The organism is Brucella pituitosa, from assembly GCF_003049685.1.
In the GTDB taxonomy this organism is placed as follows: domain Bacteria; phylum Pseudomonadota; class Alphaproteobacteria; order Rhizobiales; family Rhizobiaceae; genus Brucella; species Brucella pituitosa.
On the sequence record NZ_PYSY02000002.1, the window covers coordinates 1 to 57671 of the forward strand.

Genomic DNA, 57671 nt, shown 5'->3' on the forward strand with positions numbered 1-57671 from the left:
CAGCGATAACGCGCAGATTGACAGCGCGAGGCTCCCCGTCATCGACGGCAATTCGCGTTCTTCGACGACACGCAAGAGTTTGCCTTGTAAGCTTGCTGACATGCTGTCGATTTCATCTAAGAAAAGGGTGCCGCGGTCCGCATCGGCTATGCGTCCGCGTTGAATTCTATTGCCGAAAAGCACGTCATCGGCAATCGCGTCGGGGAGTGCTGCACAGTCGATTGCGACAAAGCCGCGAGCATGGCGTGTGCTCCAGCGATGAAGCAGTCGGGCAACAAGTTCCTTTCCGGTGCCAGTTTCGCCTTCGATCAGCACATCTACATCGACACGCAAGCTGGCGGATAGTCTCTCGCAATCGCACCATAACGGGTGTTTCCCCCAGCAACGGGAAATCTTGCTCAGCTTCCGCAGCGGCTTTGCGAAGTCTGCGGTTTTCGAGAACCAGACGGCGCATTTCCAATGCCCGACGAACGCTTGAAACCATGTGATCGGCAGAGAAAGGCTTCGCAATAAAGTCGAAGGCACCTTTTTTGAGTGCTGCCACTGCCATGCTGATGTCGCCATGTCCGGTCATGAGGATGACTGGCAACTCGGGTCGCGTGTCAGCAGCGCTTCCATCACGGCATGACCATCAATGCGTGGCATCCGGATATCTGTGACGACGATCCCGGGAAAGTCGGCACTCAGATTGGCAAGTGCCGATTGTCCATCACCATAGGTCTCTATATCCAGACCAGCGATCTCGAAAGAATCCGCAAGCGCTGTGCGAAATGCCACGTCATCATCGATCAACATGACGCGGAGTGGTTCAGTGCCTGTCATGCTTGTTTTGCTCGCTTTACCGTGGCTGAGAAGGCAGCGCCGCCCAATGGCGAAGGCACGATACGCAACGTGCCTTCGAGTTCTGTCATGATGTCGCGTGCAATACCCAGCCCGAGGCCCAAACCTTCCGGCTTTCCGGTTACAAAGGGGCTAAACACTTCATCGCCCAATGCCTGATCTATGCCGGGTCCATTATCCGCGACAATCAGGGACACAAGTTGTTCCTCTTCTGAGATGAACAAAGCGATGCGCGGTTCAGATTTTCAGCAACTGCATCAAGCGCATTTTGCAGCAGATTGACCAACACTTGTTCCAGCCGGACGCGATTTGCGAGAACCTGAAAATTGGAACGGTTGGGCATTTCAAGTCACACCAGTATTGCGAAAGCGGTCGCCCATCAAAGAAGCGTGCCTTCGATCAGCTCATCAAGACGGACCGGGGCCAAATCCCGGTGTCCGCGTCGGGCAAAGCGCCGCATTTCCTGCGTGATGGAACCAATACGGGAGGTAAGTTCGATGGAAGTGACCAAATTGGCTGCGACTTTGTCCAGCTTGCCCTTCGCCAGGTGATGTTGTGCATTTTCTGTAAGTGTCTGAATGGTGGCGACGGGTTGGTTGATCTCATGGACAAGACCTGCGGTGATAGACCCCAGTGATGCGAGCCTGTTTGCCTGCCCCAGCTCTTCACGTGCTTCCCGAAAGCGTTTGTCGGCGCGTTCGCGCTCTGCCATTTCAGCGCTGAGTTCGGCGGTGCGTTCTGCAACTGCAGATTCAGAGCAGCGCGGTCTGCAGCCAGACGTGCCGCGCGCGTTATTCGCCAATAAACCGCACCGGCAATCACGATGAGGACCAGCAATGCCGACACAGTTATAAGTCGTGCCAGATCATGTGCTGCTCGCATTGATGGGGCTACGGGTTCAACATGGAGAAGTCTTAATTCTGTTCCGGCAATCGGCTCGCTCACAGTGAAAACTTTGCACCGGATGGTCCGCGCATCATGCTTTCAGGCTCGAAAGCATAGTGACTGGGTTACAAGTCTGCGACGTTGAACTGTCCGCTCTGGCCTATCTTTGTGCGTTCCGCTTCGGAGATTGGTAGAAACGAGCGAAGGTCTTCTGCCTTATCCGTGGATGCCAATATGATGCCACGAGGATCAACGACGAAAGTTTGGCCGGGATCGTTCGACCACGTTTGGACAAGCCGGTGAAACTCAAATTTGACGACTACAACACCAACCGGATTGGCTTCATCGCCAATGCGCCTTGCGAGGAATAGGCCAAAGCGCCTGCTAAGATCGCCTATGGCATAATATTCAGCAGCCCAGCCATCGCGCCTTGAAAATAAGGACGGTAGCCGTAATTGCGCCCAACGAAACTTTCAGGCGTATTGGCATTGGAAGAAGCAATGACGGTGCCATCGCGTTTGACGACATAAATGATCGGTGAGCCGATCTCATAGGCAAGGAATTTCAACTTTTCGTTTAGTCGTTCTGTAGATTCTCGCGTTTCACCAGCAAGGACGTCGTGAAGGTCGCTATATTCTTTCAGAACAACCGGAAGCAGGCGGAACTTGGCCAGTTCGCTATCGATAAGGCGGGTTTGCTGACGCGCTACAAGCGTCGCATCCTCGCTCAAACGATCAAGTGCACTTGTCTCCGTCCACGACCGTGCAGTCGTCCAGAGGCCTATCGCCAGCAAGAACGCGAGCGCAATCATCAGGATTCTGCTGAGCTGCCGCCGTTTTTTCATTTGTGCAGGATTATGCATTTATTTGAATAATGTCACGCAGATTTTTGCATAAATGGCGTGTTCAGAATGTGTCAAAATCGAGATTCTGCGAGTTAATTCAACAAACTAAAATTTTTAATCCACTGCTCTGGCGGTCGGCAGCCAGGTCCCATTTTGGTACCACTTCGAAAATGGGAGTTTCGTAGGGAGGAGCTAATCCGTGCAACCACAAAACCATGTCTTTGTTCTCGCCCAGTTTCTTGAAGGAGATTTGGGTGTTGCGATACAGGCTCAGGAAACTGAAAGTCGGCCTGACTAAGGGCGCGGATCCAGAAACCAATCAATCAAGCCCATTTCCCAATAGGGGTTTCGCCTTTTAAGCCCGTCCTGGCGCTGTCGCGACAATCCTCAAGGAAATCAGAAACACCCGGAAATATGTGCGGCTACTGACGCGCTCACCACGGTGAACCTCAAAATCGTGAGATTTGAAGGAGTGACCGCATGGTCTCAATAACGTCCGAACAGAGTGCTGCGCGAGCACCAACAGCCGACTGAAATCCATTATTGGCGGATCGACCGGTAATCTCGTCGAATGGTTTGACTGGTACGTGTACGCAGCCTTCACGCTCTATTTCGCACCGCATTTTTTTCCGTCGGAAAGCCAGACCGCGCAACTTTTGAGCGCTGCTGCAGTTTTTGCCGTTGGTTTCATCATGCGCCCGATCGGTGCGTGGATCATGGGCATCTATGCTGATCGCAAGGGCCGTAAGGCAGGTCTGGCGCTGTCCGTGACGCTAATGTGCGCAGGTTCGCTTATTATTGCCCTGACACCCGGCTATGAAACTATTGGCCTTGTTGCCCCGGCGCTTCTGGTTCTTGCACGCCTGATGCAGGGTCTGTCTGTTGGCGGTGAATATGGTGCCAGCGCGACCTATCTATCCGAAATGGCGGGCAAAAGCCGTCGCGGCTTCTTTTCGTCTTTCCAGTATGTGACGCTGATCTCCGGCCAGCTTTTGGCAATTCTGCTACTGATCGTGCTTCAGAGCACAATGGAAACTTCTGCTCTTGAATCCTGGGGCTGGCGTATTCCGTTCTTCATCGGTGCATTGCTTGCGGTTGTTGTCTTCTGGCTACGCCGTGGCCTTGCTGAAACCGAGAGCTTCAAGAATGCTAAAACCAAGGACGCCCCGAAGTCTGGCTTCTGGACGCTGATCAAGTATCATCCGAAGGAAACCGCACTGGTCATGCTTCTGACCGCTGGTGGTACGCTCGCCTTCTACGCATACTCAATTTATATGCAGAAGTTCCTGGTCAATACATCTGGCTTCAGCCGCGAAGTGGCGAGTCAGATCAACGCGGTCACTCTGTTCATCTTCATGTGCCTTCAGCCTGTCGCCGGTGCATTATCGGACAAGATTGGCCGCAAGCCGCTGATGATTGCCTTCGGTGCGGCGGGCGTACTGTTTACCTATCCGATCTTTGCGACGCTTGAGCAGACGCGTGACCCATGGGTTGCCGGGATGCTCGTCATGGGTGCTCTGATCATTGTAACTGGTTACACCTCGATCAACGCAGTGGTGAAGGCAGAACTCTTCCCAGCTCATATCCGCGCACTTGGTGTGGCGCTGCCTTACGCTCTTGCGAATACGTTGTTTGGCGGAACTGCGGAATATGTAGCGCTGAGCTTCAAGAATGGTGGTTGGGAGCGTGGCTTCTACTGGTACGTAACCGTCATGATCGGTATTTCACTGATCGTCTATCTTCGGATGCGCGATACCAGCAAAGACAGCATGATCAAGGAAGACTAATCGACACAAATACCGGGCTATTAGCCCGGTATTTTTTATTCCGCTTCCGCTCTTTTGCTGCCAAAAGGAGGGGACTTTTCTGAAATCGTTTGGGCTGCATTCTGAATGAGCGGCCCAAAACTTTCGCTGAAGCCTTCGGCCGTCCATTCCTGAAGGCTGCCTGCTACATGGATTGCGCCGACAGGGGCGCCCCTCCAATCAAGAATCGGAGCGCCAATAGCAACTTCATGATTGAGAAGCTGCTTGCACAATAGGGTGTCCGTTCACGCGCTGCGCGAACATGCTCCATCCCCCTTCCAGATCGCGGACAGTGTGCTGTGTGAATGGTGTCATATCCGACCGGTTAACGATGTCGGCAATTGTGTTGTCAGGCAGCCGCGAGAGAATGGCCACACCACCCGCCGTGCAATAAGTGGGAACTGCATTCCCGACGATGGTCGCACTGAAAACTTCGTGTTTTGACGGCATACGCAGGGCGTAAATTACGCGAACATCGTCAAAAAGAGACAGATCAACACGCTCGCTGACCCGGCGCCGGAGTTCCAGCATGACCGGATTTGCGCGCTGCAACATGGGGTTGAGCCGCAACAAATCGTAAGTCATGTCGAGAATACGCAAGCCCGGCAGATAACCACGATCTTCAGGGTCGCGTGCCAGCATATTCAACTTCAGAAGCGAATGAACAATGCGCTGGGCAGCGCTGCGATCAATGCCTGCTGCGGTTGCAACCTGACTGAGCGACAAGGGATGTCGCGCGCTGAAATGCAGACATGACTGCAACCGTTCGTGCGACCGAGCGCAAAACAACGGGTCATCCTTGAAAGCTTCCGCTTCATCCGGATCGAAAGTGGATATGCCGCGCAGGTCTCGAAATGTGTTCATGGGAAAAAGCTTTAATCCAGATTCAAGGATTGACAAGGATCAAAATTGGTCCCTATCATAAAAATCAATATAGATGTATCGCTGACAGATACACATCACAGCCCGAGGGGCAAATCAGAAAATGGGAGTACGCTCGTGTCAAAACGCGTGGCTGTAGCTGGCTTTTGCATGAAACAAACACGTTTGCTGCCGCTCCTGCAACCATGGCAGCATTCGTTCAGGGCGGCGGATATATCCCGCTTTCGCGTGGTGAAGCGATTATCGAGAATGCTCAAAACGTCAATCTGGGCATTGCTGGTGCACTCAAGTTCGCACAGGAAGCCGGTTGGGAAATCGTGCCGATCCTGTGGGCCGGCGCTATTCCCTCTGCTCCGGTCACCAAAGACGCTTACGAGGCAATCGTCTCCGAGATTGTTGAAGGGTTGAAGGATTGCGGTCCGCTTGACGGCATTTTTATCGACCTGCATGGCGCGATGGTTGCCGAACATGTGGACGATGGCGAAGGCGAACTTCTTGAGCGCGTGCGTGCGGTTCGTGCAAGTGAGCCGTTGGCGGTAGCGCTTGACCTGCATGGCAACATCACGCGTCGTATGTTCGATCATGCCGATGTGATGGTCGGTTTCCGCACTTATCCGCATGTCGATATGGCCGAGACCGGCTATCGGTCAGCTAAAGCCTTACAGGCATTAATGGGCAAGTCCGATGGCTGGCACAAGGCGATGCGGCAGGGTGATTATCTCATTCCTATCGCATGGCAATGCACGGATGAGGAACCGGCCAAAGGCCTGTATGGCATGACGGTGGATGTGCCGGAAGATGTGCTGACAGCTTCTCTTTTCATGGGCTTTCCCGCTGCCGATTTCGCGGAATGCGGTCCTTCAGTCTTTGCTTACGGGTGGGATAAGCAAGCGGTCGAGAATTGTGCAGATGATATCATGGCGGCACTTTCTGCAGCCGAGCAGTCTTTCGCAGGTGTCTCTTATCAACCAGAAGAAGGGTTGAGAAGGCAATCGAGCTGGCACGAGATGCTTCTCGTCCTATCATCATTGCTGATACACAACAATCCCGGGCAGGCGGCAGTTCGGATACGACCGGGATGCTTCGTGCGCTTATTGCCTGCGATGCAAAACGTGCGGCGATTGGCTGTATCCACGATCCTGAAGCGGCAAACATTGCACATCAGGCAGGCGAGGGTGCGGAGATTGAAATCTCCCTTGGCGGCAAGTCGGGAATTGATGACGATCAGCCATTCACGGCTACGTTCACCGTAGAAAAACTCTCCGACGGCAAGGCCCATGCGACGGGACCTTATTACGGTGGCACCTGGTTAAACATGGGGCCATCTGCCTGCCTGCGTCTTGGCGGGACACGTGTCGTTGTAACAACCAATCTCGCGCAGATGGCCGATCGCGCGCTCTATCGGATGGTTGGTATTGAACCGGAACAGCAAGCCATTCTGGTCAATAAGAGCTCAGTACATTTCCGGGCCGACTTCGCCCCTATTGCTGAAAAGCTCCTTGTTTGCACAGCCCCCGGTGCAATGCCGCTCAGCCCGGCACAATTGTCATGGAAGCACTTGCGCTCAGGTATCCGGCTTGAGCCGTTGGGAGAAGAATTCAAATAAAACAATAATAACAACCTTCAGAGGAACCAAGTAGATGCAGTTTTTCAAATCAACACAGCCTGGCCCCATCCTCCGCAAACTGAAATATGGGATAGCTGTTTTGATTGCGCTTGGCGCAGGCAATGCATGGGCGGAAACAACGCTCACTGCAGTCATGCATTCCGATTTGCGTATTCTCGATCCGATCATCACCACCGCACATATCACGCGTGATCATGGATATATGATCTATGACGTGCTGATTGCTGTTGATGAAAATTTCAAACCACAGCCACAGATGGCAGATTGGACCGTTTCGGATGACGGTAAGACTTACACATTCACGCTACGCGATGGTTTGAAATTCCATGATGGCGCACCGGTAACGGCTGCAGATGCGGTGGCTTCACTTGAACGCTGGGCCAAGCGCGATGCCGGTGGCCAGCTTATCATGGATATCACAGATTCTCTGAAGGCCACTGACGACAAGACCCTTGTCTGGACATTAAAAGAACCGTTCGCTCCCTTCCTCGATACGCTTTCCAAGCAGGCAGCTTTGCCTCCGTTCATTATGCCAGCGCGGATTGCAGCAACGCCCGCTGATACTGCGATTACCGAACATATCGGCTCTGGCCCGTTCAAGTTGGTACCGGCAGAATTCCAGCCCGGCGTTGGCGTCAGCTATCTCAAGAATGAAGATTATGTACCGCGCAGCGAGCCCGCCAGCTGGATGGCAGGTGGTAAGGTGTCAATGTCGATAAGGTGCGCTGGGTTACAATGACCGACGCCCAAACCGCTGTGAATGCGCTGACAAGCGGTGAAATCGACTATGTCGAACAGATCCCGGTCGATCTCGTGCCGCTGTTTGATGGCGATGATTCCGTTGTTCTGGAACAGCGCGATCCGCTTGGCTATCAGACAATGGGACGCCTCAATTTCAAGCATCCACCTTTCGACAATCCTGACATTCGCCGTGCCGCCTTCCTTACCATGTCGCAGGAACCAGTGCTTGCAGCGCTGATGGCTGATCCGAATTACTACAAGGTTTGCGGTGCGATTTTCGGCTGCGGCACGCAATGCTACCAATGTCGGCGCGGAAAGTATCATCGCGCAGGGCAATGTTGAAGAGGCAAAGGAACTGCTCAAAAAGGCTGGTTATGATGGCAAGCCGGTTGTGTTGATGCAGCCGACCGATGTTACCAGTCTGTCGCCTCAGCCAGTCGTTGCAGCACAGCAACTCCGCGCTGCCGGATTCACCGTCGACATGCAGCCGATGGACTGGCAGACGCTCGTCGGTCGTCGTGCGTCAAAAGATGAGCCTTCAAAGGGCGGCTGGAATATTTTCTTCACGAATTGGCAGATTCCAGAAATCGCGACACCGCTTAATTCAGTGATGCTGAATGGCCGCGGCGATCAGGGTTGGTTCGGCTGGCCGAAGGACGACAAGATCGAAGAGTTGAAAAAGGAATATATCGCCGCCAAGACGCCTGAAGAGCAGAAGGCCGTTGTCGAAAAGATACAGGCTCATACGTTGGAGAACGTGCTCTACATTCCGCTTGGTGAATATAACCCACCACAGGCACGCCGCTCAATGTCATTGATATGCTCGGCTCACCCGTTCCCGTTTTCTGGAACGTGAAAAGACCGAAGAATAATCTGCCCGCCGCTATCGCGTTCAGTGCGGTAGCGCCCAGTTCAACGCGGGTCGGTTTTGTACCGGTTCCGCCTCAAGCGGGACGCGCATATGGCTGTCTATCTGTTAAAACGTATCTTTGCGCTCGTGCCGGTGCTGCTGCTGGTATCGGTATTTGTGTTCCTCCTCCTCAGACTGACGCCGGGTGATCCGGCAGCAATTCTGGCAGGCGATGCCGCGACCACCGAACAGCTCGAACGCATCCGCGAGGCAATGGGCCTTAATGAGCCGATCCTCACTCAGTATTTTACCTGGATGGGCAAGATATTGCAGGGTGATCTCGGTGTTTCGCTGATTTCCGGCGTTCCAGTGCTCGATATGGTTTCACAACGTATCGGCCCGACGATTTCGATCGCTGTTCTCACCATTATCATTGCAGTTCTCGCTGCAATTCCGATGGGTGTGATCGCCGCCTGGCGTCATCGTTCATGGATCGACTATCTCGTCATGAGCTTTTCGGTTCTGGGTTTCTCCGTTCCGGTCTTTTTGGTCGGCTATGTTTTGCTGCTCATTTTTTCGGTTAATCTGGGCTGGCTTCCAGTGCAGGGTTTCAAGCCGATTTCATCGGGCTTTGGCGGCTTTATGGAGCGCGCAATATTGCCCGCGCTGACACTGGCTTCGATCTACATCGCACTCATTGCTCGCATGACTCGCGCAGCAATGCTGGATGTTCTGGCGAAGACTATATTCGCACAGCACGTGCGAAAGGTGTCAGTGATCGCCGTCTTCTGTTCGTCCATGCGCTGAAAAATGCTGCTGTGCCGGTCGTAACTATTGTCGGCACCGGCTTCGCATTGCTGATTTCTGGCGTGGTCGTGACGGAGAGCATCTTCAATATTCCCGGAATTGGCCGCCTGACGGTCGATGCTGTGCTGGCGCGCGATTATCCGGTCATCCAGGCCATGATCCTTCTGACGAGTGCACTCTATGTTTTCGTCAACCTTCTGATTGACCTTTCCTACACACTGTTCGACCCAAGGATACGCTATTGATGCGCTCAGAACCGACATCGGCAGGCATGCACTGGATGCTCCGTCTGTTCTCGCTGCCGCGCGTTACACGTGTTGGTATCGGGCCAATGATTGCCGCTTTTCTTCTCGCCGCAATCCTCCTCCTAACCCTTGTTTCCCCCTGGATCGCTCCCCACGATCCGCTGGCAATGAATCCACTGATGCGGCTGAAGCCGCCTTCCGATGAATACCTGCTCGGAACAGATAATTATGGCCGCGATCTCTTCTCGCGCATGATCCTTGGGGGGCGCATCTCGCTGCTGATCGGATTGTTTGCTGCGGCTGCTTCAATTGGCGTCGGTGTGTTTATCGGGTTGATTGCCGGCTTTTTCCGCACGGCCGATGCAATCATCATGCGCATGATGGATGCCTTGATGGCGATGCCATCGATCCTGATCGCTATCGCGCTGGTTGCGTTGAATGGGCCTTCTATTGGCTCAGTGATTGTCGCCATCACCATCCCGGAGATCCCGCGCGTGGTGCGCCTTGTGCGTTCTGTCATCCTGACTGCGCGTGAAGAGCCTTATGTGGAAGCGGCACTGGCGCTAGGTTCAAGCACACCGAAGATCCTGTTCCGGCATCTTCTTCCTAATACGATGGCACCGCTCATCGTGCAGGGCACTATATTGTCGCTTCTGCGATCCTCACGGAAGCGATCCTGTCGTTCCTGGGTGCTGGCATCAGCACGGAAATTCCAACCTGGGGGAACATCATGGCTGAAGGCCGTCAGTTCTTCCGCATCAAGCCATCGATCGTGCTCTGGCCGGGCCTGTTGCTGACGCTTTGCGTTCTGTCGATCAATCTGCTGGGCGACGCTGCACGCGACACACTCGACCCACGTCTGAAAAAGCGGGAGGGCTGATATGGAACTGCGTAATCGTGATTTTTACATGAGTCCGTCGTTCTGGAAGTGGAAAACCTTGTGGTGGCGCTTCCCGGTGGTACACGTGCTTCGCAGCGTGAGCTTTGATATTCGCAAAGGCGAGACGGTCTGTCTCGTAGGCGAATCCGGCTCAGGAAAGTCGGTGACGTCGCTCACAGCCATGGGACTTTTGCCGAAAGATGCCCTGCTGGTCAAATCAGGTGCAATAAGGCTGGATGACACTGATTTGCTCAAGCTTTCACCCTCTGACATGAAAAAGATGCGCGCTACGCGCATCTCCATGATCTTTCAGGAGCCGATGACTGCGCTCAATCCGGTTATGCGGGTAGGTGAACAGATCACAGAGGTTCTGGACGTTCACACCAGCCTTTCGGCAGAGGCCAAGCGCGCTAAAGTTATCAACATCATGGAGCAGGTGCATCTGCCGGATGTGGAGCGCATTTATCAAAGCTACCCGCATCAGCTTTCGGGCGGTCAGCGTCAACGCATCATGATCGCCATGGCGCTCATTCTTGAGCCTGTGGTGCTGATCGCTGATGAGCCAACTACGGCACTCGATGTGACGACACAGAAGCAAATCCTGTCGCTGATTGCGGAATTGCAGGAAAAGCACGGCACTGCGGTTTTGTTTATCACGCACGATATGGGGGTGGTGGCGGAAATCGCTGACCGTGTCTGTGTTATGCGTCATGGTGAAATCCTGGAGCGCGGAACAATCCGGGACGTTCTGTCGTCACCGCAGCAGCAATATACCAAGGACCTGTTGGGCTCTGTTCCCAGCCTCGTTCCGCGTCTGGCGCGTGAGCCGCAGGAAGTGAAGCTGTGATCCGCGTTCGCGATCTTGGCATGACCTATCGCAGTGGCGGGATTTTCAGCGCAAAGCCGGGAGTCCATGCCTCTCGCGAGGTGAACTTCGAGCTTCAGCCGGGGCGTACACTCGGTATTGTAGGGGAATCCGGTTCGGGTAAAACTACCGTTGCCCGCTCAATCATGCGGTTGATCGAGCCCACAGAAGGTGAGATCGTCGTGGACGGACGAGACATCGCACATCTCGGAAAACGCGAGATGAAGCCGTTTCGCAAGAAGCTTCAGGTCGTGTTTCAGGACCCGTTTCGGTCATTGAATCCGCGCTGGACGATTGAGCAAAGCCTGACAGAAGGGCCACTTAATTACGGCGTCCCTTATGACGAGGCAGTAGCGGAAGCGAAACGCTTGTTGAAGATCGTCTCGTTGCCCGAAGATGCCCTGAAACGCTATCCGCATCAGTTTTCAGGTGGTCAGCGCCAGCGTATTGCCATCGCGCGCGCGGTCGCGCTCAGACCCGATATTCTGGTGGCCGACGAGGCCGTCTCTGCGCTTGATGTTTCGGTTCAGGCGCAGGTTCTCAATCTGCTTGCCGAGCTGCAGCGTGATACCGGCATCGCTATCATCTTCATCACGCACGACCTGCGTGTTGCCGCACAGATTTGCGATGAAGTGCTGGTGATGAAACGCGGACAAGTGGTTGAGCAAGGCGATGCCGCCGACGTGCTTGGTAATCCATCGCATGAATATACGCGATCATTGATTGAAGCGGCTCCCGGCCGTTTCTGGGACTTTGCGGCTGGACGTCCTGCCGCCTGATCGAAGGACCGCACGCTGCGGCCCCGGTTATCTTCAATGTTTCAAACAGGAATGAAATCATGCCCGTCATACCGTTTATTGAGGAGAAAGCCGGCGAGATGCGCGCGGTTTTCGAAGACCTTCATCGTCATCCGGAAATCGGTTTCGAGGAGCAACATGCTTCCGGTGTCGTTGCGTCATTACTGGAAAATGGGGCTTCGATGAAGTCCATACCGGCATTGCGAAGACTGGTGTTGTCGGCATATTGAGAGGTCAAAACGCGGGTAACCGCCGTGTTGGTCTGCGGGCCGATATGGATGCGCTGCCGATTGATGAGATTTCCGGTGTTCCTTATACATCGCAAAATCCGGGCCGAATGCATGCCTGTGGCCATGATGGCCATACGACCATGTTGCTGGGCGCTGCGCAGTATCTTGCGGCGACACGCAACTTCGAAGGGACCGCGGTTTTCGTCTTCCAACCAGCTGAGGAAGGTCTGGGCGGCGCGCGCATGATTGCGGAGGGCCTGTTCGAGCGCTTTCCTTGCGATGAAATCTACGGGATGCACAATCAGCCGCTGGGCACTCTAGGCAAAGCTGTCATTCGTAAGGGTGCTGCCATGGCCGGTGCCAGCTTCTTCGATATCAAGTTGACAGGTAAAGGCAGTCACGCCGCCCAGCCGCACAATGCCCGTGATGTGCTGGTGATCGGTGCCGATCTGGTCGGGCAATTGCAGACCATCGTGTCGCGCAATATTCCGGCAACCGATTCCTGTGTTGTGTCCTGCACGCAGTTTCATACTGGAAGCGCGTATAACATCGTCCCGGAAGTGGCGACTATCACCGGCACAATTCGTTATTTCGAGCAGCGTGTCTGCGATCTTGCAGAAAGCCGTCTGCGCGAAATTTGCGCAGGTGTGGGTGCAGGTTATGGCATCAAAGTTGATGTCGAGCTGCGTAATGTTTTCGATGTCTTGCGCAATGATAGCGAGCTGTCCGATGCCTATATTGCGGCTGCGCGCGATGTGTTGGGTGAGGAAAATGTAACCGACGACTGCCCGGCTTTTATGGGCAGTGAGGATTTTGCCGACATGCTGGCGCGTGCCCGGTGCATACATCAATGTGCTGCATGGCGGCAAAGCAGCCTTGCACAATCCTGCCTTTGTACTCGAACCGGAAACGCTGCCAATTGGCGCGTCTATCTATGCCCGGATCGTAGAAACTCGCCTGCCAGTAAACAAGGATCTCGCAGCATGAGCGCGCATGAATTGCCATTTGATCTCGATGATATGATCGCGCGTCTGCGCCCATGGATCGAAACGGAAAGTCCCACATTTGATGCGGATGCGGTTAATCGCATGGTCGATGCAGCCGCCTATGACTTTGCGGCTGCAGGCGCCAGCATTGAGTTTATTCCGGGACGTATGGGCTTTGGTGGCTCACTGCGTGCGTTTCCCGCACAAAGATCAGGGCAAGCCCGGCATTCTGGTGTCCGGCCATCTTGATACGGTTCATCCACTTGGCGTGATCGATATCAATCCGTATCGTCGCGAGGGTGGAAAGATTTACGGCCCAGGCATTCAGGATATGAAGGGTGGTAACTTCGTTGCCCTTGAAGCCATGCGACAGATTGCAAGAAGTGGGCTTGTGACCAAGCTTCCAGTTACATTTCTGCTGACACCAGATGAAGAAGTGGGAACGCCTTCGACGCGTGATCTGATCGAGCAGGAAGCACTCAAGAACAAATATGTACTGGTGCCAGAACCTGCGCGCCGTGATGGTGGTGCTGTTGTCGGACGTTATGCGATTGCGCGTTATAATCTTGAGACAGTTGGCAAACCAAGCCATGCGGGCTGGTTGCTGAAGGAAGGTCGTTCTGCAATCCGACGTATGGCTGAAAAGATTATTGAAATTGAAGCGCTCACAACCGATGACTGCACTTTCTCGGTAGGCGTTATTCAGGCCGGGCAGTGGGTCAATTGCGTTTCGTCCAGTTGTAATGCGGAAGCGCTCAGTATGGCCAAAACCCAGAAAGATCTGGAAGACGGCGTTGCACGGATCATGGCTCTTGCGGGAACCAAAGATGATGTCGAGCTGATCGTCACGCGTGGCGTAACACGACCTGTTTGGGAGCCGGGACAACCACAGGATTTGAAGCTTTTCAACTTAGCCAACGAGATCGCAAAAGAGATCGGCTTTACCATGACGGCTCAGAGTTCGGGTGGCGGGTCGGATGGTAACTTTACCGGCGCGCTTGGTGTCCCGACGCTCGATTCCATCGGTGTGCGTGGTGAAGGACTGCATACATTGGGCGAGCATATTTTCGAGGATAGTCTGGTTGAACGTGCCCGTCTTCATGCGGGTCTGTTTCTCTCACTGGAATAACAACCAGAGGTGCGGCCATGGCCGATGCTACAAGATTAACTGCAACCCGCGTACCGGGCTTGCAGAACGATGTCGCGATCAATGTGGATCAGTGGGGGGTTGCCCATATCAGAGCGGAGAACCTGCACGATCTGTTTTTCGCGCAAGGTTGGAACGCTGCGCGTGATCGTCTCTGGCAGATCGATATTGCCCGCAAGCGCGGGCTTGGTCTGTTGGCGCGGATTTTGGTCCCGGCTATCTTGAGCAGGACAGGGCCGCTCGATTGCTTCTTTATCGCGGTGATATGGCACCGGAATGGAAAGCATATGGGGCGGATTCCGAGGAAATCTGTACCGCTTTTGCTAAAGGCATCAACGCCTATGTTGACGCCTGCAATTCAGGAGAGATAGCACTTCCACCTGAGTTTACGCTGCTCGGTCACAAGCCAGATCGATGGGTGGCGGAAGATGTGGTGCGCGTGCGCACCCATTCGCTGACACGCAATGCATCGTCCGAGCTACTCCGTTCCAAGATTATGGCAATCGCGGGTGTGGAGCTTGGTGCACAGCTTGATTTGCTGCGCAAGGAATTATCGCATGGCGTGATCCCAAAGCCGGTTGAGGGTTTCGACCCGAGTATCATGACCGACAGGGTGTTGCGTGATTTTCAGCTTGCTGTCAGTCCCGCAACCTTTTCGAAGGAACGTCTAGCTGCAACGTTGGATGAAGCTGATCAATGGACCACAATCACTTTATCCGGCGAGATTGTTCGAGCCTCTTTGAAGAAGGCTCAAACAATTGGGCGATATCAGCGGAAAAGGCGACAACCGGTCGCCCTATATTGGCGCTTGATCCGCATCGCACACATGTTTTGCCTTCGATCCGTTGTGTGGTTCACCTGGCCATGCCGGGTCTTGACGTGGCCGGTGCGGGCGAACCCATGGTGCCCGGAATATCCATGGGGCATAACGGAACCGCCGCCTTCGGTCTCACGATTTTTGGCGCGGATCAGGAAGATATTTATGTCTATCAGACAAAGGCGGGAGACACTGATCAGTATGCCTATCAAGGTGATTGGGAGACCGTTAAAACGATAACGGAGACAATTCCCGTCAAAGGATATCCTGATCAGAAAGTCGAGCTGAAGTTCTCACGCCATGGACCAATCCTCTATGAGGATAAGGAGAACAATCGCGCATTCGGATTGAGAACTGTCTGGATGGATGCAGGCATGGCGCCATATATGGCGAGCCTGTCTGTGATGAGAGCGAAGAACTATGCTGACTATGCAAGTGCGCTGGAAGGCTGGGGTTGCCCTTCCGTCAATCACATCTATGCTGATACAACGAACACGATTGCATGGAAGCCATCGGGTGCCACACCTGTTCGGAACAATTGGGATGGTCTTTTACCTGTTCCCGGTGATGGACGCTACGAATGGCAAGGTTATCTGTCACCAGAAACAGGGCCGTATGAAATCAATCCATCGCGGGGCTTTGTAGCGACGGCCAACGCCATGAATGTGCCGTATGATTGGACTGCCTCGAACCCAGCTATCGGTTATGAGTGGCTGGATAGCAGTCGTCATGACAGGCTCCACAGCGAATTGTCCCGCCAAGAACCCATTTCGCTTGAAGATTGTGCACGACTGCAATGCTCAACATTTTCACCAATCGCTGCCCGCGTATTGAAGTGTCTGAGGGCGTTGCCTGTTCACGACAATGAAATCGAAGCTTGGAAGCTTCTTCAGAATTGGGACGGCAACTTGTCTGCGGACTCTGCAGCTGCCGCCCTTCTCGAGATATGGTTCAGCAAACATCTTGGTCTGCTTGCAGCAACGTCTCAGGGGCTGTTCCTGGTTATGCCGCTGCTGGTGCCATTTGATGCACCAAGCATTGCTTCATGGTTAGAAAACTCCGCCCAGACAGCCGAACATATGGATGCCGTTCTCCAAAGCCTCGCTGATGCATGGGCGGAGTGTGTTTCATTGATGGGAACAGATGCGGAGAAATGGACATGGGAAGCATTCATAAGCTTACGCTTCGTCATCCCCTTCAGTCACTGACAGACAACAATTGGTCGTTAGAACCCATCGCTTTAGGTGGCAGCAGCTCAACACTCAATTACGCCAATTATCGATTGAGTGATTTCTCGGTTGTCGTGGGACCTTCGGTGCGAATGATTATCGATGTTGGAGCTTGGGACAACAGCCTGTTTGTCAACAATCCGGGCCAATCGGGATCGCCATTGTCGCGGCATTATTCCGATCTTCTGGAGAACTGGCACGAAGGGAAATATGTTCCGCTGGTCTATTCGAAAGAGCGTATTGATGATGCGACGGTCATGAGAATAATGTTGAGTGCGGGCTGAGGAAGTCCGCCTCTCAATAGGATTATTTCATCGTAATGACGACATAGGTCGGATAGACCTCGACGAAAATCAATGGTGTCGCGTTGATGATTGTCGCCTGATCGATTGGTGAAATGCGGACATTGGCAAGCATGTTCTCGAGCTTGGCGCGGTTGTCCTTACTGCTGAAGAATTTGTCTTTTTCATCTTCTGCATCGACTTTGCCAAACTGGTGGACGTTGGCGCGGTCCTGTCTGACAATGCCCGCTACTTTGGTGAGGCGTTGACCGGATGAGCTGTAATGATCGCGCTCGCTTAAACGGGCGTAATAGGTGTCGATTGGTTTCTCAGCGGCTGTCGCCGTTCCTGTAGTCGCCAGCACCATCGCTGCCATCATAGTCGAGCGCATGATATCTCCTTATATCCACCCCAACCACTAGCAGTTTCAGGCGAGTTATTCAGTCTGTTCCTGGCGTTTTACCCGATTTTTTATTGCAATGTAGCAATGGGAGAGTAATCAGCGTCATGACGCATTGTTGCAGGTCAGTTTATTTAGCAACATGACTGAATTTCTGGTTGTCAAAACTCAGTCGCATTTTTCTGTACGCTATCATCCTGGATTTACAAATTACGTTTCGCCACCGTCTGGCGCTCAATGAGTTTGAAGCCGACATCAACGAGTGAAGATGATACAGGACGTTCATCTGCATCACCTTTTTCGAAAAGATTGAGCAGTAATTCTCCAGTTTTCACTCCAATTCCAATCGCGTCGACACGTATTGTTGTTATCGCAGGAACCGATTGGCGTGCGATATCGAAGTCACCAAAACCCATCAACGACAATTGCTCGGGCACTTTAATGCCACGACGATGGCATTCCATCAGAGCACCGAAGGCAGAAATATCTGACACGGCAAACACGGCTTCGACATCGGGTGCGCGTTCCAGCAATGTGGAGATGGTGCGCGCACCGTGATCATGCGAAACAGGAGCGGTTCCTTCGCGCACGATCAGTTCATCACTCACCCCCGCTTCGCGTAGTACTGAGGTAAAGCCCATTAACCGGCTTTCACCACGCAAGTCGATAGCATCGGCGTCAGTGCGTGAACCGAGCGCGCCAATGCGCCGATGTCCGAGCGATAAGAGATATCGTGCGGCAGCGCGTCCAACCTCATAGTTGGAAAATCCGACCGAATGATCAATCGGCTTGTCAGGCTTACCCCATATTTCAACAATCGGAATATCGGCACGCAGCAGCATTTCAGTGGCAGCTTTTGTATGAACTGTTCCCGCGACTACAATCGCATCAGGGCGCCGCTCAAGCATGGCTCGAATAATGCGCTCTTCTTCCTCCAACTTATACATCGTGAAGCCGATCAGCAGTTGATAGCCTTTCGGCCGTAAGGATTCTGCCAGTCCTTGTGCAGTATCGGCGAAGTTCGAGTTCGTCAGGGTTGGCAGAATAGCCGTGATGAAGTTGGTGCGCCGGGAAGAGGCTGCCAGCAACACGATCTGGTACGTAACTCAGCTGCTCGATGGCTTCCATTACCCGCTTGCGGGTGGCTTCAGACACCAGATCCGGGTCTGCGAGAACGCGAGACACAGTCATTTGCGATACGCCCGCGAGGCGGGATACGTCTCGCATGGTTGCTTTTCTGGCGGGCGAGGTGATCATGCAAAGTCCTGTTTGATCGGTTGGTTTATCACACGGTCTGGGCCGTGTCGGTTGTTGGTATCTGCTCATAGACGACATGGTAGAAACGGCCGTCAAACATTTCCATCATTCGGTCTGTGATGACGCGCCCCTCAAGCCGTACCGGCGAAGCCAAGGCTTCCTCGACCGCCGCCATCGACGGATAATCTATTTCCTGCACCATGGCGATAGACGGCGAACCGGGGTCCACATTCAACATGCGCATGACCCGCACGGCTTGTGCGTTTGGCATGCGCTTCCAGACTGGAAGCAACTGTTCTTTCACGATGCGAAAGAATTCTTCCTCGCGCCCGGATGGATCGTGCCTTCAAAAATTGCTGAACGTGTATGCATGATGGGTTCCCTAGTGTCCGTTTTTGTGTTGCAATGATATCGATAACATGCACTATTGCAAGCAACAAGAATGGGAATGAATTACTTCACAACCGGTATTTGGATTTTGGTGCTGATATTCAGCTCAATCAAACTATCAGAAGCATTTTACCCGCTGTCGCTGTGGAAGGGGAGCTTGATATCGCATACGATTTAAGGGGTGCAATCTCGTGAATTGACGATGTTATCGAAAACATCGATCAATAACATAAGAGCGAATGTCAACGTATAACGATGATGTCTTGTTTTCATTCAGGGAGGATTGAGTGAAGGCGGGAAACTGGAGGAGAAATCATGCGTATTCTGAAAACAATTCGTAATTTAGCCATCGGTTTAACAATGGCTGGTATGTTCGGCATGGCCGATGCCCATGCTGTATCCATTAGTGATATTACGGCTCGTGGTACGGTCAAGATTGGCGTGCTGACAGGTGCCCCGCCAATGGGTATGGTTGATGAAAAGGGTAATCCAACTGGCTACGACGTCGATGTCGCCAATCTGTTGGGTACATATCTCAATTTGCCTGTGGAACTTGTCCCATTGACGCCGCCGGCACGTATTCCTGCGCTGCAAACCGGCAAGGTCGACTTCCTCGTTGCGACGCTTTCTCCGACGGGTGAGCGCGCGAAAACGGTGATGTTCACGCAGCCATATAATGCCTTTAATATGGACATCATTTCCGGCCCAGACCAGAACCTTACCAAGCTTGAAGATCTGGCTGGCAAGCGCGTGTCGGTGAACCGTGGTTCGACGCAGGAAACAGCACTCCGCAAAGCCGCGATCCAGGGTCTCGAAATTGTTGTTTACGAAGACGACTCGACAAGCGCACAGGCATTGATTGCCGGACAGGTGGATGCTGTGGCATTGCCTTCAACGGTTGGCGAAGCGATCATCAAGCAGCGCCCTGAAGCAGGGTTAAAGGTTGGCTTTACCTTCTTCCAGCAGGGTAATTCCATGGCGACCAAGCTTGAAGATTTCGAGTTGCGTCAGTGGCTGAATACGGCCATTTATCTGATGAAGATTTCTGGCGATCTGGACAAGATTGCGGTGAAATGGACAGGCCGTCCGATGCCTGACCTGCCATCGTTCTGATTGTTTCACCGTCGGTGCCTCAATGCACCGACGGATTTCTTCACATCGTTGCATAAAAGAATCCGCACAAGCGCTGTTATTCAGCGGGAGGCCGGACCATGTCCTACACTTTTCAGTTCGGGGTCATTGCCCAGTATCAGGATGCCCTGCTGGCAGGCATTTGGCTGACAATCAAACTGTCAATCATGTCTATCGTCTTGGGTTGCGCGGGTGGCGTTTTGTTCGCCTCGCTGCGGTCGATGAACAGCGGAATAATTCGTTTTCTGATTGATGCCTATGTCGAGATCATCCGCAATACACCGTTTCTGGTGCAATTGTTCATCATCTATTTCGGGCTGCCTGCCATAGGCTTCCGTGTGGGTGCCGAAGTTGCGGCCCTCATTGGCATGACAATTAATCTCACAGCCTATTCTACGGAAATCATCCGCTCAGGTATTGAGGCTGTCCATAAATCGCAGATTGAGGCAGGTGAGGCACTCGGTTTCACTCGGCTTCAGATTTACCGTCATGTGATCATTCTGCCGGCTTTGGCAAAGGTCTATCCGGCCTTATGCAGCCAGTTCGTGTTGATGATGCTCGCATCCAGCGTTTGCTCTGTTATTTCAACGCAGGAGCTGGCCGCATCTGCCGCCTTCGTTGAATCCCAAACCTATCGTTCATTCGAGGTCTATATCGTCGTGACCCTGATTTATCTGGGACTGGCATTGTGCTTGCGCGCTGTCCTTGCACTGGTCGGGCTTTGGCTGTTTGGTCGCCGTGTTGCCCGCCGCACTGTAGTAGCAATTCCGGAGGCGTCAGCATGACTTTTCGCAGCTTCGGACCAGACGAATTTCTGTTTCTGCTTACGGGCTTGCAGTGGACGGTACTATTGACTGCTATCGCATTGATCGGCGGCGGCATTGCCGGGTTTTTGATCGCGCTAGCCCGTGTTTCTACGATCAAATGGCTGCGTGTGGTCGCTGGCACTTATATCCAGATCATTCAGGGTATCCCCGTGCTGATGATCCTGTTTCTCTCTTACTATGGTTTGAGCCTCGCAGGATTTGATCTGCATCCGCTGATTGCCGCCGGGGCATCGATGTCGATATATGCATCGGGCTATCTGGCAGAAATCTGGCGCGGTTGCATTCAGTCAGTTCCCAAACAGCAATGGGAAGCATCTGAGTCACTCGCTATGACGCGCGCTCAGCAGTATCGTTATGTGATCCTGCCGCAGGCTGTCCGCATTTCCTTGCCGTCAACGGTCGGTTTCGCTGTGCAGGTCGTCAAGAACACCTCGATCGCGTCGATTATCGGCTTTGTCGAACTGGCCCGGGCAGGCACGCTCATCAACAATGCAACGTTCCAACCATTCCGCGTTTTTGTGGTGGTCGCAGCGCTCTATTTCGCTGTTTGCTACCCATTGTCATTGCTATCGCGCTGGCTGGAAAGGAGGCTCAATGTCTGAAGTCGTCATCAATAATGTTCACAAGAGCTTCGGCAATGTCGAAGTCCTCAAAGGTGTCTCTCTTGCAGTTGAACGCGGTGAAGTTTTTGCCCTCATCGGTCGCTCAGGCTCGGGAAAAAGCACATTGCTGCGCTGCATCAACGGGCTCGAGAAGATCAACTCTGGCGAGATCGAAATCGCTGGTCATAAAGTGACCAGTGACGCCGCTCAGTTGCGTAAGCTGCGCAAAGACGTGGGCATCGTCTTCCAAAGCTACAACCTGTTTCCGCATCTGACAGTTGGGGAAAACATCATGCTCGCGCCGAAAATCGTGAAGGATGTCCCAAAAGCCGATGCGCGAAAAAAGGCCGAGGAGGTTTTGAAGCTCGTCGGGCTTTCAGAAAAGTTCGATGCCTATCCGGATCAATTGTCGGGCGGCCAGCAGCAGCGTGTTGCTATTGCGCGTTCTTTGGCGATGCAGCCTAAGGTTATGCTGTTCGACGAAGTGACATCCGCACTTGATCCGGAACTCACGGAAGAAGTGTTGAATGTGATGGAAGAACTGGCGCGCGGCGGCATGACGATGATCCTTGTCACGCACGAAATGGCCTTTGCCAGACGCGTCGCGACGAAAACCATTTTATGCATCAGGGCACGATCTGGGAAGAGGGCCTTCAGCCGAGCTGTTTGCCAACCCCAAGACTGCTGAACTTCGTCAGTTCGTTAAATCGGACGTCAAATAGCTCCCGAAATATCCATTGAAGAGAAATAGTATGTCCGTTGAAATACTCCAGCTTTGCCCATTGATCCCCGCGATGGAGCAAAGCCTGAACGAGCAGTATAAAGTCCATCGCTGGTTCGAGATTGCAGATCAGAATGCGTTCCTGAATGCACATGCTGACAAGGTTAAAGGCGTTGTCACCGGCGGTCATATAGGCATTCCAAATGAACTGGCAGATCGTTTGCCCGCGCTTGAAATTGTCGCCATCAATGGCGTTGGGTTTGACAAGGTCGATCTGCCAAAGGCACGCCAAAGAGGATATGGCGTTTCAAATACGCCGGATGTTTTGACAACCGATGTGGCCGATACAGCGATTGGTCTCATTATAGCTCAGGCGCGCCACATTGCGAGTGCTGATGCCCATGTGCGTAAGGAAATTGGCCAAAGCCGAAATCGGGCTTGGCACACGCGTCAGTGGGCGGCGGTATGGGATCTTTGGCTTGGGTCGTATCGGCAAGGCAATTGCCCGGCGGCTGGAGGGCTTTGATGGGCAGATCAGCTATACTGGCAGGGCAAAGCAGGATGTTGATTACGACTATTACCCAAGCCTTCTGGAGCTTGCGCAGAACTGCGATGTTCTGGTGATAGCTGCCGCAGCAAGTGCTGAAACCCGCCATGCGATCAATGCCGATGTGCTCGCAGCCCTCGGATCAAATGGTGTGTTGATCAATATCGCGCGTGGTTCGCTTGTCGATGAAGTGGCGCTGGTTAAGGCGTTGCAGTCCGGGCAACTTGGCGGTGCCGGGCTTGATGTCTTTGAGAATGAGCCAACGGTTCCTGCCGAACTCTATGACATGCCGAATGTGGTACTCACACCGCATATTGGCAGTGGAACGCATCAGACCCGAAAGGCAATGGCTGATCTCGTTTTGGCAAATCTGAGCGCGCACTTCAGCGGCAAAGAACTGGTGACTCCGGTCGTATAGAACGCCGTGCGCCCTCTTGGACGCACAAAGGTCGCTCTAACAGTTTAAATTATGCAGTAGCCGAGCATTTCGAGTAGGCTGAAAACAATGAAGGCGGCCAATGGCCGCCTTTCTTGATAACTTGCCGTCGAGCAGGCGCATCATCTCGGCGGAATCCCTGTCACCCAATCCTGCTGCACAGAGAAGCCTGTGGATTTCAACAGCCTGCCCTGTCATTGGCAGCGGGGTCTTCGTCTTCATGGCAAAAGCTTGGAGTGCGTCCAAGTCTTTCAGCATGTTGTCGATGCGTCCGGTAGGTGTGTAGTCGCGGGCCGCGAACTTTCCCATGAACTCCTGCATGATACGGTTGTCGGCTCGCCCGCCTGCCAGTGCTTGTGGAATAATTGCCGGGTCCACACCGCCAGCTTCTGCGAGCTTAACGGCTTCTGCTACGGCCTGAAACGCCACAGCGCAGAAAAGCTGGTTGATGAGTTTGGTCGTCTGGCCCGCTCCACTTGGGCCCATCAATGTGTAGTTGGTGCTAAGATGTTGCATCACGGTATAGGCGTGATTGAAGTCTTCTTTTTCACCGCCCGCGACGATGGTCAGCTCCCCAGTCAGTGCGCGCGGTGCACCACCAGACAGTGGGCAATCAACCCATTTCATGCCCGTTTCAGAAGCGAGTTTCTCTGCCATTTTTGCAGTTTCTGACGGATCTATGGACGACATGTCGATGAGGGTTTTCCTGCGGATGCTGCTTGTGCAACGCCACCCTCTCAAACACAACGCTGCGCACGATATTGGCATGGTTGAGGCTCAGAATGACAAAGTTACTCTCTGCGGTAGCTGTAGCCGGAGATTCTGCGGCTGTTGCACCTTTCTCGACAAGCCTGGCTACCTTATCGGCGTCCAGATCAAAAACTCGCACTCTGTTGCCAGTTTCAAGCAATCGGGTGGCGATCGCCGTGCCCATGATGCCTGCACCGATGACCGCGACATTTGAAGTCTTGCTCATCAATCTTCTCCCATGATTGACGTAGAATCCATGCTCAGACGCTGGCGGTCATACCACCATCGACATGGAGCACCTGACCATTGACGAAGGACGAGGCATTGCTGCTCAGATAGACTGCAGCCCCCACCAGCTCTTCCACGTTACCCCATCGGCCTGCGGGTGTGCGCTTTTCAAGCCAGCCAGTGAACTCTGGATTGTCGACCAGTGCCTGATTGAGCGGCGTTTTGAAGTAACCGGGAGCGATAGCATTGATCTGGAGGCCATATTTGGCCCAGTCGGTGGCCATGCCGCGCGTTAGATTGCGCACAGCGCCTTTCGTTGCGGTATAGGGTGCAATGGATGGACGTGCCAATTCACTCTGAACTGAGGCAATATTGATAATCTTGCCGTGCCTACGACCGATCATATGGCGCGCCACAGCTTGGCCGACGTAAAAGACGCTGGAAACATTGGTTGCAAGCAACTGCTGCCATTTGTCGTCGGGAAAGTCTTCAAGTGGCGCACGAAACTGCATGCCTGCGTTATTGATAAGAATTTCGGTGGGGCCGATTTCGCGTTCAATCGCGTCGACACCTGCCTTCACCGCTTCAATATCAGTGACGTCAAAATAGGAGGCATGTGCCTTGTGGCCTGCATCTCTCAAATTTTTTACCGCTGTGTCGACTTTGGTTTGATCGCGACCGTTGATAACTACTTCGGCACCATGCTCGGCGAGGCCTTGAGCCAGAGCCAGGCCAATGCCCTGACTTGAGCCGGTTATCAGGGCCAGTTTGCCCGTCAGGTCGAAGAGCGGAAATGTCATTGGTTCCTCCCAGATATCGAAATGCTTTATCAGTCATTGACAGTATTGTTCTTGCATAAATGTTATCGATAACATATGCAAGTTAGATCAGGGAGGACCGCATGAAAACTGTCGTCATTCACGCCGCTAAAGACCTCAGAATTGAGGAGCGCGAACCTGAAGCTGTCAGCTCAGGTCAGGTTGAGATTGCCATTGAGGCAGGTGGGATTTGTGGTTCCGACCTCCACTATTATAACCACGGCGGTATCGGGGCCATTCGCCTGCGCGAACCGATGATACTCGGTCATGAAGTGGCGGGAACCATCACAGCTCTGGGGAATGGTGTGAGTGGTCTGGCTATTGGCGATCAGGTGGCTGTCTCGCCGAGCAGGCCTTGCAATGCTTGTCAGTATTGCCTCAAGGGCATGCAGAACCACTGCCTGAATATGCGCTTTTATGGCAGCGCCATGCCCATGCCACATATTCAGGGTGCCTTTCGTCAAAGACTGGTCGCCGAAAGCTGGCAATGCCACAAGGTCGGCGACGGTATCTCCATTCACGAGGCTGCATTTGCTGAACCTTTGGCTGTGACACTTCACGCTGTCGCACGCGCTGGATCACTGCTGAACAAGCGCGTGCTCGTGACAGGCTCTGGACCAATTGGTGCTTTGATTGTCATTGCTGCACGCGCCCATGGTGCGCGCGAGATCGTCGCGACCGACGTGATGGAGCCAGTGCTCAAAAAGGTCAGGGAAGTTGGCGCAGATCGGACCATTAATGTGGCGGAGAACCCGGAGCAGTTGACGAGCTATGCGGCAAACAAAGGCTACTTCGATGTCATGTTTGAAGCATCTGGCAATGAGCGCGCAATGCGGGCGGGATTAGAAGTGCTGAAGCCGCTTGGCATTCTGGTACAGGTCGGCCTTGGGGGCGATGTTTCCATTCCACAAAATATTGTGGTTTCAAAAGAAATCGATATGCGCGGCTCATTCCGGTTTCATGAGGAGTTTGGTCTTGCGGTCGATATGATCAACCGCAAAACCGTCGATGTGAAGCCACTTCTAAGTTCCGTCTATCCGCTTGAAGACGTTCTCTCAGCTTTTGAGATTGCCGGGGATCGCAACCAATCCATGAAGGTTCAGTTGACGTTTTAGAGACTTATTGGCGGGGAGTTCTCGCATAGCGGTTCATGCCGATATCTTTTGACGTTGCCCGGCGATGGATTTCGGCCATGGTCGAATGAAACGCGGCGTTGCGTTGTTCCAGCTTGGCATGTTCCGCGAGATGTGCCGGCACAAGTTCACGGATTTCAGCAAGGATAGTGGCCTCATTGATTGAGCGCATACGCCCCTGATGAACGACGATTTCACCAGCCACCATAACAGTCTCGATCGATGAGCCATTCTCTGAATAGACCAGATGCCGCGCAACGTCATTGAGCGGTGTAAAGCTGAGGGTGGTCAGATCGAGGATCAATAAGTCTGCTGCCTTGCCGACTTCAAGTGAGCCGGTGACGTTTTCGAGCATCGCGCTGCGCGCACCATTAATCGTGGCCATCTTGAGTATCTCGTCGGCATAGATCCATTGCTTGTAATCAGGGCCGGATACACTGTGGATCAGTCCTGCCACACGCATAACGTCGAAAATGCGAGCGGTATCGTTCGAAGAAACACCATCCGTTCCAAGTCCAATGGTCACGCCTGCATCGATAAGCTGGCGAATGGGCGCAATGCCCGCGCCAAGCTTTTGATTGGAAATCGCATTATGTGCAACTGAACATTTGGCCGCGCCCATTAGTTCTATGTCTTGCTCGCTGACCCAGACAGAATGGGCAACAGTGGTGTTGCGCGAGAGAACCCCCAAATCGTGCATATAGGCGATGAGACTCTTGCCATAGAGCTCGTGGCCAGTAACGGCCTGGGTTTTTGTTTCAAGAATATGGGTATGCAAAGGCACACCCATTTCTACTGCAAGGGCATGACAGGCCTGAAGCAACTCCGAGGTACAGCGCTGCGGTGCAGACGGTGCCAGCATAAAATTGATACGACCAGCCGCGCCATGCAGCGCAGAGAAGGCAGAACGGCAATAATCCATATAGGCGTTGGCTGACATCGGCGATCCGAAATCGAGCTGTTTCTGCAAATCGAGCGGCATTACCTCTCGGGCATAAGGCAGTGCGTCCAACGTATGGATATTCATCGCAGCGCTCGACACATTGGCCCTAATGCCAGCGTCTTCATATGCTTTGAAAACGGCTGAAAGCCGGGACAGATCATGTACAGGCGGGTCGAAAAAATCGTCGCATATCGTTGTGACGCCATTGCGCAACGACTCCATCGCTAACAGCAGGCTGCGAAGATAAAGCAGTCTTTCATCAATGACTGGCCCCATTAGCAACGGATAGGCGTAGAGCAACCAGATTTCGAGCGGCATGCCTTCATAGCGCCCGCGAAAGAATGTCTCGCTGGAATGTGTATGAGCGTTGATAAGACCAGGCATGATGAGCCGGTTCTTGCCATCAATAATAGTTGCATCGGGAGCAGACAAGAGATTCTGCCCGATAGCAGAAATCCGCCCATTCTCAATCAGGAGGTCGCCCTGAATTGGGCGACTTCCATGTTGCGCGCACATTGTCAGGACAGTCGCGTTCTTGATTATCGTCTGCTTCTGTTTCATGGTCATCGATCCGTCCTGATTGTTGCGACTACTGATCTCGTAGTTCACTAAAGCCGCTGGCGGCCTTTGTGCCACCGCGCAACTGAGTACTGACCCAGATTCCGACAACGGTGGCGATATAAGGAAGCGCAAGCAGAGATCATGGGGACACGATCGCCGAAAGCGAGCTGTGCCCTGATGCCGAGCGCGCCCACAACCGCGAAGAACGTGGCTGCCAGACTTGCACCAATCGGATGACCCGCGCCAAAATAACGGCGGCAAAACCCATAAAACCACGACCGGCAGTCATGTTCTGAGTAAAGATCTGAAGGCTACCGGCTGCAAGCTCTGCGCCTGCGAGTGCACATAGTATCCCACCAATCATCAGTGCTACGAGACGCATAACGGCTGGATTGACACCAACACTGCGCGCTGCAAATGGATGTTCGCCCGCTGCCGCCAGACGCAGACCGAAACGCGTCCTTCGCAAGACGACCCACATGGCGAATACGACAAACGGCATCATCAGGACGAGGATCGAAAGTGAGCCATATGCCCCGAAAGCCGGCCCAATGCGCGGCAGGCCAAAGGGAGCACTAACGGCTGCTTGTGTTCCGAAAATCGATTGTACAGCAAGAGCAGTGCCGCCTAGACCCAATCCGGTAAGCCCGAGACCTGCGATGATCTGATTGGCTTTGAGTTTTTCGACCACAAACCAGAAGAGGATCGATCCGACGACACATACGACAATGGCAATCAAAAGCGCAAACCAGATTGATTGTGTGAGTACAATGCCGATGATTGTCGCGCAGGCACCTGCAATCATCAGGCCTTCAAGCCCCAGATGCCAGATACCGGTTCGCTGAGCGATGACGCCTGCAAGGGTGACATAAATCAGCGGTGTGCCTGAACGCAGGATCGCGATTACGAAGTCTTCCATATCCGTCCTCCGAGTTTTGCTATCCGGTCGACGACACTGGATTTTGCGGTGATGAAAAGAGCAATGGCTGCATTGATGATGTCGATTGCCGAGGAAGGCAGGCCAGCCATAATCGGGAGATAAAGAGCGGCTGAAGCGAGACCACCGAAAAACAACGCTACGAAAGCCGTTCCGACAACGGAGAAATTGGCGACAAGTGCGATCAGGATTGCCGTAAATCCATGCCCCGGCAGGAAGCCGCCAGTCAGACGGCCATTGGGGCCCATGAATTCAATTGTACCTGCAAGACCTGCAAGGGCACCGCTCAGAAGGAAGCTGGCAAGCCCGATGCGCCATGTTCGGGCACCCTGCCATTGCACCATTGTCGGGTTGCGCCCCGCAAGTCCCGAAAGCACGCCGAAAGCGGTTCGGTTGATCAGAAACCACATAGCCAGACCAACAATAACGGCGATGGCAATGATGGTGGGCGATAGTCCGAGAGAGTCACTGATGCGGTAGACGCCTGCCAATGGGCGGCTCGATGCCTGCTGTCCTGTACCGGAGGGGTCTTTAAGAGGCCCCGCCGTGACATAGAGGAGAAACAGTCCCGCAATGAAATTACCCATAAGGGTGGTGATGACTTCATCAGCGCCGGATTTTAGTCGCAACAGTCCGGGCCAGAGAGCCCACAACGCGCCACCAGTCATGCCAGCAAGGAAACAAGCGGTTATGAGGACTGGCGCAGGCGCACCATTCAGCCATTCGGCCATGAATGCGGCTGCAATGGCACCCATATAGAATTGTCCTTGCGCACCGATATTGAAGTAGCCTGCGCGAAAGGACACAGCAACGCCAACCGCTGTGATGAACAGTGGCAGGCCCCATCGCAAAGCTTGTTGCAGCGCGCCGGGCCGCAGGAAGGCTCCCTCGGCAATAGACTGGAACATCAGCCCGGTTGAATAGCCTGCGGCCTGAAAGATGATGCCGCATAGTGCGAGGCCGATCAGAATGAAGATCAGCGCGCGAAAAACGGAAACGAGCCGGTCAATCATTGATGGACTCCTGTCATAGCGGCACCAACCGCTGCAAGGTCGTAAGGTGGTCGGAATTCGGCAACGATACGCCCGGACAACATGACGATTACGCGGTCAGAAATGTCGAAGATTTCATCGAGATCAGACGAGATGAACATCAATCCACAACCGCGCGCCCGTGCTTTGCGCATCGAATCCCAAACAAAGGAAGTCGCACCAATGTCCAGGCCACGGGTTGGCTGTGCTGCGAGTATGAGTCGCGCGTCCTGATCCATTTCGCGAGACAGAATGACCTTCTGTGCATTGCCACCGGATAGCGAGCCAGCGCGCTGTCCTACTTCTGAATAGCGCACGTCCCATTCTTTGAGAGCTGCATCGCATTGTTTACGGATGGCGGCGGGGCTGATAGTCGATAGCAGCGACTTCTGAAGAAGACTGCGTGCAGCCCAGTTTTCCCAAAGCGAACTGGTCAGGCTCAGGCCTTCTACATTACGCTCGAAAGGAATGATGCGCAGGCCTGCAGCTCTTCGTACAGCAAGAGGTGCGCTGGTCAAATTCTTACTGTCGATAGCAATGTTGCCGTCAGTCACATCAGCCATCGCTGCAATTGCGCGGACCAGCGTTCGCTGTCCATTGCCTTCAACGCCAGCCACACCGATGATCTCACCGGGGTGAATGTTGAGGCTGATCTGATTAAGTGCCGGACCTTCCGGGTCGGGGCGCGTTGAAACATTGGTCATACGCAGAATTGGGTTGAGTGTTGGCGCGCTGCCCTGAGCGTCCACATCCTCATGAGCGTGTGTAGCGATTGTTGTGCCTGTCAGTGCGGCTTTATCGTCTGCATTGAGGCTTTTTGCAGCAGCAGCACCTATAATCAGCTCGGCCAGCTTATCGGCATTGATCCCTTCACAGGGCAGTGGTCCATCAACAAGCTTTCCACCACGCAGGACTGTAACGGTATCGGCAATCGCCAGAACCTCTCTGATCTTGTGCAGAATAAGGATCACGGTAACGCCGCGTTCTTTAAGACGGCGGACGCGCTCGAAAAGCTTATCTGCACCTTCGGGTGACAGAACCGCAGTCGGCTCATCGAGGATGAGAAGTTTGGCGTCGGAGACGAGGGCGCGCGCGATTTCAACGCCTTGCTGGGTTTCCACCGGCAGGTCGCGGATACGCTGCTTGGCTTTTACTTTTACATCAAGTGCGTCGAGATGCGGTTGCCAACGCTTTTCCAGACGCGTTTTTGAGAAGAGGCCTCCACCTTCCGCACCGAACTGCATGGCCTCGGCAACGGTGAAGGATGGTGGAAGCGCAAAACTCTGATGTACAAGCTCGACGCCCGAACGACGGGCATCCCTGACATTGCCGCCCAGTAATGGGCGGCCATCAATTTTCAGTTCGCCTGATGCTGGACGAACGAGGCCAGCCAGAACTCTGGCGAAGGTCGTTTTTCCGGCGCCGTTCTGACCCACAACGGCGTGGATCTTGCCACGTTCGAAAACGGCTCCGACATCGGAGAGCGCAACGATGGAACCGTATCGCACGGTCACATCGTGGCATTCAAATATGGGGGGGCTGGCCTTGTTCATAGCAGCATGATCCAGTCGGAAATCAGAGCGTTGTGTTGAACGGAACTTTCAGTGATCCGTTAAGGATCGCTGTGCGTGCCGCTGCTATTTCCGGTTCAACTTCTTTGCCTTGGCCACAAGATCTGCTGGTCCCTGTTCGGCGAAAAGCGGCGACGGGATAAAGTCGATTACGCCGGTTCCAAGACCTGTATGCTCGTGTGTGCCGCCAGCAAAATCGTTGCCGACAGCCTTGCTGACTTCATTATAGAGCGAGTTGCCGAAGTCGAGGCCGACGATCGAAATCACGTTCTTCGGCCCTTGCGGGAACTGGGCAGGATCAAGCACACTTACGAGGCGTCCTTCGCCTTCTTTCGCTGCAGCAATAATGCCGAAATCGGTTGCTGCAGCGTCCGTCTGAATGAAGTCGATGCCGCTTGAATACATCTGCGTCGCAATTTCCTGGCCCTTTGCCGGGTCCTGGAATGAGCCTGCAAAAGCAACTGCAACTGACGCATCGGGACGCACAGACAAGGCGCCAGCCTTGAATGCATTATAATCGGCATTGATTGGTGGAATGGACACGCCGCCGATGAAGCCAAGCTTGCCGGATTTGCTTAAGCGCGCTGCAAAAAATTCCCGATAGATAGCAGCCGAGATAATAGTCATACGAAACTGTTACGACATTCGGAATCGCTGGCTCAAAAGGATCGGCGAAGAGCTGGACCCATTTCGTATTTGGATAGGAAGGGGCCAGGGCCTTGAAGGGTTCTGCAACTTCGTTGAACGTTGAAACAATTACGGAAGCGCCCGCATCGCCCAGGGTGCGGAAGATGGTTTCGTAGGTTGCCGGGTCCTGCGCATAGACAGCGCGTGACTGAAAGCCGTGTTCGTCGGCAAGTTGCTTGAGCTTGGCGATCATGGAGTCCACAGCACTCGCATCACCTGCAGCCTGCGTATGCACAAGCGCGACGAGACCGCCTGCGGCATAGGACGCTGCGGTCAGCAGGCCATTGGTCATGCTGAAAGCGGCCAGGCCGGCCGTCGTCTTCAGAAAGCTTCTGCGGTCGACGGAACGGCGCAGCAGATTGATTTGATTTGAATCTTTGTTCGTCATGTTCCCATTTCCTTGCTCTGGAAGTTCGGTATCCGAATTTTTATTGGGGCGGCTCATGCGCCGCCCTTGGACTTACGGATGCACTGTTGCATCCGGCTGCTTTATGCGCCCGGCGAAAATGATGCCGGGTTCATAATCATCACGTCCTGAGTCTGGATTGCATCGAGCGCCCAGACACCGGAGATAAATGTTTGCCATTCGGGATCAGCATACATGGCGGTACGCCGCGCTTCGCGATCTGCGAGACTGTCATAGCGCCACATCAGAACAGTCCGGTGCAGATGCCCGATTTCACTGACATAGAGCCCTAGAAACGTATTGAGGAGCCGTTTCTGGATCGGCAGACCTTCGGTTTCATATTTCTTGAGCCAGCCGTCGACCGTGCCGGGCTTGAAGGTATAAGTGCGATGCTCGACGATCATTAAGAGGCCTCCTTGAGAATGAATTCAGCGGCGCGCTCCCCGATCATGATCGCCGGAGCATTTGTGTTGCCGCTGGAAATGATTGGCATGATTGAAGCGTCCGCAACGCGCAGGCCTTGAATGCCGTGAACTTTCAGCTGAGCGTCGACAACAGCCATCGGATCGTTGCCCATCTTGCATGTGCCAACCGGATGGAAGGTCGTCATTGCGTTGGCGCGCAGCCATTTGGTCAGTTCTGCATCAGTTTCGACCGCTGGGCCGGGCGCAAGTTCCTTGCCACGATATTTGTCGAAAGCTTTCTGCTTGATGACATCCCGCGTCATGCGGATGGCGTTGATCATGGTGCGAATGTCAAACTCGGTTTGCAGATAGTTGGCTTTGATGCGGGGGCGGTCCATCGGATCGCTTGAACGCAATTTGATTTCGCCACGGCTTTCCGGATTGACCGGACCAACACGTAGAGAGAAACCATGATTGGCTTCCACACGTTCTTTCTTGAACGGATTAGGAAAATGCAGGTTGGCAGTCTTTTCAAGCGCAGGCATGAAATGCAGCTGGATATCGGGTGCCGCAAGATCGGCGCGCGACTTGACAAAAGCCCCGGCCTCATAAGGGAAGGTCGTGGTGATACCTTCCCCAAACAACATGCCCTGAATAACAGACAATGTGAGTTTGTCGGCGCGCAGATCGGAATAGAGCGTGACCGGTTCGCGGCATTCATAGGCCATGACGCAATCAACGTGGTCCTGAAGGTTCTTGCCCACACCGGGCAGGTCCTGCACGACCTCGATGTTGTGTTCGGCGAGTTCGTCGGCAGCGCCAATGCCAGAAAGCATGAGGATTTGCGGGGGAGTTGACCACGCCTGCCGACAGGATCACTTCACGATCAGCGTGGACTTTGGTGACATTGCCTTTTCGGCTGTACTCGACGCCGACGGCGCGACCATTTTCGATCAACACGCGTCTTGTATGGGCGCGGGTGATGATCGTCAGGTTAGGCCGCTTTTTTTTGCCGGACGCAGGAAAGCATAGGCTGCAGAGCAGCGCTTGCCTTTAGTGATGGTAAAGTCATACCGGCCGAAGCCTTCCTGTTCTCCACCGTTGAAATCGTCGTTCAATGGATAACCGGCTTGTTCACCAGCTTCGTTGAAAACGTCGAGCAAACCATTCCAGCCGCGTGCACGGCAGACGGTCAATTCGCCTTTAGTGCTGTGAAAGTCATCCTTGCGCTGCACATGGGTTTCAGAACGCAGGAATGCTGGGAGCACCTCATCATACGACCAGCCTGTTGCACCCATTTGCGCCCAGCGATCATAGTCGTGACGGTTTCCGCGTACATAGATCATGCCGTTAATGGTGGAGGTGCCGCCAAGCACTTTTCCACGCGGCCAGTAAAGCGAGCGATCATTGAGATGGGGTTCAGGCTCTGTGTGATAGTGCCAGTTGTAGATGCCCGAATGAAACAGCTTGCCCATCAACATGGGGAGCCGGAACAACGGGTTGAGGTCCTGTCCTCCAGCCTCCAGCAAAAGCACCTTGTTGGCCGGATCGGCGGAAAGGCGATTGGCGAGAACACAGCCAGCCGAACCGGCACCGATGATGATGTAATCGAATGTCTTCGTTGCGGCCATGTTACCAAGCGATGGGCTGAGCACCCATCTCCTCCAGAAAATCGTTGCAAAGAATGAATGGATTAGGGCGGGAGAGCACTTCGTCAGCGCGCGCCGGATGATCGCGCAGAACGCAGCGCAGATTTCCGCCAACGGTTTCGTCAATGCCTGCCAGTGCGAGGGCCTGCGCAGCCGCGTCGCCAAACCCCAGAAACACCAGCGGCTTTCCACGCGCTGCAAGAGTACGCAGTGTTTCTATGATCAAAGGCTGCCAGAGAACGAGATGCCCCTGTGATTGATGAGGGTCAATATCGACCTTGAAGCGCGTAAGTGTGAGTGAAGCATTGAGGAGCAGGGCACCTTCAGAAATCCATCGGTCGGCAATTTTGGAAGGGTGTTCCAGCTCGACCGCACTGCTTTCAATTGCGGTCAAAGTCTTTGGCCAATCGTCAAAACTCCGCGCATAAGACATGTCGCCTGTACGCGCTGCAACGATTTGCTGTGTGTAAGCGCGAATGCTTTTGGAGAACATTTTGTTGAGTTCGTTCCAACCCGCAAGGTTTCCTGCTTCAAAAGCGCGTCCGGTTGCAAAGCCCGGCTCGGGATAGGGATCCTGACCAAGAACAACGCAAGTCACGTCGTCTGGAGAAATTCCGTCGAAAGCGCGTAAGCAATGGGTTCCAGCAGGCATTCCCGGAAAATGTTTTCCACGACGAACGGGAAAAATCGGTTCCCAGACTTCGAGTTCCAGTTCGGAAGCGATTCCATCAAAATCGAGAGCAACATGTCCGAGCAGAGCGCGCCATGGTTCAGGCAGATCGGTGGACCAATCTGACAGAAACTCCTCCATTGCAACCCGTAGCAGCATAGCCATTCGCACCCTCCCCAAGGTGGCGGTCATCAGGTCATTTTCAGGAACCTGACCATTTTGTCAGCTTTTTATGAAAAGAAGTTGACCATATTGTCAACTTCTTTTTTATTAGTGCTTCGATTCCAAAGGTCTCATACAGTTGTATTGATAGGCCTGTGGATGATTGCGCATTACTGACCGGGGCGGTAAGCCCGGGAAAAAATATTTAAAAATAATGGGATAACCAATGGTAGAGCAAAGCAGATCGGTTGAAGTGGAGCCTGCAAATCAGGTGGCTTCTGATGAGCCGATCCGAGCGCGAAACGTTCTCAAGATACTCACAGCCGCTGTTGAGATTTTTTCTCGCAAGGGTCTTGATGGCGCGCGTATCGTTGAAATTGCGAAGGCTTCAGGACTGCCGAAGGGCAACGTCTATTATTATTTCTCGTCCAAAGAAGAGATTTACAACGCAGCGATCGACCAGCTGATTCACAGCTGGGATGATGCGTTCAGGCATATATCAGCTGACCGTGAGCCGGCGGAGGCGATTGAAGCCTATGTTCGTGCAAAGCTTAATCATGCATGGGAAAATGCAGCCGAAACGCGCCTTTTTGCCAATGAGATTTTGCAGGGTGCGGAGCATCTATCTATGGATGCACGCGAACATATGCGGCGCGTTACGTCAGAAAAAGCGGGTGTGATCGATGCGTGGGCGGCTCAAGGCAAAATTGTGCCTGTGGATGCTCGGCATTTGTTCATTCTGCTTTGGTCGGCAACACAATTTTATGTCGAGTTTGAAGCTCTGGCTTGCGATGCGCTTGATGTCAGTGAGCTGAAAGAAGCCGACTATGCGAATGCAGCAAAAACAATAGCCGGGACGATCCTGCGTGGGCTCTTAGTGGCGTAGAGTGTACTTGGCGCTGATATCGACTGCGCCAAGTGGTTGCATTTTCATCGGTGGATTTAATGCTTTTGCTGGCTGAGTGTATCGCGTAGTTTCAGCATATCTGCACAAACTTCTTCCAGATCGGCCACATCAAAACCATTCGCGTAGCGGAAGCCATGTCGTGTAAGGGCGGCTTTCAGAGCGCCCGTATATTCTGCACGACCATCCTTGATGATTAGCCCTTTCTCCTCTTCAAAGGATGAGTTCCAGTCAATTGCTTCCTGTTGGCTGACACTTTCCGGCAGGTTCAGCTGCAAGATTCTGTTTTCCAGTTTAACTGGGTAGCCACCCGGTAAACCATTTGGTCCCGGGACATGACCTGTCCATGACTTATTGGCCGCATAAGCAGCGATCAGGGTGACACCGCTTGCACCGGAAATTTCGATCGCCGGTTCTGTAGTTAGTTTCACGGCTTCAAATTCCTTGAAGATGTCAGCGATTTCCTTGCCGTCGATGAACACACGGCAAGGGCGGGTGCCGACGCGTTCAGAAGCGTGTTTGCGCCATGCAGCAAGGTTCTGATAATGTGCGATGACCTGAACGCGCTTCTGATCGGTGATGCCTTTTGCTCCAGCGAAAACGTTGGAGAGAATGGCAACATTGCCCGTGCCGCTCAGAACTTTATAGCCCATCGCAGTGATCATGCCGTTCACAACGTCTGGAAAGCCACAATTGATGAGTGCCGTTGCTGGCGAAAATGTGCTTATTGATCGCGCCATTCTGCTTGAGATGAGTGCTTGAAACACCGCAGTAGCGGAAAGGCCACCTTCAGCTACGAGGGCCGTCCACTGATTGCCTGTATCCGAAATGACGCTGGAAGTTTGTATCGATGCGCCCTGCACAGCGATGGTTGGTTTTGTGTCTGCAATCAGCTGATCAGTTGCGCCTTCCTTCACCAGATCGATTTCATAGGTGTCGAAGGTGATCGGCTTGCTGAACATGGATGCGCGTGCGTTGCATGCCGTTTTCAGCCAGCTGAGACGATCACGATTGCGGCCAGCAATCACCACATGCAGCGCCTCTTCAGATGTTGCGGCAAGGTCAAGCGCGATGCGTCCGGAAAAGGCCCCGGTACCGGAAATAAGAATGTCAGTCTTCGCTTTTTTTTCGACTGAAGTCATGGGCTTGTTCCTCCTTCTTATTGATTGAGCCGGTCCCAACAACCATCAGTGGCTTTGGGTAGCTTGTGTTTCATGATGCGCTGGCTTGGCGTGCGTTCAAATGCATCGACGAAAGCGATGTAACGCGGCAGCTGATAGTGAGTGAGGCGGCTTTTCAGCCAGTCGCTCAGGACGCTGGCATCGGGTACGGTGCCAATTTTGGGTTGCACGAAAAGCTTGATGTCTTGCTCGCCAATCTCGGCGGCAACTCCGATCATTGCGCAATCTTCCACATCAGGATGGTCTGCGGCGACATGCTCAACTTCCCAGGCAGAAACATTTTCGCCCTTGCAGCGCACGCTGTCCGTCATGCGACCGTGAAAGAAGAGGTTGCCGTCTTCGTCCCGAGACCCCAGATCGCCTGTGAAGAAACCGTCGGCGCGCAAAGCCTTGGCCGTGGCTTCCGGGTTGCGATAGTAGCCGGGGAAAATAGCACCTTCGATTGAGGTGGTTACGACGATTTCACCTTTCCCCTCTGTAACGGGAGCACCATGTTCATCGACGAGTTTGACGGTGAACCATGGAACCGTTCGCCCCACTGAGCCAACAATGCCGCTATCATTGAAGGTGGTGAGACTGGAGGCTTCGGTCATGCCGTAGCATTCGCGAATTTGAATGCCGAAACGCTCTTCAAAAGCCCGCCAGACTTCCGTTGCACATCCGCCTCCCCATGCAATGCGCACATTGTGATCATGATCTTTTTCCGACGGTGGTTGCTTCAAGAGAATCTGAATGATGCCGCCGAGATGGTGGATATGGGTTGAGCCCGCCTGTCGCAGTTCATCCCAGAAACGGCTGGCACTGAATCGGTCAGAGATGGTGAGGGTGACGTTGCGTACAAGAGGCAGGAGCAAGACTTGAGCACCGCCAATGTGGAAGAATGGCTCCCACATATAAAAGTCGTCGTGGTCTTTGGCGTCCGAGCAAACTGCGACTGCTTCTGCTGCGAGACGTAGCATCCGGTGCGTCACCAGAACGCCTTTTGCTGGGCCGGTAGTACCGGATGTATACATGATTGCGGCAATATCATCAGCAGTGGGGAGCGCTGCTTCAAACTGCACACCTGCTTCATATGCTGGCATTGCCGGGTTGTCGATTTCGAGAATGGCGGGCAATTGTGCTGCGCCGCAATCGGCAATGACCGAGCAATATTCGCTGTCAGCAACAATCAGTGCCGGTTGGCTATGGCTTATTATATAGTCCAGCCCTGAGCCTTTGAGTGCGGTGTTAACAGGAATCCATGTCGCGCCGGAACGCGTAACGGCGTAAATGACTGCCAGCGCTGCCGGGCTGTTGCGCATCATGACTGCAACGCGATCTTTGGGCCTATGCCGTTTTCGCGCAGCTTTGGCGATTATTGCAGATGCGTTTTCCAGCCTTGCAAGGCTGATATCGCCTGTGGGGTGCCGGGCAAACAGGTTATCAGGTGTGTTTGCAGCCTTTTCCAGTAATAGATCGATGAATGTATGGGAGGTCGGCATGGTCTTTAAACCTGTAAATTTGGATTAGCCTGTCTCACATTGCTGGCCTGTCAATCAGGCCAGCAATCGGGAGGAAATGGTGAGTGTTTGGTTGGAAGCTTGCCGGGATCAGCTCCGCTTCAGTTTGTCTGCCAGAAGCAAGACAACTGTGACGATGGTCAGAACCACAACGGAAACGGCAGCCAGTGTCGGATTAAGCTGCAGGATCATATCGTCCCACATCTGTTTCGGCAGCGTTGATTTCAGTCCACCACTTACGAAGATCGCAATGGTCAGTTCGTCAAAGGATGTGACGAAGGCGAACAGAAATGCAGAGACGATGCCGCCGCTGATCAGTGGGACGGTGATAAGCCGCAATGTCTGGAAACGACCGGCACCCAAAGACAAAGCCGCCTGATCGAGCCGCCAGTCATAACTCTTCAATACTGCTGCAATCGCAACGAAAGTGAAGGGAATTGACAGAACCGTGTGGCCAATCACCAGACCTGTGTTGGTTGCGACTAGGCCAATCTGTGCAAACAGATAGAACAGGCCCACGGCGATCACGATGCGCGGAACGATCATCGGTGCCAGCATGAAAGCGAAGATCAGTCCACTCCAGCGTGAGCGGGAACGTGCAACCGCAAGCGCTGCAAATCCACCGATAAGCGTTGCGAGAATGGCTGTAACGAAGGCGACGCCGAATGATCGTACAGTGGCGGACGTCCAGATTGGAGAGTTGAAATAGGTCTCAAACCAGCGAAGGCTGTAGCCCGGAGGTGGAAACTCCAGGAAGTTGGAACTGGTGAATGCAATTGGTATCACAAGCAATGTAGGTGCAATGAGAAACACCAACACTGCTGTTACATAGGCCGGAAGAACACGCAGGCGCGATGGCAGATGATCGCTGAAAATTGCTGTTACGCTTGCAAGCTTTTCGAGAAACACGAGGCCCCAACGGCGCAGGATACTGTCTGAAGTCGCATCACGGGTGCCCGCACCCGATGAGAGTGAAGACAGGCCGAAGAGGTGATTGTAAATCCAGCAGGCAAGCATGGCCGTAACCAGCAGCATGGTGGCAAGCACTCCAGCAAAGGCCCAATTTACCAGTTCCTGCACCTGCACGATGATTAGTTGAGCCAACATTGTTTGCTGACGTCCGCCGAGGAAAGCCGGAACAATAAAGAAGCCGAGCGAGGTGATGAAGGTGAGCAATCCACCCGCAGCCATTCCGGGAATGGACAGAGGGAAATAGACCATCCAGAACCGGTGCGAGTTTCCGGCACCAAGAGTGCCAGCCGCCTGACCGAGCCTGCGGTCGATGCCTGCCATAACTGGCATCATAGTGAGCACAGCCAGCGGCATCATCGCATGGACCATGCCCACGATTACGCCGAACTCATTATACATCAATGGCAATGGCCCGTTGATCAGCCCGGCACCGCTCAACAGCCGGTTCAAAATGCCATCATTGCCCAGCAGCAGCATCCAGGAAAACGTCTTGACGAGATAGCTGGTCCAGAAGGGAACGAGCACCAGCAGAAGCATCTGGTTTCGACGGTTTTCCTTCAGACCCGAGAGCCAATAGGCGAGCGGATATCCCAACAGCAGAGAAAACAGGGCTGTCAGCGCGGCAATGCGAAATGTGATGCTGAGAATGCGCCAATACACTTCCGTGTCAATCAGGCGTGCATAGTGAACAGTTGTCAGGGTTCCACTGGTGTCCTGAACGCTCAGTGCGAGAAGACGGAACACCGGCACGAGAAAGAAGATGCACAGAAAAGCGATTGCCGGAAGTGCCAGCCACAAAGGTCCGAATTTGAATGGGCCTGATTTCATAAAGGCCGGCAGGCGAGACGTGTTTGTTGCTGTATTCATGCCACCAACACCGCTTGCTGATTGTGCCAGTGATAGGTGATCGGATCACCCGCAGATGGCATCGTGCTTACACCATCATGAAGGACGATGATTGTCTCGCCGTCCTTCAGCGTGACAAGAAGGCGCGTATCGGAACCAACATAGATGACTTCGGAAACAATTCCGGTGATGTTGCTGACATCCGTGCTGTCGCTCCGGCCCTGTTTCATCTGCTCAGGGCGCAGAACAATGTGCGCATCGCTGCCTACTGGAAGCTTGTGCTTGTTGTGAACGGGGAACTGACCATGTTGAGTATCAACAAGGGCGTGATCGCCGGAGACTCCAGTGATTTTACCACCAAGAATATTGGACATGCCGATAAACTTTGCCGCAAACACGGTGGACGGTTCACTATAAATCTGGCGGGGTGTGCCTAGCTGTTCGATCTTGGCATGGTTCATCAGGCAGATGCGGTCGGACAGAACCAGCGCTTCTTCCTGATCATGCGTTACATAGATGACCGTTGTGCCAAACTCGCGATGCAGACGCTTGATTTCAAACTGCATATGTTCGCGCAGATTTTTGTCCAATGCGCCAAGCGGTTCATCCATCAGAATAATCTGCGGGCGGTAAACGAAGCATCGGGCGAGAGCCACGCGCTGCTGCTGCCCACCAGAAAGCTCGCGCGGAAAGCGCGAGGCGAATTTTTCGAGCTGCACTTTAGCGAGTGTTTCCGAAACGCGCGCACTTACTTCTTTCGATTCCGTGCCGCGCATTTTCAGCGGAAAGGCGATATTCTCGCTGACCGTCATATGCGGGAACAGAGCATAATGCTGAAACACCAAACCCATGTCGCGCTTGTTCACAGCTGTACGGGTATAGTTTTTCCCATCAACCCACAGTTCGCCATGGGTCGGCTCGACCAAACCGGAAATCATCTGCAAAAGCGTCGTTTTTCCTGAACCGGAAGGACCAAGAAGGGTGACGAATTCGCCGGTATTGACGGTCAGGTTGCTGGGCTCAAGAGCTGTGACGCTGCCATACTCTTTGCCAAGTCCCTGAATCAGCATCTTCGGGTTTTCTTGTGGCGTTTCTGCATTCATGTGGGAACCCTGATACGCTGATAGCAGCGCAAATTAGTGTAATGGTCGTCGGGGAGGATGCAGACAAACACTTTGCGGGCTGCTTCCAAATGTGGCGTGAAAGCAGCGCATTGTGTTTGTCTGGAAGCTTGTGCAGGTGTTCTTAGAACAGTAGCCAGCTATTGAACCGCTCAGTCATTTCGGCGCGGTTCGCACTCCACCAGTCTTCATCTGCAAGGCGCATTTTGCTGATGTTTTGTGGGGCGGTCGGCAGAATTTTCGCCCGCTCAGCCGGGATGAAGTCATAAGCTTTCTTATTCGTCGGACCGTAGGCGAGTTCTTCAGTAAACAGGGCCTGCTGTTCTGCGCGGGAACAGAACTTGATGAACTCGCGTGCCTGATCGGCGCGCGGATTGCCTTTGGAATGGCCCATCCTTCGATCGAGTAAAGCCCTGATCCCAGTGAATTTCTGCTGGTACATTGCCATCGATCGCCGATTGCAGACGGGCATTCCATCCGCTGATCATCGAAACTTCACCGCTTTGCAATAGCTGTGTCGATTGCGCGCCGCCTGTCCACCAGACTGAGATATGATCCTTGATCTTGTCGAGACTGGCAAAAGCGCGGTCCACGTCCAGCGGATAAAGCTCTGCGAGCGGAACGCCATCAGCAAGCAATGCTTGCTCCAGTGTATCGATTGGGTTTTTGCGCAAGGAACGGCGGCCAGGGAATTTTTCGACATTCCAGTAGTCGGTCCAGCTTTGCGGAATATTGTCTTTCAACAGGTCCGTGCGGGTTGCAAAGATGTGGCAATAAATCGTTATGCCGAGGAAGTCGTCAAAGACGGCTTCCGGCATGATATCCGGCACCTGTTCTTTGGTGATGCCTGTCGGTTCCAGCAGCCCTGACTCGGAGAGGATCTTACGTGCTGAAAGTGTCAGCGTGCTCAAATCCCAAATGTAGCTCTGCGTTTCAACGATGGACTTGAACTGTGCTGTTGGCTCTGCTTCGCGAGCGACATTGACAATCTTGATGCCGGTATCTTTTTCAAACGGATCGTAAAACGCCTTGCGGAAAGCGCTGTTAAACGGGCCACCTGGATCAGCCAGTGTCAGCGTTGTCTGAGCATAAGCAGGGCGTAGAATAGCGGGCGTTGCAAGTGCTGCTGTCGCGCCTGCAAGCAAGCTGCGGCGGGTCAGCGTAAATGGCGATTTCATAGTCATGATGCTCCCTTTATTATTCTTTCAAAACAGGTTTGGTGTTTTGAGTAGGTTCCCCTGCCTAAGCAGTTTTGATGATGATCGGTGTGCCGATCTTATGTGTGGGATAGGGTTTTTCCCCATCCCGCGATGCTTACTCACATTGTGAATTAGGACGCCTTGCGGGCCTGACGGGCCGCAAAAAATGCTTCCATCATGCGGGCAGGTTCGCCTGTTGCGTAAGCTTCACGCTGAATGCGAACGCCAGCTGAAAGCGCATCCTGCAAGCCCGGTTCAGTCATTTCATAGAAACGCTGGCGGTTAAGGCGCATTGCTACCGGCGGTTTGGCTGCAAGTTCCTCGCCCAAAGCCTGTGCCGCAGCATGGACCTGATCCTGCGGGACGATGGTGTTGATGAGGCCGATATGATGCGCCTCGTCTGAATCAAGCAGGCGTCCGGTGAGAACCAGATCGACCGTGCGGGCAAAGCCGATCATTTCACGCATGATCCACGAGCCAGTGGTCGTTGGAATACCGGAATTGATTTCCGGCTGTCCGATCCGAACACCTGCATGAGCAATGCGGATATCGCAAAGAAGAGCGACCTGAAATGCCGAACCTGCCGCAACACCATTGAGTGCTGCGATGATCGGCTTGGATAGGGTTCTGATCCGTGTGTAGAGCTTTTCCCACTCGCCGATCCAGACTTCGGCACGATCAGCATCGAATGTCTTGGTTTCGTTCAGATCCTGGCCAGCACCGAAAGCGCGGTCTCCAGCCCCGGTCAGAATTACGGCTTTCACCGCCGTATTTTCTTCTGCAGCCTGAAAAGCTTCGATCAGCTGATTACGCATCGCAGCGTTCCACGCATTCATCACTTCTGGTCGGTTCAACGTGATCGTCATAACCGAATTTTTTAGTGAGGTGAGGATGAACTCAGACATCTATGTGTTCCCATCGACTATTGTAATGCAATAATTGTTATTGTATTTTGAATTTTGTAATTGCAGTTTGTCAAGGCTGTTTTAGTAATTTATGGAAAAGGCATGACGAAGCGGGAGCGATGCTCGACCGTTTCAAGGCGAGTTTGTTTGTGTATAGATAGGCGGAAATTTGCTCTTAGGTCAGGGCGTGGCAATGAAAGAACCAGTGGATTTGACAAAAGAAAAGCAACCGAAATCGCCGGAAGATTCAGCAGATTTGAGCGGCGAAAACTCTGGTCGTGGCGACGCGCTTATGGTGCGGTCTGTGGAAAAGGCTTTTCGCGTTCTGGGCGCCTTCAACTCAGATCAGTCGACGTTGAGCCTCTCCCAGATTGTTAGCCTGACCGACCTCGATATGAGTGCGGCGCAACGTTTTACGCATACGCTGATGAAGCTAGATTCCTCGCGAAAGACCCAGTCACGCGCCAGTTCGAGTTGACGGCAAAGACGCTGGATTTGGGCTTTCACTATGTTCGGGCAAACAAACTGATTGATCGGGCGATGCCCTATTTGCAGCATCTGAGCAAGGAAACTGAAGAGACGATCAATCTTACAGTGCCCGATGGCACCGAGATTGTATTCGTTTCGCGTTTTCTGAGCCGTCATGTGCTCAATACTGATGTTATCATCGGCACGCGAATGCCTGCCTATTGCACAGCTCCGGGATTGGCGATGCTCTCGCGCTTGCCTGAAGACGAAGCGCAGGCGATTCTCGATCAGACCCATTTCCGTAGCTTCAACGCCAATACGATCATCGATCCGAAAGCTATCATGGATGATATTCGTCGCTTTCGCGAAGATGGTTATGCCACGGCTTTCGAGCAGGTTTATCACGGCGATGGTTCGATTGCTTCGGCGATTACCGGACCGAACGGGCGGCCCATTGCTGCAATCAACATTGCTGCATCTCTTGCACGCTATTCGCGCGAGGATATCGTCTCGCGTTTCAGTCCCTACGTAATTGCAGCCTCAAGGACGATCTCCAAAGCCTGAGGCCACCGCGCGCCGATACTGTCGTCACAACAGACGATATCCCACTCTGTCGCAGTTTTTAAAAACACCGTTGACAGAATTGTTGCCATGCGAAATGTTTGTATAAAAATAACAAATATTGCATTGCAATAGTTAATGGGAAGTCTGATGAACGCCACGCCTCCAAAAGGGCAGCTTGTTGCCGCGGTCGCGCCGAAGGGCAGGCCCCTGACTTTTACTTTTGACGGAGTTGAATTTCAGGGATTTGAGGGGCAGTCGGTTCTTGCGGCACTTCTGCAGAGCGGCCATGTGCTGCGCTATTCGGAATTCGACGGAATGCCGCGCGCGGGATTCTGCCTTATGGCTGCATGTCAGGATTGCTGGGTCTGGACATCCGAGGGCAAACGTCTGCGTTCATGCTCAACCCTATTACATCAGAACATGAGCTTGCTGAGCCGCTTTGATGCCTGGGGCCGGTCATGATCCGTCCTCTCATCATCGGATCGGGTCCTGCTGGTATCAGCGCGGCCCAAACCCTTGTCGATAATTCGAAGCTGATTGAACAACTGACCGGGCAGGTCGTGAAGCCTGTTATGCTCACGGAAGCAGCGTTTCCCGGCGGGCAGGGGCTGCGTCGGCTCAATCCGCAGATGGGTTTTGAGCCTCGAAAATTATACAAAAATGAAGAAGCGAAGTATCGGAACTTCCATGGAAATGCCGACGCGCTGATCGACCAGATTGATTACCGTCCGTTTACGACCGTCTGGTCACTTTATGAAGGTACAGCCTTCATAGAAAGTGCGGGAGAAGTGGATGAGCTACCTTATTCGCACGTCATTATCGCGACTGGTGCAACGGATAAAATCATGCCGGTGAAAGGCTGGACCCTGCCGGGTGTTTATTCGCTTGGAGGATCACAGGTTGCCTTAAAGGATCAGGGCAGTTTTATTGGTCGAAAAGTGGTGTTTGCAGGCAGCTCGCCGCTGCTCCTGTTGGCGGCTTTGCAATACCATCGGCTGGGCGCAAAAAACATTGTGGTACTGGATACGACACCGTTTCGCGCGAAACTGAGTGCCTTGCCAGGGCTGCGACACAGTCTCAAAACGGCGTGGCAAGGTGCGCGCTATATGACTGAGCTGAAGAGCGCGGGAATTCCAATTCACAGTGGCGTCGCACTCGAAGAGGTTCGAGGTAAAACTCACGTTGAAAGCCTTGTCTTCCGTGATCGGAAAGGACGCATTCAGACGCTGGATTGTGATGCAGTTGCTCTGGGATATGGGCTCCGTGCCGAGACCCAGCTTGCGGAGCTTGCCGGTTGCCGATTTGAATTTGATAGTGATTTTCGTCAGTGGCTACCAGTGACTGATACGGATGGTCGCGGCGCCAAAGGCATTTACCTGGCAGGCGATGGTGCTTCGATCGGTGGAGCCGATTGCGCAATTCAGAGCGGAAAGCTGGCAGCCCTTGCGATGCATGAAGACATTGCCACCGAGGCAAGCGTGATGATGCCGCAAGCTGAAAGGGCGGGATTGCAGATAGAAAAACGGCAGACCCGAGGTGCCGTTCATCAGTACCGAGCATTTCAGCGCAATCTCGCCAGGATATTTCGCTGGCCCGTCGATAATGTGTCTTCAATCAGCGACGATACTATTGTTTGTCGCTGCGAAGGCGTTTCAGCTGGCGAAATCAGGCAGAGCATAGCCAAAGAAGTCGGTCCTGTTGAAGTGAATCGTGTGAAGGCAATTACCCGCTGTGGCATGGGGCGTTGTCAGGGACGCTTCTGCGGTCTGGCACTCGCGGAAATTACATCGCAGGCAAGTGGTCGTTCGATTGAGGATGTCGGTCGGCTGCGTGCGCAGGCACCGGTCAAGCCACTGAATGTTGGCGCTGCGCGGGTCGTTTCATCATGACATCGACAAGAGAAACACAAACGCTTGTCATTGGCGGTGGTTTGAATGGGGCATTCACAGCCCTTTTTTCTGGCGCGGGCCGGACATCGTGTGACGGTTCTCGAACAGGGATATGTTGGCGCACAGTCGAGTGGCGCCAATTTCGGCAATCTGCGTTTGCAAGGGCGAGATGTCCGGCAATATCCCCTGTCCATGCGTTCGCAGGAATTATGGGAGCAACTCGATCAGCTCATCGGTGATACATGCGAATATGATCGTTCCGGACATATCTATCTTGCCTGTAATGATGATGAAGTGGCCAAGCTTGAAGCTTATGCAAAAAACTTCACGTCAGTTTGGTCTGCAGATCGAGGATTTGGATGGCGCAGAGATACGCAGACGTTATCCTTATCTGAGTGACAAGATCGTAGCGGGAACTTATTCAGCCCGCGATGCGACAGCTAATCCTCGCCTTGCTACGCCAGCAGTTATGCGCGCTGCGACGGCACATGGAGCGGAGCTCATTGAAAGCTGTGAAGTCTTAAGCGCTACGACAGTGCATAATGGTTTTGTTGTTGAAACACGGTCGCATGGCACATTTAAATCAGATCAGCTTGTCAATGCCGCCGGTGCGTGGGTGGAGCATTTGCGCAGCAATTTGGTGAGGAAACACCGCTTTTTTCTGCCGGGCCTCCGCAATTTGTAACCGAGCCTTTGCCTTACTTTATCCGCCCCTCCGTGCAAGCGGTGGCGGGTAATGTAATCTTCCGCCAAATCCCGCGCGGCAATGTCATTGTAGCGGGCTATCCGCGCACGGCCAGCGACCTCAAAAACCAACGTACTGTGGTGCCCCCGCTGAAAACCATAGCAGGAATGCGGAGCCTTGCCGAAGTTGCACCTGTGCTGGGTGATGCGCAGGTCATTCGGGTATGGTCAGGGATGGAGGGGTATCTGCCAGACATGATCCCGATCATTGGCCCAAGCACTACAACGCAAGGGCTGTTTCATGCCTTTGGCTGTTGTGGGCATGGGTTCCAGATTGCGCCGGGTGTGGGTGCAGTTCTGGCTGAGATGATCCTGCATGGAAGCTCAAAGACGCCCGTTGAAGATTTCTCTATTCATCGCTTTCGTGATGCAGTTGTAGCTCACGATAAAATCAAAAAAAAGAGTTCGATTGACATGCTGTATTGCGCCGATAGCAGAGTTCTCTCGTATCGGCGCATCGCAATTGCGATCGCTCAGGAAAGTGCCAGAAGCGCGTCGGCTGCGTCACCATCTATGATGAGGCCGTTGATAATGCCGCTTTTTAACAGCGCTTTTGCTGCGGCTGCTTTTTTCCTGACCAGCGATAAGCAATACAACTTGAACTTTCTGCAACTCTTCAAAACCCAACGCTATGGTGCGCTGGTTCATTTCGTGATCGACCTGACGGCCTTCCTTGTCAAAGAAGATGCCGTTGGTGTCACCAATCGCACCGGCAGCGCGCAGGCTCTCGAGTTCTGATTTGCTCAACATGTTCTGACGGCGCAACAATGAATCTTCGGTGAGTTCACCTGCGCTGATGAAGCACACAGACACGGTGCGCGCGATTTCCATCGCGCGTGCGACCGAGCGTTGGGAGATCAGCACTTTTCGATCTTCCGCAGAATCGGCGATGAACGGAACAGGCAGGAAAAGCCCTGCCCACCCGTACGACGGGCCAACATGTGCACAACCTCAAAGGGATTATAGGCGGAGTTTGCCGTCAAAGATCCCATGACTGAAATGAACCGGGCTTGCGGCGCACGTACACCTGCAAGTTGCAATGTCATCTGCTCAATGGTTCGCCCCCAGCCTGTACCTACTGTGGCTTCCTGATTGTCAGCCAGGAAATTTTTGAGGTAAGTTGCAGCGGCCACACCAACGGCTCTGAACGAAACCTGCTTGCGGATTTCCGATGCTGTATCGTCAGCCGTATCGAAGCCAAACGGCGGCGTTGAAACACAAAAATTCAACCCAAATCGCCGCATCAGCTCGTTTTCGACGGGCAATGTGCCTGCATTCTGATGATCGATTGAAATGCTGACGAGGCCACTTTCACGGGCTTCACCGAGGATTTTGTTCACGCGTGCACGCGTCAATCCCAGTCTGGAGGCAGTCGCCTCCTGGTTGAACCCGCCAACATAGTAGAGCCAGGCCACGCGCACCATCAAGCCGTCTTCAGATTCACTCATTGGTCCCTCGCTCAAATAGTAGCCTCTAAATTACAAATGTATTTCTATTTGACATTTGTAATTTGTCGACGCTTAATATCAATTATTCCGACGGACAAGAGCGCGAAAGCGCGACCGGGTCAATTGGAATGCGGGGCTGAAGTAATAGCGGAATGAGGACGTCTTTCTCTGGAGGAGCAGAGTCTGACGACCGCGTTGCGACAGTTTCGTAGGAGCAGCGGTGGGTTAACGCGAAGCACGCGTAGCTATCGCTGAAAGCGTCTGGGACGGATGTTGCATCAAACTTGATGTCATCACCGACCCCCGGTGCTGAAGTTTAACAATTTGAAGCCAGACAGTGGAGCCAACCACGTCGCTTCTGGGAGGAATAAAATGGGATCGGGATTTTTCAAGAAATCTGTCGCTGTCGCAGCTTTGGCAGTGCTGATGGGCACTGCGAGCGCGTCAGCCACGAATGTTGCCTGGGTTCATTCCAATGCTGCTGCGCAGTCTGAACAGCGTGCGAAGGCGGGCTTTGATGCATGGCTCAAGGAAACCGCCAAGGACTGGAAGATCAGTGTTCTTGACAGCGGCGGCTCTGGCGAGCGCACGGCTTCCAATATTCAGGATGCTGCGTCGCGTGGCGTGGATGCGATTATCGTCAGCATGTCGGACCTGCGGGCATCGCGTGCGGCTATTGATGCTGCTGTTGCCGCTAAAATCCCGGTTTTTGCAATCGATAGCGGTCAGGTAGATGGTGTGCTTGTCGATGTGACAACCAACAACTGGGCCATGTCCGCCTCAGTGTCTCCTTATCTGCTCAACGAAATGGGCGGAAAAGGCAACCTTATTTTCCTGCGTATGGCGGAGCATCACGGCACCCGCAAACGCGGTGACGTCATGGCGACCGTGCTGAAGGAATATCCTGAAGTGAAGGTCATTGCCGAACACAATATCGACTATACGGCCTTCTTCGAAGATACCACCAGCACCATGCAGGACTATGCTTCGCGCTTTGGTGAAGAGATCAACGCCGTATGGGCGCCATGGGATGAACCGGCACAGGCGGCTATCAATGCGCTCAACGCTGCTGGCCTGAAGAACGTGAAAGTCATCGGTATTGACGGCCATCCGCAGGCCATCGAGGAAGTCTGCAAGCCAGACAGCCTGATGATCGCAACAGTTTCTCAGCCCTTTGAAAAAATGGGCGCGCAGACTGGCGAATGGATCGAAAGCATTGTGGTCAAGAAGGAAGATGCCGCAACCGTCATTCCTTCCAAGACCGTTTATCTCGATGCGCCGCTGGTAACAAAGCAGAACTGCAAGGATTTCCTCCCGAAGAAATAGGCACCCATGCCTGCAACTGGCCGGGGCGTGTTCGTTCCGCGTTCCGGCCTCTTTTTCGTAAACTTGCAATTTAATCCACGGGAGCTCTTCGATGGCCGTGAGCCTTTCGCAGATCGTCATGTCCTATCCCGGCACGCTGGCCCTTGATCAGGTCAGCGCTGAATTCCGGTTTGATGAGGTGCATGGCCTGATCGGAGAAAATGGCGCCGGGAAGACCACGTTGGTCAGCATCCTTGGCGGCAGCAAAAGCCCGACTTCTGGCAATATCACCATAGACGGAACAGAGGTGAAGCTGAGCAGTGCCGGTGACGCTCTGCGCAAGGGGATTGCCCACGTCTCTCAGGAAGGCAGCCTTGTTCCCGGCTTGACTGCTGCACAGAACATTCTGCTTGGCGATGAGCCGCGAATGGGGCTTGGTGTCATCGACAAGAAAAAAACTTGTCGCCCGCGCGGAAGAGCTTCTCAATCGCTGGTTTCCGCAAGTTTCCATCGACCTCAATGAGCAGGTCGACATGCTGCCGATGGCAGATCAGAAAATCATCGAAATTATCCGCGCTCTGCGCGGCAATGTGCGGCTGCTTATTCTCGATGAACCGACGGCAACATTACCCGCTCGCGAAAAAGAGAGCCTTTGGGAAATCATCAAAACCTTGCCACAACAAGGCGTTGGCATCGTTCTCATCAGCCACTTCTTGTCCGAAATTAAAGCGCTGAGCGATCGTATTACCGTTCTGCGGGATGGCCGACATATTGTGACGCTTCAGGCTGAAGATTCGAGCGAAGCGCAATTGATCGACCTGATGCTTCAGCGTTCTGGCGGCAAGGATGCGGCCGAACAGGATGTTCCGCACACGCGCAATCTCGGGTCTGTGGTTCTGGAGGTCAGCGACTGGCAGGCCGGCGGCGTTAACGCCGATCATTTCGTCATCCGCGCGGGCGAGATCGTCGGACTTATCGGTCTGACGGGGGCCGGGCATTTTGGTTTCGCCCGGTCACTCTATGCTGCAAGCGGCGTGATTTCTGGGACGTGTCGCTTTCAAGGCGAGGTAGTCAGCAAAGTCGATGCCCGAACCATGCAGAAGAAGGGAGTGGCGCTTGTCCCTGACCATCGCATGGAGAACTCTCTCATCGGTGATTGGGACGTGCGCGAAAATCTTGCAATGGTGCATCCATCGCATGCGACTTTTGGTGGCACAGGCATATTGTCCATGCGCCGCGAAGCAAGTGAAGCCGACCGCACAATGCAGCTTATGAACGTCAAGGCGCATTCACGCAGCCAGTTCGTGAAAGATCTGAGTGGCGGCAACAAGCAGAAAGTCTCGATTGGTAAATGGCTTTATGGTGCTGACGATCATTATCGCCTGATGATCTTCATCGAGCCCACAGAAGGTGTCGATATCGGTGCCAAGCGTGAAATCCATGCGCAGATGCGCAGGCTCGCTGAAAAGGGCGTCGCTATCCTCGTTACATCGTCTGATCTTCTGGAAATCGCAGACGTGGCAGACCGCGTCATCCCCTTCGTGAATGGCGGCCCCGGGCCTCAGATTGAGCGCGGCACATTTTCCGAAGCGAAATTTATTGCCGCAATGGCAGGAGTTACCCCATGAATGCCCGATCTTCAGCGGTTTCACCGCAATCATCCCGCCATGCCCAGAGCTTCGGTAAAAAGCTTAAAGGCGAATGGCTGCTCAAATACAGTACGCTCTTCGTGCTGTTTCTTTTGTTTGCTGGATTTTCGCTGACTGTTGACCGCTTTCTGACTGCAAACAATCTTCTCAATATCATCCAGCAGATTTCCATGCTGACGATTGTTGGAGCCGGACTGACTTTTGGCTTTGCGGCGCGTGAAATGGACTTATCGGTCGGCTACATGGTCGGCATGGCAGGTATTCTGGTGCCCCTCATGCTGGTTGCGGGGTTTCCTTTACCCGTGGCTTTGCTTGCGGGTCTTGCTGCCGGTCTGGTGGTGGGGTCCATCAATGCAATTCTGGTCACATTTGTCGGCGTGCCCTCGCTGATTGCGACACTGGCCATAGGCTCTATCCTTTACGGCATCAACTTTCTGATGACCGGTGGGCGGGCAATCTATGGTGGTCTTCCGGCGAATTATCTCTGGCTCGGTCAGGGCCAGCTGTTCGGAATTCCGGTGCTCGCTTATGCCATGGTGATCGTCGTTCTCTTTGCCTGGTTCCTGATGGAACGCACCGTGTTCGGTCGATACATCTATGCCGTGGGCGGTAATCTCAAAGCCGCAGAGCTTTCCGGCGTGAATGGTCGCTTCTATCGCGCTGCCGCTCTTGTTGTCTGCTCGATTTTTGCAGCGGTAGCGGGTGCGCTTCTTGCAGCACGCCTTGGCTCAGGGCAGCCAAATGCGGGCGAACGCTATCTGCTTGACGGACTTGCCACGGTGTTCATCGGCATGACGATGTTCCGTCCGGGCACAGCCACGATTGCGGGCACATTCTTCGGCGCACTCTTTATCGGTGTCATCAATAACGGCCTCAACCTTATCGGCATGGACACATACATCCAGAGCATCGTGAAGGGCCTTATCATTCTCGTAGCGGTCGCGGTCGTTTCGCGTACCACCAAACTGAAGCTCCTTTGAGAGCACACGTGAGGCATTGAACTAAACATCATGAAACAAATGCAACAGACAAGTCTGTCGGAGGCGCACGTGCAAAATCCGAGTAACTCTAATCTTCTCGAACTCTACCGGACGATGCGGCGCATCCGCACCTTTGAAGAACGCGTGGGCGAATTGTTCGTGCGCGGTCAGACGGCAGGTTCGATGCTCCATCTCTCGATTGGCGAAGAGGCAGCTGCTGCCGGTGTTTGCGCGGCAATGCAACCACAGGACACGTTCACGACGCATCATCGCGGCCATGGTATCTTTCTGGCGCGCGGCGCTGATCCCAAGCAGATGATGGCTGAAATCGGCGGTAAGGAAACCGGCTATTGCCACGGCAAGGGTGGCTCCATGCATATAGCCGATATGGCGCTTGGGCATCTTGGTGCCAATGCGATTGTCGGCGGCGGCATTCCTTCGGTCGTTGGCGCGGGTCTTTCCAGCAAATATCTCAAGAAGAACTCCGTTTCGCTCGCATTTTTCGGCGACGGCGCAATGCAGCAGGGTATTCTTTACGAGAGCATGAATATGGCGGCTCTCTGGGGTCTGCCAGTGGTGTTTGTCTGCATCAACAATCAGTATGGCATGGGAACGCGCGTCGATCAGGCAACGGCCAATACGGCATTTGATCAGCGTGCCCATGCATTCGGCCTTAATGGTGCGATTGTCGATGGTATCGATGTGGAAGAAGTGAAAGCCACGGCGCAAGGTCTGATTGACGATGCCCGCCTTGGCAAACCTGGCTTCCTGTCCGTCACCTGCTATCGCTTCTTTGGCCACGCCCGCATGGACAAGAGCCCGTATCGTGCGGAAGCGGAAGAGGCCGAAGGTCGCAAGAAAGACCCGGTGAAATTTACACGCGACCGGCTGGTTTCCGAAGGTTTGGCCGAGGAAACAGCACTGGACGCGATGGACAGCGGCATCACTGCCGAAATGGACGCGACTATTGATTTCACAGTCGAGTCCAAGGCGCCGCCACTCACGTCAATGTTCAAGGATGTCTATGCGGTGGGAGAACCAGAGCCGGAGCCCGTCCGCACCCGTATCGACCGCGTACTTTCCAGGGATGAAGCATAATGGTTGCCATGACTTACCGCGATGCGCTGCGTAAAGCGCTGGATGATGCCATGGCTGAAGACAACACCATTGTCGTCATTGGCGAAGAAGTGGGCCGCTATGGCGGCGCTTATGGCGTGACGAAAGACCTGATCGGTAAATATGGCGCTGATCGACTTATCGACACACCAATTTCCGAGCCTGCGATTATCGGTGCCGCTGTTGGGGCTGCGATGACCGGTCTACGCCCTGTTGCAGAGCTGATGTATATCGATTTTCTTGGCATGACGATGGACCAGCTTGCCAATCAGGCTGCCAAAATCCGCTATATGTTCGGTGGACAGATTGGTGTGCCGATGGTGCTTCGCACGCAGGGCGGCACCGGTCGTTCGGCGGGTGCACAGCATTCGCAAAGCCTTGAAGCATGGATCATGCACACGCCTGGCTTGCGGCTTGCCATGCCTGCTACAGTCCAAGATGCTTATCATTTGTTGCGCCAAAGCCTGACGAAGCCGGATCCGGTCGTCTTTATCGAGCACAAGGCGCTCTATACCCGCAAGGAAGAAGTCGATCTGGATGCGGAACCGCTTGAGTGGGGTAAGGCCGCAGTACGCCGTACGGGCAAGGATCTGGTTATCGTGACCTATTCGCGCCAGCTTCACTATGCGCTGGAAGCTGCCGACAAGCTATCTGCCAAGGGTATTGAAGCGACGGTCATTGATCTTCGCACGCTCAACCCGTTTGATTTTGACACTGTACGCGAACATGTCGAGCGCGTCGGCAAAGCCATGGTTGTTTCCGAAGGCGTGATGACAGCCGGCGTTGCAGCCGAACTTTCGGCCCGTATTACAGAAGAATGCTTCGATTATCTTGAACAGCCTGTCGTTCGCGTTGCCGGTGAAGATATTCCGATTTCGGTTTCGCAGGATCTTGAAGCTGGCAGTGTGCCGACAGTGGATCTTATCCGGTCGGTCGCAGAGAGAATGCTGTCATGACAGAACGTATTCTGAAAATGCCGCGTCTCGGCGAGACGATGGAAGAGGGCAAGATTGTCGGCTTCCTCGTCAATCCCGGCGACAGTTTCAAGCGCGGTGATTCAATCATCGAGATTGAGACCGACAAGACGGTTGCCGAGTTTCCCGCACTTGGCGACGGCACGCTCAATGAATGGATCGGATCGATTGGGGATCATGTCGTTGTCGGTGCGCCGCTGGCGCGCATCGAGATCGGCTCTGGTCCCGACTGGACCGAAGAGGCTGGCGAAAGCGCGGCCTCCTCGGTGGAGCCGGCTGCGTCGCACCCCGCGCCCGCAGCCGGCTCACACCATGCACATGTCGTGACCGATCTCAATATGCCCCGCCTTGGTGAGACGATGGAAGAGGGCCGCATCGTCCGCTGGTTGAAAGCTATGGGCGATAGTTTCGAGCGTGGCGAAGCCGTTCTTGAAATTGAAACCGACAAGACGGTTGCAGAATTTCCGGCGCTGGTCAGTGGTAAGCTCGGTGAAATCCTGCGCCATGAAGGCGACATGGTAACTGTTGGCGATGCCATTGCTCGTATTGAAGTGGCGGCGGATTCAATCACGCAAAAGACTGAAGCTGTCTCTCATGCAGAGACAGCGGCTGAAACGGCTCAACAGTCCGCAGTGGTGCGGTCTGCGAGAGCAGTGAGCCAGGAACAGCGCACACGTGCGACGCCGCTTGCACGCAGACTTGCGCGCCAGAAGGGCATCGATATCAACACGCTTTCAGGCTCCGGCCGCAGAGGTCGTGTGGAGAAAGAAGATGTTCTGGCAGCCTCTGGCAATGCGCCAGCAAGTGCTGATGTGAACTTCGTTGACCTTGCAGATGGCCGCGTTGCCTATACCGATATCGGCCCCAAAAACGCACGCGTTATTGTGTTGCTTCATGGCTTTTCGGGTGACCGGACGACTTGGAGCAACGTTGCATCTGGACTGCGCAGGGCAGGCTTCCGTGTGGTCGCGCCCGATCTTCCGGCGCATGGGTTGACGACGATCAATGCTGCGAATGCTGACCAGCTTAGTCAGTTCCTTCCGGCATTCCTTGATGCTCTGTCGATCAAAAAGGCGGACGTCGTCGCGCACTCTCTTGGTGCGGTCGCAGCAACTGTATTTGCCTCTGCTCATACCGCCCGTGTTGCAAGTCTGGCGCTCGTCGCGCCAGCGGGACTTGGCTCTGATATTGATGCCGGGTTTATTTCAGGTATGGCACAGGCAACGACAGTGGGCGAGATAACGCATCTTCTGCGGCGAATTGCAGCAAAGCCTGTCGAACTCTCGCCGGTGTTGGTGGCGGAATTTGCTGCAACTATGGCCAGGGGGCGTCTGAAGGATCTGGCAGAAGCTGTTGTCGGGCCGTCAGGACAGCGAACCGACATTATCGCATCGCTTGAAAAGCTTTCACGTTCCATGTCCGTCCGGGTTCTGGTCGGATTGCAGGATAGCATCATTCCTTGGCAGCAGGTGACCTCGTTGCCGCCGTCAATCGGCGTTCATTTCCTCGCGCAGTCGGGTCATATGCCGCAATGGGATCAGGCGAAGGACGTGACCGATCTGGTTTTAAACTTTGCTGGAGGCACGAATGACTGATGTGAAGCTGCGTCTGAAAGAAGCCCAGTCACGACTGGGTGCTTTTGCCAAAGCAACGCCGGAACTCATGTCCGGCTTTGCCAGGGTCAGCAAATCTGCAACGGCTGCGGGTGCATTTTCTTCTGCGCAAAGAGAGTTGATTGCCGTCAGCATTGCTGTTGCCAAAGGTTGCGAAGATTGCATCCTTTATCACGTGGATGCAGCCATCCGTCATGGTGCGACCGAGAAGGAGCTGATCGAAGTTCTGGAGGTTGCCGTTGAAATGGGTGGTGGTCCGGCTGTGATGTATGCGGCCAAGGCACTAGACGCATTTCGCGGACTAAATTGAACGATTGCACGGTGATGCGCTCCGAGAGCTGGAGGAGCTTTCGGAATGGCATTTGGGAGGATTTGAATGGCCTATTTTCTGACCGCCGATGGAGGAACGGAAAGTATCCGCGCGCGGGTCTATAATCTTTCAGGCACGTGTCTGGCGAGTGCCGCTGTGCCTTATGAAACGAAATTTTCAAGCGGAGCGCGTGCGGAACAGAACCCTGAAGACTGGTGGTCTTCGTTCGTTCAGGCTGCACGCAGAGCCATATCAGAATCTGCGATTGATCCGGCCGCAATCGAAGCTATTACGCTTGCTACGACAAGCTGCACGGTCGTGGCGCTCGATGCGGATGGCAAGCCTCTACGCCCGTCGATCATCTGGATGGATGTGCGTGCGAGCGATGAAGCTGAAGCAGTACTCGCAACCGGTGATGACGCGCTTCTGGCGAATGGCGGTGGGCGCGGCCCCGTGTCAGCAGAATGGATGATCCCCAAGGCGCTGTGGATCGCGCGCAATGAGCCGGAAATCTTCGAGAAGGCAGAAACCATCTGCGAATATCAGGATTTCATGACGCTGCGATTGACAGGAGAGAAGGCGGCAAGTCTCAACAACGTGTCGTTGCGCTGGCATTATTCGACAGATCGCGGCGGGTTTCCAAAGTCTCTACTCGAGAAGCTGGGCCTTGAAGCGCTGTTGCAGAAATGGCCGTCACGGGTGGTTGCCCCCGGTGAAGTGATCGCCAATTTGAGTGCAAACGCTGCATCCGAACTGGGACTCTCACAGAAGGTGAAAGTCGTGCAGGGTGGTGCTGATGCGCTGATTGGCATGATTGGCCTTGGGGTTGCCAAGCCGGGGCAGCTTGCCTTGATAACTGGCTCATCTCACTTGCAGTTCGGTGTTTCAGATAAGCCCCTCCATGCGCCCGGTATATGGGGCAGTTATCCGGATATGGTCTATCCGAAACGTTATATCATTGAAGG

General features: G+C 53.7%; 45 protein-coding genes and 17 pseudogenes (1 of these 62 running past the window's edge). 32 read left to right on the top strand and 30 right to left on the bottom strand.

Annotated features, from left to right (window positions below):
* From C9380_RS27415 to C9380_RS27440, 5 genes and pseudogenes are all read right to left on the bottom strand, one after another.
* Positions 1–333 (bottom strand): sigma 54-interacting transcriptional regulator (locus C9380_RS27415; protein ID WP_252869762.1); only part of this gene is annotated, 333 nt, incomplete at its 3' end.
* 196 nt (positions 334–529) lie between these two features.
* Positions 530–822, bottom strand: a pseudogene (locus C9380_RS27425) (response regulator); the annotation flags it as partial.
* Entirely contained in the window at positions 819–1037 is a 219-nt protein-coding gene (locus C9380_RS27430; protein WP_252869763.1) for an ATP-binding protein, read from the bottom strand. The pseudogene C9380_RS27425 and the gene C9380_RS27430, both read right to left, overlap by 4 nt.
* Before the next feature lie 182 nt (positions 1038–1219).
* Positions 1220–1642 carry a histidine kinase dimerization/phospho-acceptor domain-containing protein gene (locus tag C9380_RS27435; protein WP_252869764.1) on the bottom strand — a complete coding sequence of 141 codons (423 nt, stop codon included), beginning with the start codon at positions 1640–1642 and terminating at the stop codon, positions 1220–1222.
* Between the two features lie 477 nt (positions 1643–2119).
* Entirely contained in the window at positions 2120–2536 is a 417-nt protein-coding gene (locus tag C9380_RS27440) for a sensor histidine kinase (RefSeq protein WP_252869765.1), read from the bottom strand.
* Between the two features lie 563 nt (positions 2537–3099).
* Here C9380_RS27440 and C9380_RS12330 point away from each other — a divergent pair.
* Positions 3100–4356: an MFS transporter gene (locus C9380_RS12330; protein WP_128093666.1), complete on the top strand. Its 1257-nt coding sequence runs from the start codon at positions 3100–3102 to the stop codon at positions 4354–4356.
* Positions 4357–4581: 225 nt separating this feature from the next.
* Here the strand turns inward: C9380_RS12330 and C9380_RS12335 are convergent, their stop codons facing one another.
* Complete coding sequence (locus C9380_RS12335) at positions 4582–5238, bottom strand: IclR family transcriptional regulator (protein WP_217284091.1); 657 nt, start codon at positions 5236–5238, stop codon at positions 4582–4584.
* Positions 5239–5373: 135 nt separating this feature from the next.
* On the opposite strand from C9380_RS12335, the pseudogene C9380_RS12340 reads away from it, so the two are divergent.
* The 9 pseudogenes from C9380_RS12340 (at position 5374) to C9380_RS12375 (ending at position 16761) form a co-directional block, all read left to right on the top strand.
* Positions 5374–6862, top strand: a pseudogene (locus tag C9380_RS12340) (M81 family metallopeptidase).
* 34 nt (positions 6863–6896) lie between these two features.
* Positions 6897–8485: pseudogene (locus C9380_RS12345) on the top strand (ABC transporter substrate-binding protein); the annotation flags it as partial.
* Positions 8486–8585: 100 nt separating this feature from the next.
* Positions 8586–9526, top strand: a pseudogene (locus tag C9380_RS12350) (ABC transporter permease).
* A 35-nt stretch (positions 9527–9561) separates the two neighbouring features.
* A pseudogene (locus C9380_RS12355) lies at positions 9562–10406 on the top strand (ABC transporter permease).
* Position 10407: 1 nt separating this feature from the next.
* A pseudogene (locus C9380_RS12360) lies at positions 10408–12050 on the top strand (ABC transporter ATP-binding protein).
* Positions 12051–12109: 59 nt separating this feature from the next.
* A pseudogene (locus tag C9380_RS12365) lies at positions 12110–13285 on the top strand (M20 aminoacylase family protein).
* Positions 13282–14413: pseudogene (locus C9380_RS12370) on the top strand (M20/M25/M40 family metallo-hydrolase). The pseudogenes C9380_RS12365 and C9380_RS12370 overlap by 4 nt, the downstream one beginning before the upstream one ends.
* Before the next feature lie 17 nt (positions 14414–14430).
* Positions 14431–14891, top strand: a pseudogene (locus C9380_RS27445) (penicillin acylase family protein); the annotation flags it as partial.
* A 236-nt stretch (positions 14892–15127) separates the two neighbouring features.
* Positions 15128–16761: pseudogene (locus C9380_RS12375) on the top strand (penicillin acylase family protein).
* Between the two features lie 22 nt (positions 16762–16783).
* Here the strand turns inward: C9380_RS12375 and C9380_RS12380 are convergent.
* The 3 genes and pseudogenes from C9380_RS12380 to C9380_RS12390 all read right to left on the bottom strand — a co-directional run bounded on the left by C9380_RS12380 (position 16784) and on the right by C9380_RS12390 (position 18787).
* Complete coding sequence (locus C9380_RS12380; RefSeq protein ID WP_100556733.1) at positions 16784–17149, bottom strand: hypothetical protein; 366 nt, start codon at positions 17147–17149, stop codon at positions 16784–16786.
* Between the two features lie 212 nt (positions 17150–17361).
* Positions 17362–18385 (bottom strand): annotated as a pseudogene (locus C9380_RS12385) (LacI family DNA-binding transcriptional regulator).
* 58 nt (positions 18386–18443) lie between these two features.
* Positions 18444–18787 (bottom strand): annotated as a pseudogene (locus C9380_RS12390) (hypothetical protein).
* Between the two features lie 378 nt (positions 18788–19165).
* Here C9380_RS12390 and C9380_RS12395 point away from each other — a divergent pair.
* From C9380_RS12395 to C9380_RS12415, 5 genes and pseudogenes are all read left to right on the top strand, one after another.
* Entirely contained in the window at positions 19166–19918 is a 753-nt protein-coding gene (locus tag C9380_RS12395) for a transporter substrate-binding domain-containing protein (RefSeq protein ID WP_374844468.1), read from the top strand.
* A 98-nt stretch (positions 19919–20016) separates the two neighbouring features.
* Complete coding sequence (locus C9380_RS12400) at positions 20017–20721, top strand: amino acid ABC transporter permease (protein WP_024898015.1); 705 nt, start codon at positions 20017–20019, stop codon at positions 20719–20721.
* Positions 20718–21365, top strand: a complete 648-nt coding sequence (locus tag C9380_RS12405) for an amino acid ABC transporter permease (RefSeq protein WP_024898014.1) — start codon at positions 20718–20720, stop codon at positions 21363–21365. The genes C9380_RS12400 and C9380_RS12405 overlap by 4 nt, the downstream gene beginning before the upstream one ends.
* A pseudogene (locus C9380_RS12410) lies at positions 21358–22087 on the top strand (amino acid ABC transporter ATP-binding protein). The gene C9380_RS12405 and the pseudogene C9380_RS12410 overlap by 8 nt, the downstream one beginning before the upstream one ends.
* Before the next feature lie 30 nt (positions 22088–22117).
* A pseudogene (locus tag C9380_RS12415) lies at positions 22118–23051 on the top strand (2-hydroxyacid dehydrogenase).
* Positions 23052–23174: 123 nt separating this feature from the next.
* Here C9380_RS12415 and C9380_RS12420 read toward each other — a convergent pair.
* Positions 23175–24045 (bottom strand): annotated as a pseudogene (locus tag C9380_RS12420) (NAD(P)-dependent oxidoreductase); the annotation flags it as partial.
* 34 nt (positions 24046–24079) lie between these two features.
* A complete protein-coding gene (locus tag C9380_RS12425) occupies positions 24080–24847 on the bottom strand; it encodes an SDR family oxidoreductase (RefSeq protein WP_128093668.1) in 768 nt (255 codons plus the stop codon).
* Positions 24848–24948: 101 nt separating this feature from the next.
* On the opposite strand from C9380_RS12425, the gene C9380_RS12430 reads away from it, so the two are divergent.
* A complete protein-coding gene (locus tag C9380_RS12430; RefSeq protein WP_100556738.1) occupies positions 24949–25980 on the top strand; it encodes an L-idonate 5-dehydrogenase in 1032 nt (343 codons plus the stop codon).
* A gap of 4 nt (positions 25981–25984) precedes the next feature.
* Here C9380_RS12430 and C9380_RS12435 read toward each other — a convergent pair whose 3' ends face one another.
* The 11 genes from C9380_RS12435 to C9380_RS12470 all read right to left on the bottom strand — a co-directional run bounded on the left by C9380_RS12435 (position 25985) and on the right by C9380_RS12470 (position 35022).
* The gene (locus C9380_RS12435) at positions 25985–27508 is read right to left on the bottom strand and encodes an amidohydrolase family protein (RefSeq protein ID WP_128093669.1); all 1524 of its coding nucleotides are present in this window, start codon (positions 27506–27508) and stop codon (positions 25985–25987) included.
* A 133-nt stretch (positions 27509–27641) separates the two neighbouring features.
* Positions 27642–28421 carry an ABC transporter permease gene (locus C9380_RS12440; protein WP_252869766.1) on the bottom strand — a complete coding sequence of 260 codons (780 nt, stop codon included), beginning with the start codon at positions 28419–28421 and terminating at the stop codon, positions 27642–27644.
* Positions 28406–29452, bottom strand: coding sequence for an ABC transporter permease (locus C9380_RS12445; protein WP_105706103.1), 1047 nt, complete (start codon positions 29450–29452; stop codon positions 28406–28408). The genes C9380_RS12440 and C9380_RS12445 overlap by 16 nt, the downstream gene beginning before the upstream one ends.
* Positions 29449–31023 (bottom strand): ABC transporter ATP-binding protein, encoded by a 1575-nt coding sequence (locus tag C9380_RS12450; protein WP_105706105.1) that lies wholly within the window; start codon positions 31021–31023, stop codon positions 29449–29451. Before C9380_RS12450 ends, C9380_RS12445 begins: the two co-directional genes overlap by 4 nt.
* An 84-nt stretch (positions 31024–31107) precedes the next feature.
* The gene (locus tag C9380_RS27450) at positions 31108–31584 is read right to left on the bottom strand and encodes a BMP family ABC transporter substrate-binding protein (RefSeq protein WP_252869767.1); all 477 of its coding nucleotides are present in this window, start codon (positions 31582–31584) and stop codon (positions 31108–31110) included.
* Positions 31553–32173 (bottom strand): BMP family ABC transporter substrate-binding protein, encoded by a 621-nt coding sequence (locus C9380_RS27455; RefSeq protein WP_252869768.1) that lies wholly within the window; start codon positions 32171–32173, stop codon positions 31553–31555. The genes C9380_RS27450 and C9380_RS27455 overlap by 32 nt, the downstream gene beginning before the upstream one ends.
* A 44-nt stretch (positions 32174–32217) precedes the next feature.
* Positions 32218–32538: an NIPSNAP family protein gene (locus C9380_RS12460; protein WP_128093670.1), complete on the bottom strand. Its 321-nt coding sequence runs from the start codon at positions 32536–32538 to the stop codon at positions 32218–32220.
* Positions 32538–33374, bottom strand: a complete 837-nt coding sequence (locus tag C9380_RS27460; protein WP_252869769.1) for a GMC oxidoreductase — start codon at positions 33372–33374, stop codon at positions 32538–32540. The genes C9380_RS12460 and C9380_RS27460 overlap by 1 nt, the downstream gene beginning before the upstream one ends.
* Positions 33274–33498, bottom strand: a complete 225-nt coding sequence (locus C9380_RS27465) for a GMC family oxidoreductase N-terminal domain-containing protein (RefSeq protein ID WP_252869770.1) — start codon at positions 33496–33498, stop codon at positions 33274–33276. The genes C9380_RS27460 and C9380_RS27465 overlap by 101 nt, the downstream gene beginning before the upstream one ends.
* A 29-nt stretch (positions 33499–33527) precedes the next feature.
* Positions 33528–34193: a GMC family oxidoreductase gene (locus C9380_RS27470; RefSeq protein ID WP_252869771.1), complete on the bottom strand. Its 666-nt coding sequence runs from the start codon at positions 34191–34193 to the stop codon at positions 33528–33530.
* Positions 34171–35022, bottom strand: a complete 852-nt coding sequence (locus tag C9380_RS12470) for a uracil-DNA glycosylase family protein (RefSeq protein WP_247877650.1) — start codon at positions 35020–35022, stop codon at positions 34171–34173. The genes C9380_RS27470 and C9380_RS12470 overlap by 23 nt, the downstream gene beginning before the upstream one ends.
* A 223-nt stretch (positions 35023–35245) precedes the next feature.
* On the opposite strand from C9380_RS12470, the gene C9380_RS12475 reads away from it, so the two are divergent.
* The gene (locus C9380_RS12475; RefSeq protein WP_051514772.1) at positions 35246–35905 is read left to right on the top strand and encodes a TetR/AcrR family transcriptional regulator; all 660 of its coding nucleotides are present in this window, start codon (positions 35246–35248) and stop codon (positions 35903–35905) included.
* Between the two features lie 56 nt (positions 35906–35961).
* Here the strand turns inward: C9380_RS12475 and C9380_RS12480 are convergent, their stop codons facing one another.
* The 6 genes from C9380_RS12480 to C9380_RS12505 form a co-directional block, all read right to left on the bottom strand.
* Positions 35962–37065, bottom strand: a complete 1104-nt coding sequence (locus C9380_RS12480) for a hypothetical protein (RefSeq protein ID WP_128093671.1) — start codon at positions 37063–37065, stop codon at positions 35962–35964.
* Positions 37066–37082: 17 nt separating this feature from the next.
* On the bottom strand, positions 37083–38585 hold the full coding sequence (locus C9380_RS12485) for an AMP-binding protein (RefSeq protein ID WP_128093672.1): 1503 nt from the start codon (positions 38583–38585) through the stop codon (positions 37083–37085).
* Positions 38586–38693: 108 nt separating this feature from the next.
* A complete protein-coding gene (locus tag C9380_RS12490; RefSeq protein ID WP_024897997.1) occupies positions 38694–40442 on the bottom strand; it encodes an ABC transporter permease subunit in 1749 nt (582 codons plus the stop codon).
* Positions 40439–41524: an ABC transporter ATP-binding protein gene (locus C9380_RS12495; protein WP_128093673.1), complete on the bottom strand. Its 1086-nt coding sequence runs from the start codon at positions 41522–41524 to the stop codon at positions 40439–40441. The genes C9380_RS12490 and C9380_RS12495 overlap by 4 nt, the downstream gene beginning before the upstream one ends.
* 320 nt (positions 41525–41844) lie before the next feature.
* A complete protein-coding gene (locus tag C9380_RS12500; RefSeq protein WP_252869772.1) occupies positions 41845–42726 on the bottom strand; it encodes an extracellular solute-binding protein in 882 nt (293 codons plus the stop codon).
* Positions 42727–42872: 146 nt separating this feature from the next.
* On the bottom strand, positions 42873–43646 hold the full coding sequence (locus tag C9380_RS12505) for an enoyl-CoA hydratase/isomerase family protein (RefSeq protein WP_024897994.1): 774 nt from the start codon (positions 43644–43646) through the stop codon (positions 42873–42875).
* 193 nt (positions 43647–43839) lie between these two features.
* Between C9380_RS12505 and C9380_RS27475 the strand changes: the two genes are divergently transcribed.
* From C9380_RS27475 to C9380_RS27490, 6 genes and pseudogenes are all read left to right on the top strand, one after another.
* Entirely contained in the window at positions 43840–44124 is a 285-nt protein-coding gene (locus C9380_RS27475; RefSeq protein WP_252869773.1) for a helix-turn-helix domain-containing protein, read from the top strand.
* A complete protein-coding gene (locus C9380_RS12510; RefSeq protein ID WP_252869774.1) occupies positions 44121–44678 on the top strand; it encodes an IclR family transcriptional regulator in 558 nt (185 codons plus the stop codon). The genes C9380_RS27475 and C9380_RS12510 overlap by 4 nt, the downstream gene beginning before the upstream one ends.
* Before the next feature lie 147 nt (positions 44679–44825).
* Positions 44826–45140, top strand: coding sequence for a (2Fe-2S)-binding protein (locus tag C9380_RS12515; protein WP_128093674.1), 315 nt, complete (start codon positions 44826–44828; stop codon positions 45138–45140).
* Complete coding sequence (locus C9380_RS12520) at positions 45137–46567, top strand: FAD/NAD(P)-dependent oxidoreductase (RefSeq protein WP_128093675.1); 1431 nt, start codon at positions 45137–45139, stop codon at positions 46565–46567. Before C9380_RS12515 ends, C9380_RS12520 begins: the two co-directional genes overlap by 4 nt.
* Before the next feature lie 45 nt (positions 46568–46612).
* Positions 46613–47252, top strand: a pseudogene (locus tag C9380_RS28510) (NAD(P)/FAD-dependent oxidoreductase).
* On the top strand, positions 47180–48049 hold the full coding sequence (locus C9380_RS27490) for an NAD(P)/FAD-dependent oxidoreductase (RefSeq protein WP_353954641.1): 870 nt from the start codon (positions 47180–47182) through the stop codon (positions 48047–48049). The pseudogene C9380_RS28510 and the gene C9380_RS27490 overlap by 73 nt, the downstream one beginning before the upstream one ends.
* Here the strand turns inward: C9380_RS27490 and C9380_RS27495 are convergent.
* Positions 47930–48175, bottom strand: a pseudogene (locus C9380_RS27495) (sugar-binding domain-containing protein); the annotation flags it as partial. The gene C9380_RS27490 and the pseudogene C9380_RS27495 overlap by 120 nt on opposite strands.
* Positions 48169–48759, bottom strand: a complete 591-nt coding sequence (locus tag C9380_RS27500) for a sugar-binding domain-containing protein (protein WP_252869778.1) — start codon at positions 48757–48759, stop codon at positions 48169–48171. The pseudogene C9380_RS27495 and the gene C9380_RS27500, both read right to left, overlap by 7 nt.
* A 372-nt stretch (positions 48760–49131) precedes the next feature.
* On the opposite strand from C9380_RS27500, the gene C9380_RS12535 reads away from it, so the two are divergent.
* The 9 genes from C9380_RS12535 to C9380_RS12570 form a co-directional block, all read left to right on the top strand.
* A complete protein-coding gene (locus tag C9380_RS12535; RefSeq protein ID WP_024897989.1) occupies positions 49132–50085 on the top strand; it encodes a sugar ABC transporter substrate-binding protein in 954 nt (317 codons plus the stop codon).
* 91 nt (positions 50086–50176) lie between these two features.
* Positions 50177–50587 carry an ATP-binding cassette domain-containing protein gene (locus C9380_RS27505; protein ID WP_252869779.1) on the top strand — a complete coding sequence of 137 codons (411 nt, stop codon included), beginning with the start codon at positions 50177–50179 and terminating at the stop codon, positions 50585–50587.
* Positions 50502–51692: an ATP-binding cassette domain-containing protein gene (locus tag C9380_RS12540; RefSeq protein ID WP_252869780.1), complete on the top strand. Its 1191-nt coding sequence runs from the start codon at positions 50502–50504 to the stop codon at positions 51690–51692. The genes C9380_RS27505 and C9380_RS12540 overlap by 86 nt, the downstream gene beginning before the upstream one ends.
* Positions 51689–52693 (top strand): ABC transporter permease, encoded by a 1005-nt coding sequence (locus C9380_RS12545; protein WP_024897987.1) that lies wholly within the window; start codon positions 51689–51691, stop codon positions 52691–52693. Before C9380_RS12540 ends, C9380_RS12545 begins: the two co-directional genes overlap by 4 nt.
* 69 nt (positions 52694–52762) lie before the next feature.
* Complete coding sequence (locus C9380_RS12550; protein ID WP_100557978.1) at positions 52763–53791, top strand: thiamine pyrophosphate-dependent dehydrogenase E1 component subunit alpha; 1029 nt, start codon at positions 52763–52765, stop codon at positions 53789–53791.
* Complete coding sequence (locus C9380_RS12555) at positions 53791–54765, top strand: alpha-ketoacid dehydrogenase subunit beta (protein ID WP_164844654.1); 975 nt, start codon at positions 53791–53793, stop codon at positions 54763–54765. Before C9380_RS12550 ends, C9380_RS12555 begins: the two co-directional genes overlap by 1 nt.
* Positions 54762–56378, top strand: a complete 1617-nt coding sequence (locus C9380_RS12560) for an acetoin dehydrogenase dihydrolipoyllysine-residue acetyltransferase subunit (protein WP_128093677.1) — start codon at positions 54762–54764, stop codon at positions 56376–56378. Before C9380_RS12555 ends, C9380_RS12560 begins: the two co-directional genes overlap by 4 nt.
* Positions 56371–56706 carry a carboxymuconolactone decarboxylase family protein gene (locus C9380_RS12565; protein ID WP_128093678.1) on the top strand — a complete coding sequence of 112 codons (336 nt, stop codon included), beginning with the start codon at positions 56371–56373 and terminating at the stop codon, positions 56704–56706. The genes C9380_RS12560 and C9380_RS12565 overlap by 8 nt, the downstream gene beginning before the upstream one ends.
* Positions 56707–56772: 66 nt before the next feature.
* Positions 56773–57671, top strand: the 5' portion of a protein-coding gene (locus C9380_RS12570; RefSeq protein WP_128093679.1) for an FGGY-family carbohydrate kinase. Its footprint extends 595 nt past the window's final position; 899 of the gene's 1494 nt are visible here — the first part of the coding sequence; the start codon lies at positions 56773–56775; the stop codon falls past the right edge of the window.

Coding starts and splice junctions, on each gene's coding strand:
- C9380_RS12335 (WP_217284091.1), bottom strand. CDS start 5,238: ATGAACACATTTCGAGACCTGCGCGGCATATCCACTTTCGATCCGGAT.
- C9380_RS12460 (WP_128093670.1), bottom strand. CDS start 32,538: ATGATCGTCGAGCATCGCACTTATACCTTCAAGCCCGGCACGGTCGAC.
- C9380_RS27500 (WP_252869778.1), bottom strand. CDS start 48,759: ATGAGTGAATCTGAAGACGGCTTGATGGTGCGCGTGGCCTGGCTCTAC.
- C9380_RS12535 (WP_024897989.1), top strand. CDS start 49,132: ATGGGATCGGGATTTTTCAAGAAATCTGTCGCTGTCGCAGCTTTGGCA.
- C9380_RS27455 (WP_252869768.1), bottom strand. CDS start 32,173: ATGAGCCGCCCCAATAAAAATTCGGATACCGAACTTCCAGAGCAAGGA.
- C9380_RS12565 (WP_128093678.1), top strand. CDS start 56,371: ATGACTGATGTGAAGCTGCGTCTGAAAGAAGCCCAGTCACGACTGGGT.
- C9380_RS12555 (WP_164844654.1), top strand. CDS start 53,791: ATGGTTGCCATGACTTACCGCGATGCGCTGCGTAAAGCGCTGGATGAT.
- C9380_RS12515 (WP_128093674.1), top strand. CDS start 44,826: ATGAACGCCACGCCTCCAAAAGGGCAGCTTGTTGCCGCGGTCGCGCCG.
- C9380_RS12485 (WP_128093672.1), bottom strand. CDS start 38,585: ATGCCGACCTCCCATACATTCATCGATCTATTACTGGAAAAGGCTGCA.
- C9380_RS12450 (WP_105706105.1), bottom strand. CDS start 31,023: ATGAACAAGGCCAGCCCCCCCATATTTGAATGCCACGATGTGACCGTG.
- C9380_RS12425 (WP_128093668.1), bottom strand. CDS start 24,847: ATGACATTTCCGCTCTTCGACCTGACGGGCAAACTGGCCCTGATAACC.
- C9380_RS27475 (WP_252869773.1), top strand. CDS start 43,840: ATGAAAGAACCAGTGGATTTGACAAAAGAAAAGCAACCGAAATCGCCG.
- C9380_RS12440 (WP_252869766.1), bottom strand. CDS start 28,421: ATGGAAGACTTCGTAATCGCGATCCTGCGTTCAGGCACACCGCTGATT.
- C9380_RS12395 (WP_374844468.1), top strand. CDS start 19,166: ATGGCTGGTATGTTCGGCATGGCCGATGCCCATGCTGTATCCATTAGT.
- C9380_RS12520 (WP_128093675.1), top strand. CDS start 45,137: ATGATCCGTCCTCTCATCATCGGATCGGGTCCTGCTGGTATCAGCGCG.
- C9380_RS27440 (WP_252869765.1), bottom strand. CDS start 2,536: ATGATTGCGCTCGCGTTCTTGCTGGCGATAGGCCTCTGGACGACTGCA.
- C9380_RS12480 (WP_128093671.1), bottom strand. CDS start 37,065: ATGACTTCAGTCGAAAAAAAAGCGAAGACTGACATTCTTATTTCCGGT.
- C9380_RS12445 (WP_105706103.1), bottom strand. CDS start 29,452: ATGATTGACCGGCTCGTTTCCGTTTTTCGCGCGCTGATCTTCATTCTG.
- C9380_RS12470 (WP_247877650.1), bottom strand. CDS start 35,022: ATGGCTATGCTGCTACGGGTTGCAATGGAGGAGTTTCTGTCAGATTGG.
- C9380_RS12405 (WP_024898014.1), top strand. CDS start 20,718: ATGACTTTTCGCAGCTTCGGACCAGACGAATTTCTGTTTCTGCTTACG.
- C9380_RS12475 (WP_051514772.1), top strand. CDS start 35,246: ATGGTAGAGCAAAGCAGATCGGTTGAAGTGGAGCCTGCAAATCAGGTG.
- C9380_RS12545 (WP_024897987.1), top strand. CDS start 51,689: ATGAATGCCCGATCTTCAGCGGTTTCACCGCAATCATCCCGCCATGCC.
- C9380_RS12495 (WP_128093673.1), bottom strand. CDS start 41,524: ATGAATGCAGAAACGCCACAAGAAAACCCGAAGATGCTGATTCAGGGA.
- C9380_RS27460 (WP_252869769.1), bottom strand. CDS start 33,374: ATGCTTTCTGGCATTGGCGCTGCCGACGAACTCGCCGAACACAACATC.
- C9380_RS12430 (WP_100556738.1), top strand. CDS start 24,949: ATGAAAACTGTCGTCATTCACGCCGCTAAAGACCTCAGAATTGAGGAG.
- C9380_RS12435 (WP_128093669.1), bottom strand. CDS start 27,508: ATGACCATGAAACAGAAGCAGACGATAATCAAGAACGCGACTGTCCTG.
- C9380_RS12380 (WP_100556733.1), bottom strand. CDS start 17,149: ATGCGCTCGACTATGATGGCAGCGATGGTGCTGGCGACTACAGGAACG.
- C9380_RS27505 (WP_252869779.1), top strand. CDS start 50,177: ATGGCCGTGAGCCTTTCGCAGATCGTCATGTCCTATCCCGGCACGCTG.
- C9380_RS12500 (WP_252869772.1), bottom strand. CDS start 42,726: ATGACTATGAAATCGCCATTTACGCTGACCCGCCGCAGCTTGCTTGCA.
- C9380_RS12505 (WP_024897994.1), bottom strand. CDS start 43,646: ATGTCTGAGTTCATCCTCACCTCACTAAAAAATTCGGTTATGACGATC.
- C9380_RS12400 (WP_024898015.1), top strand. CDS start 20,017: ATGTCCTACACTTTTCAGTTCGGGGTCATTGCCCAGTATCAGGATGCC.
- C9380_RS12490 (WP_024897997.1), bottom strand. CDS start 40,442: ATGAATACAGCAACAAACACGTCTCGCCTGCCGGCCTTTATGAAATCA.
- C9380_RS12560 (WP_128093677.1), top strand. CDS start 54,762: ATGACAGAACGTATTCTGAAAATGCCGCGTCTCGGCGAGACGATGGAA.